Annotated in this window: 56 protein-coding genes (2 of these 56 running past the window's edge); 33 read left to right on the forward strand and 23 right to left on the reverse strand. The window is 60.5% G+C overall.

From position 1 onward, the window contains the following. The 3 genes from V8J63_RS12990 to V8J63_RS13000 form a co-directional block, all read right to left on the reverse strand. Positions 1–589, reverse strand: the start of a protein-coding gene (locus V8J63_RS12990; protein WP_016771718.1) for an OprD family porin. 833 nt of this gene lie to the left of the window's left edge; 589 of the gene's 1422 nt are visible here — the first part of the coding sequence; the start codon lies at positions 587–589; its stop codon lies beyond the left edge, outside the window. A 176-nt stretch (positions 590–765) separates the two neighbouring features. Next, the gene (locus V8J63_RS12995; protein ID WP_024011591.1) at positions 766–2364 is read right to left on the reverse strand and encodes an ABC transporter substrate-binding protein; all 1599 of its coding nucleotides are present in this window, start codon (positions 2362–2364) and stop codon (positions 766–768) included. Between the two features lie 300 nt (positions 2365–2664). After that, positions 2665–4290 (reverse strand): ABC transporter substrate-binding protein, encoded by a 1626-nt coding sequence (locus V8J63_RS13000; RefSeq protein WP_016771716.1) that lies wholly within the window; start codon positions 4288–4290, stop codon positions 2665–2667. 1266 nt (positions 4291–5556) lie between these two features. Between V8J63_RS13000 and V8J63_RS13005 the strand changes: the two genes are divergently transcribed. Further along, a complete protein-coding gene (locus tag V8J63_RS13005) occupies positions 5557–5919 on the forward strand; it encodes a DUF6124 family protein (RefSeq protein WP_130886930.1) in 363 nt (120 codons plus the stop codon). Positions 5920–6088: 169 nt separating this feature from the next. On the opposite strand, the gene V8J63_RS13010 is transcribed toward V8J63_RS13005, so the two are convergent. After that, the gene (locus V8J63_RS13010) at positions 6089–6805 is read right to left on the reverse strand and encodes an SIMPL domain-containing protein (protein ID WP_016771714.1); all 717 of its coding nucleotides are present in this window, start codon (positions 6803–6805) and stop codon (positions 6089–6091) included. A gap of 411 nt (positions 6806–7216) precedes the next feature. On the opposite strand from V8J63_RS13010, the gene V8J63_RS13015 reads away from it, so the two are divergent. From V8J63_RS13015 to V8J63_RS13030, 4 genes are all read left to right on the forward strand, one after another. Next, positions 7217–8479 (forward strand): ATP-binding protein, encoded by a 1263-nt coding sequence (locus tag V8J63_RS13015; RefSeq protein ID WP_016771713.1) that lies wholly within the window; start codon positions 7217–7219, stop codon positions 8477–8479. Next, the gene (locus V8J63_RS13020) at positions 8472–9032 is read left to right on the forward strand and encodes a response regulator transcription factor (protein ID WP_003221630.1); all 561 of its coding nucleotides are present in this window, start codon (positions 8472–8474) and stop codon (positions 9030–9032) included. Before V8J63_RS13015 ends, V8J63_RS13020 begins: the two co-directional genes overlap by 8 nt. A gap of 96 nt (positions 9033–9128) precedes the next feature. Next, a complete protein-coding gene (locus tag V8J63_RS13025; protein WP_130927233.1) occupies positions 9129–10856 on the forward strand; it encodes an ABC transporter ATP-binding protein/permease in 1728 nt (575 codons plus the stop codon). Positions 10857–11042: 186 nt separating this feature from the next. After that, entirely contained in the window at positions 11043–11789 is a 747-nt protein-coding gene (locus V8J63_RS13030; protein ID WP_024011597.1) for a FadR/GntR family transcriptional regulator, read from the forward strand. A gap of 5 nt (positions 11790–11794) precedes the next feature. Here the strand turns inward: V8J63_RS13030 and V8J63_RS13035 are convergent, their stop codons facing one another. Both V8J63_RS13035 and V8J63_RS13040 read right to left on the reverse strand, forming a co-directional pair. Then, positions 11795–12157: a hypothetical protein gene (locus V8J63_RS13035; protein ID WP_336464171.1), complete on the reverse strand. Its 363-nt coding sequence runs from the start codon at positions 12155–12157 to the stop codon at positions 11795–11797. Positions 12158–12363: 206 nt separating this feature from the next. Beyond that, on the reverse strand, positions 12364–12744 hold the full coding sequence (locus V8J63_RS13040) for a hypothetical protein (protein ID WP_336464172.1): 381 nt from the start codon (positions 12742–12744) through the stop codon (positions 12364–12366). Between the two features lie 298 nt (positions 12745–13042). Here V8J63_RS13040 and kdgD point away from each other — a divergent pair, with 298 nt between their 5' ends. From kdgD to V8J63_RS13065, 5 genes are all read left to right on the forward strand, one after another. Continuing rightward, the gene (gene kdgD, locus V8J63_RS13045; RefSeq protein ID WP_016771708.1) at positions 13043–13954 is read left to right on the forward strand and encodes a 5-dehydro-4-deoxyglucarate dehydratase; all 912 of its coding nucleotides are present in this window, start codon (positions 13043–13045) and stop codon (positions 13952–13954) included. A gap of 71 nt (positions 13955–14025) precedes the next feature. Next, entirely contained in the window at positions 14026–15471 is a 1446-nt protein-coding gene (locus V8J63_RS13050; RefSeq protein ID WP_073473811.1) for an aldehyde dehydrogenase family protein, read from the forward strand. A gap of 153 nt (positions 15472–15624) precedes the next feature. Continuing rightward, on the forward strand, positions 15625–16986 hold the full coding sequence (locus V8J63_RS13055) for an MFS transporter (RefSeq protein ID WP_125917920.1): 1362 nt from the start codon (positions 15625–15627) through the stop codon (positions 16984–16986). Between the two features lie 11 nt (positions 16987–16997). Next, positions 16998–18551: a galactarate dehydratase gene (gene garD / locus V8J63_RS13060; RefSeq protein WP_016771706.1), complete on the forward strand. Its 1554-nt coding sequence runs from the start codon at positions 16998–17000 to the stop codon at positions 18549–18551. A 284-nt stretch (positions 18552–18835) separates the two neighbouring features. Next, entirely contained in the window at positions 18836–19777 is a 942-nt protein-coding gene (locus V8J63_RS13065; RefSeq protein WP_123443388.1) for an AEC family transporter, read from the forward strand. 100 nt (positions 19778–19877) lie between these two features. On the opposite strand, the gene V8J63_RS13070 is transcribed toward V8J63_RS13065, so the two are convergent. The 6 genes from V8J63_RS13070 to gatC all read right to left on the reverse strand — a co-directional run bounded on the left by V8J63_RS13070 (position 19878) and on the right by gatC (position 25164). Next, positions 19878–20258, reverse strand: coding sequence for a carboxymuconolactone decarboxylase family protein (locus V8J63_RS13070; RefSeq protein ID WP_024011602.1), 381 nt, complete (start codon positions 20256–20258; stop codon positions 19878–19880). Next, on the reverse strand, positions 20255–21331 hold the full coding sequence (locus V8J63_RS13075; RefSeq protein ID WP_122610868.1) for a calcium/sodium antiporter: 1077 nt from the start codon (positions 21329–21331) through the stop codon (positions 20255–20257). The genes V8J63_RS13070 and V8J63_RS13075 overlap by 4 nt, the downstream gene beginning before the upstream one ends. A 31-nt stretch (positions 21332–21362) precedes the next feature. Continuing rightward, the gene (locus tag V8J63_RS13080; RefSeq protein ID WP_016771703.1) at positions 21363–21734 is read right to left on the reverse strand and encodes a septal ring lytic transglycosylase RlpA family protein; all 372 of its coding nucleotides are present in this window, start codon (positions 21732–21734) and stop codon (positions 21363–21365) included. Positions 21735–21952: 218 nt separating this feature from the next. Then, a complete protein-coding gene (gene gatB / locus V8J63_RS13085) occupies positions 21953–23398 on the reverse strand; it encodes an Asp-tRNA(Asn)/Glu-tRNA(Gln) amidotransferase subunit GatB (RefSeq protein ID WP_016771702.1) in 1446 nt (481 codons plus the stop codon). A 10-nt stretch (positions 23399–23408) separates the two neighbouring features. Further along, positions 23409–24860, reverse strand: coding sequence for an Asp-tRNA(Asn)/Glu-tRNA(Gln) amidotransferase subunit GatA (gene gatA / locus V8J63_RS13090; RefSeq protein WP_130928875.1), 1452 nt, complete (start codon positions 24858–24860; stop codon positions 23409–23411). 16 nt (positions 24861–24876) lie between these two features. Further along, positions 24877–25164: an Asp-tRNA(Asn)/Glu-tRNA(Gln) amidotransferase subunit GatC gene (gatC, locus tag V8J63_RS13095; protein ID WP_024011606.1), complete on the reverse strand. Its 288-nt coding sequence runs from the start codon at positions 25162–25164 to the stop codon at positions 24877–24879. Between the two features lie 211 nt (positions 25165–25375). Here gatC and mreB point away from each other — a divergent pair, with 211 nt between their 5' ends. The 8 genes from mreB to tldD all read left to right on the forward strand — a co-directional run bounded on the left by mreB (position 25376) and on the right by tldD (position 36543). Then, the gene (gene mreB / locus V8J63_RS13100) at positions 25376–26413 is read left to right on the forward strand and encodes a rod shape-determining protein MreB (protein WP_002555108.1); all 1038 of its coding nucleotides are present in this window, start codon (positions 25376–25378) and stop codon (positions 26411–26413) included. Between the two features lie 140 nt (positions 26414–26553). Continuing rightward, on the forward strand, positions 26554–27657 hold the full coding sequence (gene mreC / locus V8J63_RS13105) for a rod shape-determining protein MreC (RefSeq protein WP_130927094.1): 1104 nt from the start codon (positions 26554–26556) through the stop codon (positions 27655–27657). Continuing rightward, entirely contained in the window at positions 27657–28148 is a 492-nt protein-coding gene (gene mreD, locus V8J63_RS13110) for a rod shape-determining protein MreD (protein WP_024011608.1), read from the forward strand. Before mreC ends, mreD begins: the two co-directional genes overlap by 1 nt. A gap of 37 nt (positions 28149–28185) precedes the next feature. After that, the gene (locus V8J63_RS13115; RefSeq protein ID WP_336464173.1) at positions 28186–28782 is read left to right on the forward strand and encodes a Maf family protein; all 597 of its coding nucleotides are present in this window, start codon (positions 28186–28188) and stop codon (positions 28780–28782) included. Between the two features lie 58 nt (positions 28783–28840). Continuing rightward, positions 28841–30298, forward strand: a complete 1458-nt coding sequence (rng, locus tag V8J63_RS13120) for a ribonuclease G (RefSeq protein ID WP_016771696.1) — start codon at positions 28841–28843, stop codon at positions 30296–30298. A 75-nt stretch (positions 30299–30373) separates the two neighbouring features. Beyond that, the gene (locus V8J63_RS13125; protein ID WP_336464174.1) at positions 30374–34177 is read left to right on the forward strand and encodes a YhdP family protein; all 3804 of its coding nucleotides are present in this window, start codon (positions 30374–30376) and stop codon (positions 34175–34177) included. Between the two features lie 58 nt (positions 34178–34235). Then, entirely contained in the window at positions 34236–35096 is an 861-nt protein-coding gene (locus V8J63_RS13130) for a carbon-nitrogen hydrolase family protein (protein ID WP_197890278.1), read from the forward strand. 4 nt (positions 35097–35100) lie between these two features. Further along, positions 35101–36543: a metalloprotease TldD gene (tldD, locus tag V8J63_RS13135; RefSeq protein WP_016771693.1), complete on the forward strand. Its 1443-nt coding sequence runs from the start codon at positions 35101–35103 to the stop codon at positions 36541–36543. Between the two features lie 51 nt (positions 36544–36594). Here tldD and yjgA read toward each other — a convergent pair whose 3' ends face one another. Then, positions 36595–37119, reverse strand: coding sequence for a ribosome biogenesis factor YjgA (gene yjgA, locus V8J63_RS13140; RefSeq protein WP_016771692.1), 525 nt, complete (start codon positions 37117–37119; stop codon positions 36595–36597). A gap of 108 nt (positions 37120–37227) precedes the next feature. On the opposite strand from yjgA, the gene pmbA reads away from it, so the two are divergent. The 6 genes from pmbA to V8J63_RS13170 all read left to right on the forward strand — a co-directional run bounded on the left by pmbA (position 37228) and on the right by V8J63_RS13170 (position 42594). Continuing rightward, the gene (gene pmbA / locus V8J63_RS13145) at positions 37228–38574 is read left to right on the forward strand and encodes a metalloprotease PmbA (protein ID WP_024011613.1); all 1347 of its coding nucleotides are present in this window, start codon (positions 37228–37230) and stop codon (positions 38572–38574) included. A 251-nt stretch (positions 38575–38825) separates the two neighbouring features. Further along, positions 38826–39233, forward strand: a complete 408-nt coding sequence (locus V8J63_RS13150; RefSeq protein WP_016771690.1) for a hypothetical protein — start codon at positions 38826–38828, stop codon at positions 39231–39233. Next, a complete protein-coding gene (locus tag V8J63_RS13155; protein ID WP_130888601.1) occupies positions 39214–40590 on the forward strand; it encodes a class II fumarate hydratase in 1377 nt (458 codons plus the stop codon). The genes V8J63_RS13150 and V8J63_RS13155 overlap by 20 nt, the downstream gene beginning before the upstream one ends. Before the next feature lie 27 nt (positions 40591–40617). Continuing rightward, positions 40618–41058, forward strand: coding sequence for a hypothetical protein (locus tag V8J63_RS13160; protein WP_016771688.1), 441 nt, complete (start codon positions 40618–40620; stop codon positions 41056–41058). Between the two features lies 1 nt (position 41059). After that, entirely contained in the window at positions 41060–41671 is a 612-nt protein-coding gene (locus tag V8J63_RS13165) for a superoxide dismutase (RefSeq protein ID WP_130888600.1), read from the forward strand. Positions 41672–41700: 29 nt separating this feature from the next. Further along, entirely contained in the window at positions 41701–42594 is an 894-nt protein-coding gene (locus V8J63_RS13170) for a ZIP family metal transporter (RefSeq protein ID WP_130888599.1), read from the forward strand. Between the two features lie 34 nt (positions 42595–42628). Here the strand turns inward: V8J63_RS13170 and V8J63_RS13175 are convergent, their stop codons facing one another. The 10 genes from V8J63_RS13175 to V8J63_RS13220 all read right to left on the reverse strand — a co-directional run bounded on the left by V8J63_RS13175 (position 42629) and on the right by V8J63_RS13220 (position 49632). Further along, positions 42629–42904 (reverse strand): HPr family phosphocarrier protein, encoded by a 276-nt coding sequence (locus V8J63_RS13175; RefSeq protein WP_016771685.1) that lies wholly within the window; start codon positions 42902–42904, stop codon positions 42629–42631. A 15-nt stretch (positions 42905–42919) separates the two neighbouring features. Then, positions 42920–43777: an RNase adapter RapZ gene (gene rapZ / locus V8J63_RS13180; RefSeq protein ID WP_076565860.1), complete on the reverse strand. Its 858-nt coding sequence runs from the start codon at positions 43775–43777 to the stop codon at positions 42920–42922. 2 nt (positions 43778–43779) lie between these two features. Beyond that, a complete protein-coding gene (gene ptsN, locus V8J63_RS13185) occupies positions 43780–44244 on the reverse strand; it encodes a PTS IIA-like nitrogen regulatory protein PtsN (protein ID WP_016771683.1) in 465 nt (154 codons plus the stop codon). 12 nt (positions 44245–44256) lie between these two features. Next, positions 44257–44565 carry a ribosome hibernation-promoting factor, HPF/YfiA family gene (hpf, locus tag V8J63_RS13190; RefSeq protein ID WP_007912419.1) on the reverse strand — a complete coding sequence of 103 codons (309 nt, stop codon included), beginning with the start codon at positions 44563–44565 and terminating at the stop codon, positions 44257–44259. A 73-nt stretch (positions 44566–44638) separates the two neighbouring features. Further along, positions 44639–46129, reverse strand: coding sequence for an RNA polymerase factor sigma-54 (locus tag V8J63_RS13195; RefSeq protein ID WP_130888597.1), 1491 nt, complete (start codon positions 46127–46129; stop codon positions 44639–44641). 166 nt (positions 46130–46295) lie between these two features. Then, positions 46296–47021, reverse strand: a complete 726-nt coding sequence (gene lptB, locus V8J63_RS13200) for an LPS export ABC transporter ATP-binding protein (RefSeq protein ID WP_024011621.1) — start codon at positions 47019–47021, stop codon at positions 46296–46298. Further along, complete coding sequence (lptA, locus tag V8J63_RS13205) at positions 47021–47566, reverse strand: lipopolysaccharide transport periplasmic protein LptA (RefSeq protein ID WP_130888596.1); 546 nt, start codon at positions 47564–47566, stop codon at positions 47021–47023. Before lptA ends, lptB begins: the two co-directional genes overlap by 1 nt. Beyond that, complete coding sequence (lptC, locus tag V8J63_RS13210; protein WP_041477980.1) at positions 47553–48125, reverse strand: LPS export ABC transporter periplasmic protein LptC; 573 nt, start codon at positions 48123–48125, stop codon at positions 47553–47555. Before lptC ends, lptA begins: the two co-directional genes overlap by 14 nt. A gap of 8 nt (positions 48126–48133) precedes the next feature. Continuing rightward, positions 48134–48658 (reverse strand): KdsC family phosphatase, encoded by a 525-nt coding sequence (locus V8J63_RS13215; RefSeq protein ID WP_016771677.1) that lies wholly within the window; start codon positions 48656–48658, stop codon positions 48134–48136. Beyond that, the gene (locus tag V8J63_RS13220; RefSeq protein ID WP_024011623.1) at positions 48658–49632 is read right to left on the reverse strand and encodes a KpsF/GutQ family sugar-phosphate isomerase; all 975 of its coding nucleotides are present in this window, start codon (positions 49630–49632) and stop codon (positions 48658–48660) included. The genes V8J63_RS13215 and V8J63_RS13220 overlap by 1 nt, the downstream gene beginning before the upstream one ends. A 272-nt stretch (positions 49633–49904) precedes the next feature. Between V8J63_RS13220 and V8J63_RS13225 the strand changes: the two genes are divergently transcribed. The 9 genes from V8J63_RS13225 to hisD form a co-directional block, all read left to right on the forward strand. Further along, on the forward strand, positions 49905–50714 hold the full coding sequence (locus V8J63_RS13225) for an ATP-binding cassette domain-containing protein (protein ID WP_056782943.1): 810 nt from the start codon (positions 49905–49907) through the stop codon (positions 50712–50714). After that, positions 50714–51511, forward strand: a complete 798-nt coding sequence (gene mlaE / locus V8J63_RS13230) for a lipid asymmetry maintenance ABC transporter permease subunit MlaE (protein WP_016771674.1) — start codon at positions 50714–50716, stop codon at positions 51509–51511. The genes V8J63_RS13225 and mlaE overlap by 1 nt, the downstream gene beginning before the upstream one ends. Further along, a complete protein-coding gene (gene mlaD / locus V8J63_RS13235) occupies positions 51511–51978 on the forward strand; it encodes an outer membrane lipid asymmetry maintenance protein MlaD (RefSeq protein WP_016771673.1) in 468 nt (155 codons plus the stop codon). Before mlaE ends, mlaD begins: the two co-directional genes overlap by 1 nt. Positions 51979–51989: 11 nt before the next feature. Further along, positions 51990–52643 (forward strand): MlaC/ttg2D family ABC transporter substrate-binding protein, encoded by a 654-nt coding sequence (locus V8J63_RS13240; protein ID WP_110603726.1) that lies wholly within the window; start codon positions 51990–51992, stop codon positions 52641–52643. Then, positions 52640–52945 (forward strand): STAS domain-containing protein, encoded by a 306-nt coding sequence (locus V8J63_RS13245; protein WP_336464175.1) that lies wholly within the window; start codon positions 52640–52642, stop codon positions 52943–52945. The genes V8J63_RS13240 and V8J63_RS13245 overlap by 4 nt, the downstream gene beginning before the upstream one ends. A 115-nt stretch (positions 52946–53060) precedes the next feature. After that, the gene (locus tag V8J63_RS13250; protein ID WP_016771670.1) at positions 53061–53300 is read left to right on the forward strand and encodes a BolA family protein; all 240 of its coding nucleotides are present in this window, start codon (positions 53061–53063) and stop codon (positions 53298–53300) included. 22 nt (positions 53301–53322) lie between these two features. Continuing rightward, positions 53323–54588: a UDP-N-acetylglucosamine 1-carboxyvinyltransferase gene (gene murA / locus V8J63_RS13255; protein ID WP_016771669.1), complete on the forward strand. Its 1266-nt coding sequence runs from the start codon at positions 53323–53325 to the stop codon at positions 54586–54588. Positions 54589–54716: 128 nt separating this feature from the next. Next, a complete protein-coding gene (hisG, locus tag V8J63_RS13260; RefSeq protein WP_016771668.1) occupies positions 54717–55352 on the forward strand; it encodes an ATP phosphoribosyltransferase in 636 nt (211 codons plus the stop codon). A 125-nt stretch (positions 55353–55477) separates the two neighbouring features. Further along, positions 55478–56270 carry the 5' portion of a histidinol dehydrogenase gene (gene hisD / locus V8J63_RS13265; RefSeq protein ID WP_016771667.1) on the forward strand. It continues 545 nt past the right edge of the window, so only the first 793 of its 1338 coding nucleotides appear in the window; it begins with the start codon at positions 55478–55480; its stop codon lies off the right edge, out of view.

Consider the following 56270-nt stretch of genomic DNA (forward strand, 5'->3'; position numbering starts at 1 on the left):
TAATACCTTCAAAGCTCGAAGGCAGCGGACGGTTACCGATGACATCGACAATCGGCGTGCTGAAGTTCTGGCGACCTGCGGTCAATGTGGTGTTGGATACACGAAGCTTGACATTGGCCAGACCCAGCTTGCTCCATTGGTCGACAGCGTCGCCGTCGGAATCCGCCAGGGTCCGGTTGGAGCCGCCAGCAATGTCCTTGCGATCACGATCCAGCACAATGGCGTTATAAGCGGCGACTTCGGTGCTCACGCCCACGGTGCCTTGGGTGAAGCCCGAGGTGTAGTTGACGATGGTGCCTTGCACCCAGTTGATCCGGCGTGGCGTCGGAGTGCGAACGGTAGGCGTGGTGTTCTTGTCGCTGTTTTTCACGTAGCTGAAACGGTCGTCGCGACGACGCAATTCGTTGGCATACCAGTTACGGGTTGTACCGCCCAGGCTTTGTCCATCTATAAAGCCTTTGGCCTCGCTTTGGGCGCTGCTGCCGGCCAATGTGGTAGGGACGAACTCCTGACTTGCAGGTTCGGCGTACGCGGTAGCAGTGATGCTGCTGATGGCCAGGGCCAGTATCGCGGTGCTGCTCAGTTTCATGGGTGAAGCTCCTTTACTTTCTTTTTATCCCGGCTTTTTTTGGTATGCCGGTTATTGGTTTAGAACTCGTTCACACATCGCAAACGTTTGCAAAAAGCCGGATGGGCGAATTTCGGCAAAGCGCTTGCGTGAGGGGAGTAGACGGCTCCCCTCAGCATTGCGGCTAATCGGTTGGTTTAATCGATACTGACACCCGAGAACACGTTGCGGCCGAACGGGCTGACTTTGAACCCTTCGACCCGGGTGCTTAACGGCTGGTTGACCGTCGAGTGGGCGACAGGCGTGATCGGCACTTGCTGTTTAAGCAATTGCTGGGCCTGTTTATAAAGCACGGTGCGCTGGTCGCGGTCGGTGACGACCTTGGCCTGTTTGATCAGCTTGTCGTAAGCCGGGTCGCACCACATGGAGTAGTTGTTGCCGCCGATGGCATCGCAGCTGTACAGCGTGCCCAGCCAGTTGTCCGGGTCCCCGTTGTCACCGGTCCAGCCGATCAGGCTGACGTCGTGCTCGCCGTTTTTGGTGCGCTTGATGTACTCGCCCCATTCGTAGCTGACGATCTTCACTTTCAGACCGATTTTCGCCCAGTCGGACTGGAGCATTTCGGCCATCAGCTTGGCGTTCGGGTTGTAGGGGCGCTGCACTGGCATCGCCCACAGGGTGATCTCGGTGCCTTCTTTCACGCCGGCGGCCTTGAGCAGTTCCTTGGCTTTTTCCGGGTTGTAGGCGGCGTCCTTGATGGTGTCGTCGTAGGACCACTGGGTCGGTGGCATGGCGTTGACGGCCAGTTGGCCGGCGCCTTGATAAACAGCGTTGAGAATTCCCTGTTTATTCACCGCCATGTCCAGCGCCTGACGCACTTCCAGTTGATCGAATGGCTTGTGGCGCACGTTGTAGGCGATGTAGCCGAGGTTGAAGCCCGGCTTGGAAATCAGTTGCAGTTTCGGGTCGGCCTTCAGCGCTTCAACATCGGCAGGGCGCGGGTGCAGGGTGATCTGGCACTCGTTGGCCTTGAGCTTCTGCACACGTACCGACGCGTCGGTGTTGATCGCAAAAATCAGGTTCTTCAGCTTGACCCGGCTCGGATCCCAGTACTGCGGGTTACCGGTGTAACGGATGTTCGAGTCTTTCTGGTAGCTCTTGAACACGAACGGCCCGGTGCCGATCGGCTTCTGGTTGATGTCGCTCGGCTTGCCGTCGGCCAGCAGCTTGTCGGCGTATTCGGCAGACAGAATCGAAGCGAAGCTCATGGCGATGTTCTGGATGAACGCGGCGTCGACGCTGTTGAGCGTGAACTCCACGGTCAGCGGCCCGGTCTTCTCGACCTTGGCGATGTTCTTGTTCAGGCTCATCCCGTTGAAGTACGGAAACTCGGTGGGATAAGCCTTGCGGAACGGCTGTTGCGCATCGAGCATGCGAGTGAACGTGAACACGACATCGTCAGCGTTGAAATCGCGGCTCGGCTTGAAGTAAGGGGTTGTATGAAATTTCACGCCTTCACGCAGGTGAAAGGTGTATTTCAGGCCATCTTCGGAAATGTCCCACTTGGTCGCCAGGCCCGGTACGACATTGGTCGCGCCTTTTTCAAACTCGACGAGGCGGTTGTACAGCGGCTCGGCGGCGTCGTTGTCGGTGGCCGTCGTGTACTGCGCGGTATCGAAACCCGCCGGGCTGCCTTCCGAGCAAAACACCAGGCTGTCGCTGGCGGCGTAGCTTGCAGACGTGGCGGCCAACAGGCCGGCGCCCAACAGTGCGGAAAAAATCAAGGTATGGCGCATGACGCTCCCTCTTTTTAGTGTTGTGCAATGCGTCAGGGTCCCTGTCCCGGGACTTTCTGGTCGCATTGAGCTCAATCCAATACGTATGGCAAAACCGGTGGCCCACGCAGACACTGGTCAGTACGCGACGGTAGGCACCGTGCCTCTGGCAGTAAATACGTAATTGCCTTAATGCTCGTAGGAAAAGTCGACGCGCCTATACCGAAGCAATCATCTGCGGCGGATTTGGGTGTAGGCCTTTTCCTTTTTTCCCGGTAGATAAAGCAACGGCGACGTCAGAAACGCCGCCGTTGCAATGTCTTACTTGCTGACGCTGACGCCGTAGAAGGAATTCAGGCCAAATGGGCTGATCTTGAAATCCTGCACGTTGGCGCGCATGGGTTGATACACCGTCGAGTGAGCGATAGGTGTCATTGGAACTGCATCTTTGAGGACGTGTTGCGCCTGTTTGTACAGCTCGGTGCGCTTGCCCTGGTCGGTAGTGCGTTTGGCTTCTTTCACCAGGCCGTCGAACTTCTTGTCGCACCACTTGGAGAAGTTGTTGCCGCTCAGCGAGTCGCAGCCGAACAGAACGTTGAGCCAGTTGTCCGGATCACCATTGTCACCGCTCCAGCCAATGATCATGGCCTGGTTCTCGCCACCTTTGGAACGCTTGATGTACTCGCCCCACTCGTAGCTGGTGATCTTCACTTTCAAGCCGATCTTGGCCCAGTCGGACTGGAGCATTTCAGCCATCAGTTTGGCGTTCGGGTTGTACGGACGCTGCACCGGCATCGCCCACAGGACGATCTCGGTACCTTCCTTGACGCCGGCTTCCTTGAGCAGCTGTTTGGCTTTCTCAGGATCGTACTTGGCATCCTTGATGGTGGTGTCGTAGGACCACTGGGTAGGCGGCATGGCGTTGACGGCCAGTTGGCCGGCGCCTTGGTAAACCGAATCGATGATCTGCGGCTTGTTCACGGCCATGTCCAGCGCCTGGCGCACGCGCAGGTCAGCCAGTGGGTTGGCCTCGTTGCTGCCCTTGACTTTATCCATCACGTTGTAAGCGATGTAGCCCAGGTTGAAGCCGGCCTGATCCGGCATCTTCAGCGACTTGTCTTCTTTCAGCGCTTTCAGATCGGCCGGACGCGGGAACAGGGTGACCTGGCACTCGTTCTTTTTCAGCTTCTGGATACGCACCGATGGGTCGGTAGTGATGGCGAAGATCAGGTTGTCGATCTTCACGTCTTCAGGTTTCCAGTAGTCCTTGTTGCCGGTGTAACGGATGTTCGAGTCTTTCTGGTAGCTCTTGAACACGAACGGGCCGGTGCCGATCGGCTTCTGGTTGATGTCGGCGGCTTTGCCATCCTTGAGCAGTTGGGCCGCGTATTCGGCGGACTGCACGGACGCGAAGCTCATGGCCATGTTCTGGATGAACGCGGCGTCGACTTCTTTCAGGGTGAACTTGACGGTGTGGTCGTCGACTTTATCGATCTTGGTGATGTTGGTGTCCATCCCCATGTCGGTGAAGTACGGGAATTCGGTCGGGTACGCCTTACGGAACGGGTCGTCCTTGTTGATCATGCGGTTGAACGTAAACAGCACGTCGTCGGCGTTGAATTCACGAGTCGGCTTGAAATACGGGGTGGTGTGGAACTTGACGCCTTCACGCAGGTGGAAGGTGTAAGTCAGGCCATCATCGGAAATGTCCCACTTGGTCGCCAGACCAGGAATCACGGCGGTGCCGCCGCGCTCGAACTGGGTCAGGCGGTTGAACATGGTTTCGGCTGAGGCGTCGAAGTCGGTTCCGGTGGTGTACTGGCCTGGATCAAAACCGGCCGGGCTCCCTTCGGAGCAGAACACCAGGTTAGTCGCAGCGGTGGCGAAAGGTGCGGAGGCTAACAAGCCTGCGCCGACTAGAAACGGAATGACCGCGTGTTTAAGCATGTTGGCCTCATGATTTGTTGTCATTTTTTAGTTGTGAGGTACGACCTCGTGAGTCGTGCCTGCGGATACTTATGCAGGCCCCATACCCAATGCAAGATCCAGAGCGGTCGGCGGCGTTAAACGGTGGCACGAACGTACCTTAATGTCGCATCCGTATAACTTTTGACGCATTTGACCGTTTGCGGGTGGTTTTTGCGGTGCATTCGCGGCACTGAAATGGTGCGCCGGTCTTGTTCTGTGCGCTTGGGTGGGGCTTGGTGTTACTTATTTATACCCTTGGGGATGGGCGGGGTTGAGGGGTTGTTGGGGTGGCTCAGGGTGGGGTGGATTGGGGCAGGGATTGGGGAGTTTTACTTGGTGCAACTGGGTGTTTCGATTGGTGGCACCTTGGCGGCCTTTGGGCCGACCAGGCTCGTGGTGTTTTGGGTGTATATCCGTTTCTGCGAGTGTTGCGGATTGCGGTTCCGCCCTTACGGCGGGTCACCTTTTTCAAACGCCAAAAAGGTAACCGAAAAGGCTTGCTCCTACGTTCGGCCCTCGCAGGCTCGGGTTCCTTCGCTCCGGGACTGATCCGGGCGCAGCGGCTACGGTTTGCTTCGCTGCACCTCCTTCCGCTGTGTTCGACTTCGTCGAACGGTCGCTGCGCTCCCACGCCCGGATCAATCCCTCCACTCAGCCTTCCGACGTCGCCGGTGGAACAAGATCAACAGCAGGCGAGCTGACACTCGGCCTATTGAGTGGTGAAGAGCGGGTGTTCGGCGTTATTTTTGTTGTGGATTTGCCCCTCACCCCAGCCCTCTCCCCGAGGAGAGGGGGCTGATTTGTGTGCTTTTCAAATCCTGAGTTCGACTCGGAGTTTCACGTTGGCGTATCTCCCCCAAACACCTCGGTCAGTCCCCTCTCCCTCTGGGAGAGGGTTAGGGTGAGGGTTTGCTTTTTGGCTGTTTAAATCCGCTGCGGAACAGCCAGAACCTTCCCACAAGGTTTTCAGGTTGTCCGTCGGACGTGCGCTCTCTAGGCTTGGGTCGTCGCTGGTTGTTCAGCGATCGGGTGTGAGAACCCGACATTCATAGTCATTCAGTGCCCAGATCCGCATAATTGCCGCCAGCAAGTTTGCTGCCTGCAAGTGCGTTATGGCGGCTCTGTGCGGGCGGGCTTATGTCCGGCCGGGTGCCTATGACCGGTTTTCTCACCCCGCACAAAGCTGCCACCTCTTCGCCGTGTGAGAAACGGCATCGAGATGGCTCAACCTCATAGGTGAAGCGCATGAGCAAACCAGTCCCCGACCCACCCGAAGAAACCTCAACCCCCCTCGAAGCCGCGCTGCGCGCCGACGATCTCGCGAAGAACCGCGAAGCCATCAAGCGTGCCCTCGATTTCTATCTCTGCCCGCCACCCGGCAAACCCCATCCGCCCGGCACGATGTTTCTGGTCCAGCCCGACATCGACACCGAAAGCCTGCTGGCTCACGCCTGTGAGTCCCTTGCTTCAGCCAATACGCTGGCCAGCGATTTCGCCGATCAGCTCGGTCGTCCGCAGCGCAATACGGCGCTGGCGATTCAGCAGATCATCATGCTGGCGGAGCTGGCGGTGAATCGGGCGCTGGATCGGGTTGATCCGCAGGCTTGAGTCCGCGTCATCGTTCTTCGCGAGCAGGCTCGCTCCCACATTCAAATGCGTTCAACCTGTGGGAGCGAGCCTGCTCGCGAAAGCGGTGGATCATTCACTACAAAACCCAGGCACAAAAAAACCGGCAACCATTTACTGATTGCCGGTCCTTCATTCAGCCAAGCTTAAATCACTGCATCAACACTTCAATCGAGCCATCGGCGGTCATGCTGACCTGGCTGGTGCCGGCTTCGACCTCAGGCGTCACCGGCGCGGAATCCATGGCTGCGGCTTTCATCATCATCGGCGCGCGCAGGTACGGTTGTGGGTAACCGTTGCTGTTGAGGTTCAGGTTGACGATTTTATAACCCTTGCCGCCCAGGGCGTCGGTGGCCAGTTGGGCGCGGGTCTTGAAGGCAGTGACGGCTTCTTTGAGCAACTGGTCTTCGCTGGCCTTGCGGGTCGGGTCGGCGATGGCGAAGTCCATGCCGCCCATTTTCAGGTCGGTCAGCAGCTCGCCGGTGAGTTTGGACAGGGCGGCGAAGTCGGTGCTTTCCAGGCGCAGTTCGGCGCGTTCGCGCCAGCCGGTGATTTTCTGGCCTTTGGTGTCGTAGATCGGATAGCTGTTGCGGCTGCCCGTGCGCAAGGTGATGTCTTTGACTTGTTTGGCCTGGGCGGTGGCCTTGTTCATGGTGGTGCTGATGGCGGCGGCGAGTTTGGCCGGGTCGGTGTTCTGCTCTTCGGTATAGAGCGTCACGATCATCTGGTCGCGGGCCACTTCCTGGCTGACTTCGGCGCGCAGGGAAATCTGGTTGTAGTGCAGCTCATCGGCGGCCAGCGCCGGGAGGCTGGCGACGCTGCCGACGGTCAGGGCGAGGAGGGCGGCGCTGCGGCGAAATGTGTGCATGAAGGCTCCTTGAATGAGGCGCAGGTGATGGGTCGCGGCCTGCGTGAACCATCAGACTCTAACTTCTATGATCCGGTTCGCCCAGTTACAACTTCTATACAGATACCTGCGCGCAGTGGGGAGTGCTTCTGTGGCGAGGGGATTTATCCCCGTTCGGCTGCGCAGCAGTCGCAAATCCGGCTGATGCGGTATGTCTGGTTAAATGAGGTCGCATGATTTGGGGGCGGCTCCGCCACCCAGCGGGGATAAATCCCCTCGCCACAATTGATGTCCAATAGCCCTCGGAATCTTCTTCAACTCAGATGAATTCTCCATCGTCGCCATGTGGTCGTTTGCCGCACTTTCGCCTCTGAACCCCGCGCGTTGGTTATACTCCGTGCGATCCGCCTGGAGCGCTCATCAGGAGAGCTCATGCTCGCCCCCGTACAACTGACTTCCGCCACTCGCCAGAACCTCTGGCGGCTGACTTTCATCCGCACCCTGGTGCTCGCCGCGCAGGCCGGGTCCGTGGGCCTGGCCTACTGGCTGCAATTGTTGCCTTTGCCGTGGGTGCAATTGGCGATGACCCTGGGCTGTTCGATTCTGCTCTGCGTATTCACTGCCGTGCGCCTGCGCACATCGTGGCCGGTGACCGAGCTTGAGTACGCGCTGCAACTGGCCTGCGATCTGGTGATTCACAGTGCGCTGCTGTATTTCTCCGGCGGTTCGACCAACCCGTTCGTTTCCTATTATCTGGTGCCGCTGACGATCGCGGCGGTGACGTTGCCGTGGCGTTATTCGGTGATTCTGTCCGGTATCGCGCTGGCGCTGTACACGCTGATGCTGACGCGTTTCTATCCGCTGGAAACCCTGCCGGTCGCCCGTGAGAATCTGCAGATCTACGGCATGTGGCTGAGCTTTGCCCTGGCTGCTGCGGTCATCACGTTCTTCGCCGCGCGTATGGCTGAAGAGCTGCGCCGGCAGGAAGAATTGCGCGCGATTCGCCGCGAAGAAGGCCTGCGCGATCAGCAGCTGCTCGCCGTTGCGACCCAGGCCGCCGGTGCGGCGCATGAGTTGGGTACGCCGCTGGCGACCATGAGCGTGTTGCTCAAGGAAATGCAGCAGGATCACCCCGATGCGTTGCTGCAGGATGATCTGAAAGTGCTGCAGGATCAGGTCAAGCTGTGCAAGGAAACCTTGCAGCAACTGGTCCGCGCCGCTGAGGCCAATCGGCGTCTGGCGGTGGAGATGCAGGACGTTACCGACTGGCTCGACGAGGCGTTGAACCGCTGGCACCTGATGCGCCCGGAAGCCAGTTACCGCTTCCAGCGTCTCGGCCAGGGGGCGGTGCCGCGCATGGCGCCGCCGCCGGATCTGACCCAGGCTTTGCTGAATCTGCTCAATAACGCCGCCGACGCCTGCCCGGAAAACCTCCAGGTGACGCTGGACTGGGACGCAGAGACTTTGACCATCAGCATTCGCGACCACGGCGCCGGTGTGCCGCTGGCCATCGCCGAGCAGATCGGCAAGCCGTTTTTTACCACCAAGGGCAAAGGTTTCGGCCTGGGCCTGTTTTTGAGCAAGGCCAGCGTGACACGCGCCGGCGGCTCAGTGAAACTCTATAGTCATGAGGAAGGCGGCACGCTCACCGAGCTGCGCCTGCCCCACGGCGCCCGAGGAGACCAACATGAGTGACGAAATCCAAGTCGAAGGCGAAGAACTGCCGCATCTGCTGCTGGTCGACGACGACGCGACCTTCACCCGCGTCATGGCCCGCGCCATGGCCCGCCGCGGCTTTCGCGTCAGCACTGCCGGTTCTGCGGAAGAAGGCCTGACCATCGCCCAGGCCGATCTGCCAGATTACGCCGCGCTGGACCTGAAAATGGACGGCGACTCCGGTCTGGTCCTGCTGCCCAAGCTGCTGGAGCTCGATCCGGAAATGCGCGTGGTGATCCTCACCGGTTATTCGAGCATTGCCACAGCGGTGGAGGCGATCAAGCGTGGCGCCTGCAACTACCTGTGCAAACCCGCTGATGCCGACGACGTGCTGGCCGCGCTGCTGTCCGAGCATGCCGACCTCGACAGTCTGGTGCCGGAAAACCCGATGTCGGTCGATCGTCTGCAATGGGAGCACATCCAGCGCGTGCTCACCGAGCACGAAGGCAACATTTCCGCCACGGCCCGCGCGCTGGGCATGCACCGCCGCACCTTGCAGCGCAAATTGCAGAAGCGTCCGGTTCGTCGCTGAACCTGCGCTGAACGACTATCGCCAGCCCTCGCGATAAAACGCGCCGATCATCTATGATCGGCGCGTGTCCGTTCTTTTTACTATCGAGCCTTATCCATGAATCAGAACGCTGAATATTCCGCGGTCAACGATGCTGTGCGCGGGCAGTTTTTTCGCAAAGTCTGGGCGATGACCACGCCTTACTGGCGCAGCGAAGAGAAGGGCAAGGCCTGGACGTTGCTGATTGCCGTAATTGCGCTGACGCTGTTCAGCGTAGCGATCTCGGTGTGGATCAACAGTTGGTACAAGGATTTCTACAACGCTTTGCAGAGAAAGGATGAAGCCGCGTTCTGGCAGTTGATCCTGTATTTCTGCGGCATCGCGACGGTGGCGATTCTCGGCGCGGTGTATCGCTTGTATCTGACGCAGATGCTGACGATCCGCTGGCGGGCTTGGCTGACCGAAAAGCACTTCAAGCGTTGGCTAGACCACAAGAATTACTATCAGCTGGAGCAGGGCGGTTATACCGATAACCCCGACCAGCGGATTTCCGAAGACCTCAACACTTACACCGCCAACACCCTGAGCCTGGGCCTCGGGCTGCTGCGCACGATTGTCAGTCTGGTGTCGTTCTCGATCATTTTGTGGGGCGTGTCGGGCAGTATCGAAGTGTTCGGCATCGAAATTCCCGGCTACATGTTCTGGTGTGCGCTGTTGTATGCGGCGGTGGGCAGTTGGCTGACGCATTTGATCGGTCGCCGTCTGATCGGTCTGAACAACAAGCAACAACGCTTCGAAGCAGACCTGCGTTTTTCCATGGTGCGCGTGCGTGAGAACGCGGAAAGCATCGCCTTGTACAACGGCGAACCGAATGAGAACCGCCGCCTGAGCAACCGCTTCGGGCTGGTCTGGCACAATTTCTGGGACATCATGCGCGTGTCCAAGCGCCTGACGTTCTTCACCTCCGGTTACGGTCAGATCGCAATCATTTTCCCGTTTGTCGTCGCCGCACCGCGCTATCTGTCCGGCAAGATCGAACTGGGCGAGCTGATGCAAATCAACTCGGCGTTCGGCAACGTGCAGGAGAGTTTCAGCTGGTTCATCACCGCCTACTCGGATCTCGCCGCGTGGCGCGCCACCTGTGATCGTTTGCTGAGTTTCCGTCAGGCCATGAGCGACAACGAACAACGCACCCCGGCCATCGACGTGCAGAATCAGGGCAGTGAGTTGCAGGTGCACAACCTCGGCCTGGATCTGGCCGATGGTCGTCACCTGCTGACCGACGCTGACATGACCGTTGAGCCGGGTGAGCGCGTGATGCTCAGCGGCCGTTCCGGCAGCGGCAAGTCGACATTGCTGCGGGCGATGGGGCATTTGTGGCCGGCGGGGCACGGCAATATTCGTTTACCGGCGGCGCGTTATCTGTTCCTGCCGCAGAAGCCTTATCTGCCGATCGGCACATTGCGTGAAGCGTTGAGTTATCCACAGCCGGGCGATACCTACGCGCTGGAGCGTTATGCACAGGTGCTGGAAACCTGTCGTCTGCCGCACTTGGTTGGGCGGCTGGATGAAGCCAATCACTGGCAGCGCATGCTCTCGCCGGGCGAGCAACAACGCCTGGCCTTCGCCCGCGCGCTCCTTTATGCACCGCAATGGCTGTACATGGACGAGGCTACATCGGCGATGGATGAAGAGGATGAGGCGACCTTGTATCAAGCGTTGATTGACGAGATTCCGGGTCTGAGCATCGTCAGCGTCGGTCACCGAAGCAGTTTGAAACGATTCCATCCACGGCATGTGCGGATCGACAGCGGTCGTCTGGTCGAACAGGCCATAACTGTCTGAACACTCACCTGTGGGAGCGAGCCTGCTCGCGAAGGGGCCGTCTTGGTCGACGAATCTGTCGTCTGAACCACCGCTTTCGCGAGCAGGCTCGCTCCCACAGTGGGGTAATGTAATCTGCCCAGTGATCGTACAACTCGCTTGAGCTATGATGGCGCCAAGCCGAACTTTCGAGACAAGATGCAGACCATGGAAAAGCTGATCGACACCCCGCGCCTCCCCCGCAAGCGCCGCAGCCTCGCCCAGGAATTGGTGACGGTGTTGAGCGAGCAGATCCGTGATGGCCTGCTCAAGCGTGGCGACAAATTGCCCACCGAGTCGGCAATCATGGAAGCCCATGGCGTCAGCCGCACCGTGGTCCGCGAGGCGATTTCCCGTCTGCAGGCCGCCGGTCAGGTGGAAACCCGCCACGGCATCGGCACCTTTGTTCTCGATACGCCGAGCCCGAGCGGTTTCCGTATCGATCCGGCCACCGTGGTCACCCTGCGTGACGTGCTGGCGATCCTCGAATTGCGCATCAGCCTCGAAGTCGAATCCGCCGGCCTTGCCGCGCAACGCCGCAGCCCCGAGCAACTGGCAACCATGCGCGCCGCCCTCGACGCCTTGAACGAAAGCGCCTCCCATGCCAGCGATGCGGTGTCGTCGGACTTCGCTTTCCACCTGGAAATCGCCCTGTCCACCGGCAACCGCTACTTCACCGACATCATGACCCACCTTGGCACCAGCATCATTCCACGTACGCGGCTGAACTCGGCGCGTTTGGCTCATGATGACCAGCAGCACTACATGGGCCGCCTGAGCCGCGAGCACGAGGAAATCTACGACGCGATTGCCCGTCAGGACTCCGATGCCGCGCGTGCGGCGATGCGTCTGCACCTGACCAACAGCCGCGAAAGACTGCGCCAGGCCCATGAAGAGGCGCAGGCGCAGGGGTGATGTTGTCAGAGTTCGAGATAAACCTTCTGCTTTTCAGACGGTGCAGTATTACCAGATGATCTCTGCACGCTATAGCTCAATGTAGCGATGGCACCCGGCTCAAATTTTTCTGCAAAGATTTTTTTCGCAATATTGAATACAAATGAGGCATCGGTGGGTGATTTTACTTCGAGCTCCTGCTTATCTTGGTTCCCTGTGGAAGTGCTCACCTCGAAGATGACCTTGTCTCCCTCCATAACATCTGGGTACAACTCGACGATGCCGTGAGCAGGGTCAACCAAATTATGGATGTAAAGCTTGAGTTTCCCGTCATGCACGGTGGCTTCGAGAAGTTGAGGCGGGGCGAGGTTTGTTGCTTTTGGAGTCATGATTGAAATTCCTTTTATACCTAATCAAACCTTTTAATTCCGTAGTAATGACGCGCTACGATAGGGGCCGGTTCGCTATCCCCTGCGGTCATTAGCTCAGTTACGCCCCTTCTTGCGCACCTGTTAGAAATACCAGTCCTGACCAACGGTCGTCACGCAAAGCGGCTACGTCTGGAAACGTGAAATGGTGATGAGAAACATCGTGTTCACGCCTCGATCCGCAACCTCAACGCCTGCGAATACGGCTCCATACTCGACTCATCGCGGAACTTGTAACGCAGCTCCACCTCGCGGTTCAGATACGGTTGCAGCGCCTCTTTCGGCAGTTGCACCTCGATGTCGAACAGCTTCTCCATTTCATCCTCGGCGTCGTCCCAGGCGCCAGTGTCCACCTCATCACCTTCCCATTCGGGTTCTTCTCCATCGCTGCCGAGGATCGCGTAGACGCTCCAGTTCGCCTCGAAATCGCTGGAATCCGGCACCTGCACGGTGAGGATGTCCGGCAGTTGCGAGAGCTGAAGTGTCACGCAGTCGTCTTGCGCAGGGGCGACGTGGGTGAGGGTGGGGGCGGCAAAATGCATCGACATAGCGGCTTCCTTTGAGTGGTCCGCCACGATCCTTCGTGGCAGTCGACGTACTTTACGAGCCGCTGGTCCTCTCAGAATTAAACGAATCCAGACCAGATATTTCCGCGAGAAAATGCTTCAAGGACGGGCCTTTCAGCGATTTCCAGAAGCATAGACAGCGATTTTGTCGGACAAAAAAGCCCTGCCAACGATGAAATGCAGTTGACGGTTATTTTTTAAGTTGTACGATGACCTACAACTTCGGCGAAGGCTGAACGGTCCACTCACAATAAAACGTTGCTACCAGGGTGTTCGAATAATGAATCCACAAGAACTGAAGTCCATCCTCTCTGCCGGCCTGCTGTCTTTCCCGGTGACCGATTTCAACGCGCAGGGCGATTTCAACCGCGCGGGCTACATCAAACGCCTGGAATGGCTGGCTCCGTATGGCGCTTCGGCTCTGTTCGCCGCCGGCGGCACCGGTGAGTTCTTCTCCCTGGCCGCCAGCGAATACTCGGAAATCATCAAGACTGCCGTCGACACCTGCGCAACCAGCGTGCCGATCCTCGCCGGCGTCGGTGGTTCGACCCGCCAGGCCATCGAATACGCTCAGGAAGCCGAGCGTCTGGGCGCCAAAGGCCTGCTGCTGCTGCCGCACTACCTGACCGAAGCGAGCCAGGACGGTGTTGCTGCCCACGTTGAAGCCGTGTGCAAATCGGTGAAGATCGGTGTGGTCGTCTACAACCGCAACGTTTGCCGCCTCAACGCGCCGCTGCTGGAACGTCTGGCCGAGCGCTGCCCGAACCTGATCGGCTACAAGGATGGCCTGGGCGATATCGAGTTGATGGTGTCGATCCGTCGCCGCCTCGGTGATCGCTTCAGCTACCTGGGTGGTTTGCCGACCGCCGAAGTCTACGCCGCTGCCTACAAGGCGTTGGGCGTGCCGGTCTACTCCTCGGCGGTGTTCAACTTCATCCCGAAAACCGCGATGGACTTCTACCACGCGATCGCTCGCGAAGATCACGCCACCGTCGGCAAGATCATCGACGACTTCTTCCTGCCGTACCTGGACATCCGCAACCGCAAGGCCGGTTATGCCGTGAGCATCGTCAAGGCAGGTGCAAAAATCGCCGGCTATGACGCAGGTCCGGTGCGTGCGCCGCTGACCGACCTGACCGGCGAAGAGTACGAAATGCTCGCCGCGCTGATCGACAAGCAAGGCGCGCAATAAACGAGAAAAGCGAGGCCGCTGAGCAATCAGCGGCTTTTTGCGTGAAGGCTTTTAGAGTTGAGGGCTGCCCTGTGACAACTGCAAAGCGCTACGACAACTACATCAATGGCGAATGGGTCGCCGGTGCCGATTACTCGGCCAACATCAACCCGTCCGAACTCAGCGACACCATCGGCGACTACGCCAAGGCTGACCTGACCCAGGTCAACGCCGCCATCGACGCTGCTCGCGCTGCGTTCCCGGCGTACTCGACTTCGGGCATCCAGGCCCGCCACGATTCGCTGGATAAAGTCGGCAGCGAGATCCTCGCCCGTCGCGAAGAGCTCGGCACGCTGTTGGCCCGTGAAGAGGGCAAGACCCTGCCCGAAGCGATCGGTGAAGTGACCCGCGCCGGCAATATTTTCAAGTTCTTCGCCGGTGAATGCCTGCGTCTGTCCGGTGACTACGTGCCGTCGGTACGCCCGGGCGTCAACGTAGAAGTTACTCGCGAAGCGCTGGGCGTGGTCGGTCTGATCACCCCGTGGAACTTCCCGATTGCGATCCCGGCGTGGAAAATTGCTCCGGCCCTGGCCTACGGCAACTGCGTCGTACTCAAGCCTGCCGATCTGGTGCCGGGCTGCGCCTGGGCGCTGGCGGAAATCATTTCCCGCGCGGGCTTCCCGGCCGGTGTGTTCAACCTGGTGATGGGCAGCGGTCGCGTGGTTGGCGAGGCGTTGGTCAACAGCCCGAAAGTCGACGGCATCAGCTTCACCGGTTCGGTGGGCGTGGGTCGTCAGATCGCGGTCAACTGCGTTTCGCGCCAGGCCAAGGTGCAGCTGGAAATGGGCGGCAAGAACCCGCAGATCATTCTCGACGACGCCGACCTCAAGCAAGCGGTCGAGCTGTCGGTGCAGAGCGCGTTCTACTCCACCGGCCAGCGCTGCACTGCGTCGAGCCGTCTGATCGTCACCGCCGGCATTCACGACAAGTTCGTTGAAGCGATGGCCGAGCGCATGAAGTCGATCAAGGTCGGCCACGCGCTGAAGGCCGGCACCGACATCGGTCCGGTGGTCTCCCAGGCGCAGCTGGAACAGGACATGAAGTACATCGACATCGGCCAGTCCGAAGGTGCACGTCTGGTCAGCGGCGGCGGTGTGGTGACTTGCGACACCGAGGGCTACTTCCTCGCGCCAACCCTGTTCGCCGACAGCGAAGCGTCGATGCGCATCAGCCGCGAAGAGATCTTCGGCCCGGTGGCCAACATTGTTCGTGTGGCTGATTACGAAGCTGCGCTGGCAATGGCCAACGACACCGAATTCGGCTTGTCGGCCGGCATCGCCACCACCTCGCTGAAGTACGCCAACCACTTCAAGCGCCACTCCCAGGCCGGGATGGTGATGGTCAATCTGCCGACCGCCGGTGTGGATTACCACGTACCGTTCGGCGGGCGTAAAGGCTCGTCCTACGGCTCCCGTGAGCAGGGCCGCTATGCACAAGAGTTCTACACGGTCGTGAAGACTGCCTACATCGGTTCCTGATACATGCAATACCTGTGGGAGCTGGCTTGCCAGCGATTCAGGCAACGCGGTGCTGCAGGCACGCCGCGCTGATGCCATCGCTGGCAAGCCAGCTCCCACAAAGACCAAAGAATGTTTTACCCGCATAAAAATAATCAGTGGGAGTACATCTGCATGCAATCCTCCAAGCCGACTCACGTCCGCTATTTGATCCTGCTCATGCTGTTTCTGGTGACCACGATCAACTACGCCGACCGTGCCACGATCGCCATTGCCGGCTCCAGCCTGCAAAAAGACCTTGGCATTGACGCCGTCACCCTCGGCTACATCTTCTCCGCATTCGGTTGGGCCTACGTCGCCGGGCAAATTCCCGGTGGCTGGCTGCTCGATCGCTTCGGCTCGAAAAAAGTCTATGCCCTGAGCATTTTCACCTGGTCGCTGTTCACCGTGCTGCAAGGCTTCGTCGGTGAATTCGGCATGTCCACGGCAGTGGTTGCGCTGTTCATGTTGCGCTTTCTGGTGGGCCTGGCCGAAGCGCCATCGTTCCCCGGCAACGCGCGCATCGTGGCGGCGTGGTTCCCGACCGCTGAACGCGGCACCGCTTCGGCGATCTTCAACTCGGCGCAATACTTTGCCACCGTGCTGTTCGCGCCGTTGATGGGCTGGATCGTCTACAGCTTCGGCTGGGAGCACGTGTTCATCGTCATGGGTATCCTCGGTATCGTGTTCTCGCTGGTGTGGCTGAAAGTCATCTACAGCCCGCGCGAACACCCACGGGTCAACGAGGCCGAGTTCAAGCACATCGCTGACAACGGCGGCATGGTCGACATGGATCAGAAGGGCAAGAAGTCCGACGGTCCGAAGTGGGATTACATCCGTCAGCTGCTGACCAATCGCATGATGCTTGGCGTGTATCTGGGCCAGTACTGCATCAACGGCATCACCTATTTCTTCCTGACCTGGTTCCCGGTGTATCTGGTGCAAGAGCGAGGCATGACCATTCTCAAGGCCGGTTTCATCGCTTCGTTGCCGGCGATCTGCGGCTTTATCGGCGGCGTGCTCGGCGGGGTGATTTCCGATTACCTGCTGCGCAAGGGCCATTCGCTGACCTTCGCCCGCAAGGCGCCGATCATCGCCGGCCTGCTGGTGTCGAGCAGCATCGTCGCGTGCAACTATGTTGAAGTGGAATGGATGGTCGTGGGCTTCATGGCTCTGGCATTCTTCGGCAAAGGCGTTGGCGCACTGGGCTGGGCGGTGGTTTCCGACACTTCGCCGAAACAGATCGCCGGTCTGAGCGGTGGCCTGTTCAACACCTTCGGCAACATCGCTTCGATCACCACGCCGATCGTGATCGGCTACATCATCAGCTCCACCGGCTCGTTCAAGTGGGCGCTGGTGTTTGTCGGCGCCAACGCACTGGTCGCGGTGTTCAGCTATCTGGTGATCGTCGGCCCGATCAAGCGTGTGGTCCTGAAAGAGCCGCCAGCCAAGGGCGGCAATGAAGTCACCGCTAACTTGTCTCAAGCGCATTCCTGAGGAGCGGCGTCATGCAGTTGATTGAACATTCCGACTCGCCGCGCTACATCCGCCTGCACGAGCGGGACAACGTTGTAGTGGTGGTCAACGATCAGGGCGTACCGGCCGGTACCGAGTTCGCCGACGGCCTGGTCACCCTGGATTTCGTACCGCAGAGCCACAAGGTCACCCTGGAGGATATTCCCGAAGGCGGCCCGGTGATTCGTTACGGGCAGATCATCGGCTATGCCTTGCAGCCGATCCGTCGCGGCAGTTGGGTCAAGGAAGATCAACTGCGCATGCCGACCGCGCCGCCGCTGGACAGCTTGCCGCTGTCCACCGATGTGCCTGATGCGCAGGCACCGCTGGAAGGCTTCACGTTCGAGGGTTATCGCAACGCCGACGGCACCGTCGGCACGCGCAACATTCTCGGCATCACCACCACCGTGCAGTGCGTCACCGGCGTGCTTGATCATGCGGTCAAGCGCATCAAGGAAGAGCTGCTGCCGAAGTACCCGCACGTCGATGACGTGGTGGCACTGACCCACAGTTATGGCTGCGGTGTGGCGATTACCGCCACCGACGCCTACATCCCGATTCGTACCGTGCGCAATCTGGCACGCAACCCGAACCTGGGCGGCGAGGCGCTGGTGATCGGTCTGGGCTGCGAGAAATTGCAGGCCGGGCAGGTGATGCATGAGGACGATGCCTCGGTGGATCTCAGCGATCCGTGGCTGTACCGCTTGCAGGATTCCAGTCACGGTTTCACCGAAATGATCGAGCAGATCATGGAACTGGCTGAAGTCCGTTTGAAGAAACTCGACCAGCGCCGCCGCGAAACCGTGCCGGCCTCCGAGCTGATTCTCGGTATGCAGTGCGGCGGCAGCGATGCGTTTTCCGGTATCACCGCCAACCCGGCACTGGGTTATGCCTCGGACTTGCTGTTGCGTGCGGGGGCGACGGTGATGTTTTCCGAAGTCACCGAAGTGCGCGATGCGATCTACCTGCTGACCTCACGGGCGCAAACGCAAACCGTCGCCGAAGAGCTGGTACGCGAGATGGACTGGTACGACCGTTACCTGGCCAAGGGCGAAGCCGATCGCAGCGCCAACACCACGCCGGGCAACAAGAAGGGCGGGTTGTCGAACATTGTCGAGAAGTCCCTGGGCTCGATCGTCAAGTCCGGCAGCAGCGCGATCAATGGCGTGCTCGGCCCGGGCGAGCGCTTCAAGCACAAGGGCCTGATTTTCTGCGCGACGCCGGCCAGTGATTTTGTCTGCGGTACGCTGCAACTGGCGGCGGGCATGAACCTGCACGTATTCACCACCGGTCGCGGCACGCCTTATGGGCTGGCCATGGCGCCGGTGGTCAAGGTGTCGACGCGGACCGAACTGGCGCAGCGCTGGCCGGATCTGATCGACATCGATGCCGGCCGCATTGCCACCGGGCGCGCGACCATCGAAGAACTCGGCTGGGAGTTGTTTCACTATTACCTGGATGTTGCCAGTGGCAAGCAACAGACTTGGGCGGAGAAGCACAAGCTGCATAACGACATCACCTTGTTCAACCCGGCGCCGATTACCTGAGACCGCGTCATCGTTCTTCGCGAGCAGGCTCGCTCCCACAGGGATATGCATTGCAAATGTGGGAGCGAGCCTGCTCGCGAAAGCGATCTGCCAGACGCCGAAAAACTTGCGGTGCCTGTGATCGTTCCCACGCTCTGCGTGGGAATGCCTCATGTGACGCTCCGCGTCACGCTTTGGGGCGCAGAGCGCCCTGGGGCTGCATTCCCACGCAGAGCGTGGGAACGATCAGGGTGAAAGTGGCTTATCATTAGCCCCCTATCGACGCTCACCCAAGGCTCTCCGGCATGCTGGCAATCTTTCTTGAAACCCTGAACATCACCGCGCCGGTGTTTGCCATGCTGTTTCTCGGTGTGCTGCTCAAGCGCATCGACTGGATCAACGACAACTTCATCCACACCGCCTCGTCGCTGGTGTTCAACGTGACCATGCCGGCGCTGCTGTTCCTCGGCATCCTCCACGCCGACCTGCACGCCGCACTGCAACCCTCGCTACTCATCTACTTTTCCCTCGCGACCCTGGTGAGTTTCGCCGTGGCCTGGGGCTGGGCGATTTTCAAGTGTCCGCGTGAGGATCGCGGCATCTACACCCAAGGCGCGTTTCGCGGCAACAACGGCGTGATAGGTCTGGCGCTGGCGGCGAGCATGTACGGCGATTACGGTATTTCCCTCGGGGCGATTCTCGCGGCGCTGGTGATCCTGTTCTACAACACGCTGTCGACCATCGTGCTGGCGGTGTACAGCCCGGTGATCAAGTCCGATCCGTGGAGCATCTGCAAAAGCGTGTTCAGCAACCCGCTGATCATCAGCGTGATTTCGGCAGCGCCTTTTGCTTACTTCAAGATCGGACTGCCGGGCTGGCTGGAAACTTCCGGCCAGTATCTGGCGCAGACCACGTTGCCGCTGGCGCTGATTTGTATCGGCGGCACGCTGTCACTGGCGGCGTTGCGCAAGAGCGGCAAGATGGCGCTCAGCTCCAGCCTGGTGAAGATGGTCGGTCTGCCGTTACTGGCGACACTGGGGGCATGGCTTTGGGGCTTTCGCGGGGCGGAACTGGGGATTCTGTTTCTCTACTTTGGCAGCCCGACGGCGGCGGCAAGTTTCGTCATGGCCCGGGCGGCGCAGGGCAATCACGAGCTGGCAGCGGCGATCATCGTGATGACCACGTTGATGGCGGCGATTACCACCAATGTCGGGATCTTTGTGTTGCAGTGGGGTGGGTGGATCTGACCAAGGATTTGCGGTGTCTGCCAGGGCCTCTTCGCGAGCAGGCTCGCTCCCACAGGGAAGCGCATTGCAAATGTGGGAGCGAGCCTGCTCGCGAAGGCGGTCACTGCGGTTTCTGATAACTGTCGATCACTTCCTGCGCCGCGCGAAACGCATCGATCGCCGCCGGCACGCCGGCATACACCGCGCAATGCAGCAGCGCTTCGCGGATCTCTTCCACCGTGCAGCCGTTGTTCAGCGCACCGCGCACATGGCCTTTCAACTCCTGCGGACACTTCAGCGCGGTCAGTGCGGCGAGGGTAATCAGGCTGCGGGTTTTCAGCGGCAGCCCCTCACGATTCCACACCCCGCCCCAAGCGTGTTCATTGACGAAATCCTGCAACGGCTGGGTGAACTCGGTGGCGTTGCCCAGGGCGCGATCAACGAACGCATCGCCCATGACCTGACGACGGATTTCAACCCCGGACTGCTTCGACTCGCTCATGGCACATCTCTCTTGTGGTGTTGGCGACGCCAGGCGCGGATCGACGTGAACAGCAGAAACGTCAGCAGCGCCGGCAGGACATAAAACAGCATCAAGCGCTCGAGTTTGCCGGCCAGCGGCATGCCGGTGGTGAACGACACCACATGCAGCCCGTAGACCAGATACAAACCGAGCAGCAGCAAGCCTTCGGCCCGGGTCACGCGGTAGCCGGAATAGAACACCGGCAAGCACAGCGCCGCGACGCCTAGCATCACCGGCAAGTCGAAATCCAGCGCATTCGGGGAAACGGAAAGCGGCGTCGGTGCGAGTAGGGCGGTCAGCCCCAGCACCCCGAGCAGGTTGAACAGGTTGGCGCCGATCACGTTGCCCACGGCAATGTCGCGCTGCCCGCGCAACGCCGCGATCAGCGAAGTCGCCAGTTCCGGCAGCGAAGTGCCGACCGCGACCACGGTCAGGCCGATGACCCGTTCGGACAGGCCCAGGTCGGTGGCCACGACCACGGCGGCGCCAAGCAGCAGACGGCCGGCGAACACCAGCATGGCCAGGCCAGCGAGAATCATCAGCACACTGATCAGCCAGGATTGCTGCGTATCCTTCGGGCGTTCGGTATGGGGGCGGGTCGAGTGTCGCGACTGGCGGAACAACAAGCCAAGGTACAGCGCCAAGGCCCCGAGCAGCAGGACACCGTCGAAACGTCCGAGGTCTTTATTCCAGGCGAGGATGAATACCAGCAGGCTGGCGCCGATCATCAGCGGGATATCGAGGCGCACCAATTGCCGCGACACGCGCAGCGGGATGATCAACGCCGACAGGCCAAGGGTTACGAGGATGTTGAAGATGCCGCTGCCGACCACGCTGCCGACGGCGATGTCCGGGTTGTCGGTCAGCGCCGCTTGCAGGCTCACGGTCATCTGCGGCGCGCTGCTGCCGAGGGCGACGATGGTCAGGCCGATGATCAGCGGACGCACGTGCAGTCGCTCGGCCAGGCGCACGGCGGCGCGCACCATCAGCTCGGCGCCGATGAGCAAAAGAACCAGGCCGCTGAGCAATTCGATGACGTTGATCAGCGGCAGATCGGCTAGTCCGAAAATGGTCAGCGCTCCATCAGTCGAGGGCCTGCACGCGAACCCGTGCGGTGCCGCTGCGCAGCATGCCGATTTCATCGGCGGCCTCGCGCGACAGATCGATCAGCCGGCCACGGGTGTGCGGGCCACGGTCATTGATGCGGACCACGACTGATTCATCGTTTTTCAGGTTGGTGACCTTCACCCGCGTGCCGAACGGCAACTGGCGGTGGGCGGCGGTCAGGGAATGCTGGTTGAACGCTTCGCCGCTGGCGGTGCGTTTACCGTGATGTTTGGCTCCGTAATAGGAGGCGACGCCGGTCTGGTCATAACCGTGCGGGTCGATGGTGTCGGTACTGGCGCAACCGGCCAGCAGAGAGAGCAGGGCGCTGCTCAAAAACAGGCGCTTCATTCAAAGGTATCCCGGATCAAATGTAGGAGTGACCTGTGGCGAGGGGATTTATCCCCGTTGGACTGCGCAGCAGTCCCAAAACTGAGAACTCGGTTTATCTGGTGCAAATCAAGCTCAGCAATTGGGGCCGCTTCGCGGCCCAACGGGGATAAATCCCCTAGCCTCAGGTCCCTTCCACAGGGGATGGAGCCAGGCTTTGGATCTGGCTCCATTGGTGGTCAGCCTTCGAGCTTGCTTTTCAGCAGTTCGTTCACCTGCTGCGGGTTGGCCTTGCCTTTCGAGGCTTTCATGGCCTGGCCGACGAAGAAGCCGAACATCTTGCCGCGTTTGGCTTCGTCTGCCGCGCGGTACTGTTCGACCTGTTCGGCGTTGGCCGCGAGCATTTCGTCGAGCACGGCGGAGATCGCGCCGGTGTCGGTGACTTGCTTGAGCCCGCGCTTCTCGATGATCTCGTCAGCACTGCCTTCACCATTGGCCATCGCTTCGAACACAACCTTGGCGATCTTGCCGGAGATGGTGTTGTCCTTGATGCGCTGCAGCATGCCGCCCAGTTGCTCGGCGGAAACCGGCGAATCCTCGATGTCCAGGCCTTGCTTGTTGAGCAGGCTGCCCAACTCGACCATCACCCAGTTCGCCGCCAGTTTCGCGTCGCCACCGATGGCCGCGACTTTCTCGAAGTAGTCCGCCTGCTCGCGGCTGGTGGCCAGCACGTTGGCGTCGTAGGCCGACAGACCGAACTGGCTCTGGAAGCGCTCGCGCTTTTGCGGTGGCAGTTCCGGCAGGGTGGCACGCACTTCACCGAGGAACGACTCTTCGATGACCACCGGCAGCAGGTCCGGATCGGGGAAGTAACGGTAGTCGTTGGCTTCCTCTTTCGAACGCATCGGACGGGTCTCGTCCTTGTTCGGATCGTACAGGCGGGTCTGCTGGATCACTTTGCCGCCGTCTTCGATCAGCTCGATCTGGCGCTGGATTTCCGAGTTGATCGCCTTCTCGATGAAGCGGAACGAGTTGACGTTCTTGATCTCGCAGCGAGTGCCGAACTCGACCTGGCCTTTCGGCCGTACCGAGACGTTGCAGTCGCAACGCAGCGAGCCTTCGGCCATGTTGCCGTCGCAGATGCCCAGGTAGCGCACCAGCGCGTGGATCGCTTTGACGTAAGCCACGGCTTCCTTGGCGCTGCGCATGTCCGGCTCGGAAACGATTTCCAGCAGCGGCGTGCCGGCACGGTTCAGGTCGATGCCGGTGGCACCGTTGAATTCTTCGTGCAGGCTCTTGCCGGCATCTTCTTCCAGGTGCGCACGGGTGATGCCGACGCGTTTGACCGTGCCATCCTCGAGGGCGATGTCCAGGTGGCCCTTGCCAACGATCGGCAATTCCATCTGGCTGATCTGGTAGCCCTTCGGCAGATCCGGGTAGAAGTAGTTCTTGCGGGCGAACACGTTGTGCTGGCCGATCTCGGCGTCAATCGCCAGACCGAACATCACCGCCATGCGCACCGCTTCCTGGTTGAGCACCGGCAGCACGCCGGGCATGCCCAGATCGATCAGGCTGGCCTGGGTGTTCGGTTCGGAACCGAACGTGGTGGAACTACCGGAAAAAATTTTCGACCGGGTGGTGAGCTGAGTGTGAATCTCCAGCCCGATCACGACTTCCCATTGCATGTGTGTCTCCTCAGAAGCCGGTTGGGGTGCGGGTGTGCCAGTCAGTGTTGAGCTGATACTGGTGGGCAACGTTCAACAGGCGGCCTTCCTGGAAATACGGCGCGAGCAACTGCACGCCCACCGGCAGACCGTCGACAAAACCGGCCGGCATCGACAGGCCCGGCAGGCCGGCGAGGTTGGCGGTGATGGTGTAGACGTCTTCCAGATAGGCTGCGACCGGGTCGCTGTTCTTCGCGCCAAGCTTCCAGGCCGGGTTCGGCGTGGTCGGGCCGAGGATGATGTCGACTTCATTGAACGCAGCCATGAAATCGTTTTTCACCAGACGACGGATCTTCTGCGCTTTCAGGTAGTAGGCGTCGTAGTAACCGGCGGACAGCGCGTAGGCACCGACCATGATCCGGCGCTGTACTTCCGCGCCGAAGCCTTCGCCACGGGAGCGCTTGTACAGGTCGATGAGGTTTTCCGGGTTCTCGCAGCGATGGCCGAAACGCACGCCGTCGAAACGCGACAGGTTGGAAGACGCTTCTGCCGGGGCGATCACGTAGTAGGCCGGAATGGCGTGCTGCATGTTCGGCAGGCTGATTTCCTTGATCACCGCACCGAGCTTCTGCAACTGCTGGATGCTGTTCTGGATCAGCTCGGCAATGCGCGGGTCGAGACCGGCGCTGAAGTATTCCTTCGGCACGCCGATGCGCAGGCCTTGCAGCGACTCGCCGAGGCTGGCGGAGTAATCCGGAACCGGCTCATCGATGCTGGTGGAGTCGTTCGGGTCGAAGCCGGCCATGCCTTGCAGCAGAATCGCGCAGTCTTCGGCCGTGCGCGCCAACGGGCCGCCCTGATCGAGGCTGGAGGCGTAAGCGATCATGCCCCAGCGCGAAACGCGACCGTAGGTCGGCTTCAGGCCGGTGAGGTTGGTGAACGCCGCCGGCTGGCGGATCGAACCGCCGGTGTCGGTGGCCGTGGCCGCTGGCAACAAACGAGCAGCAACCGCCGCCGCCGAACCACCGGACGAACCACCCGGTACGTGTTCCAGATTCCACGGGTTTTTCACTGCGCCGTACCAGCTCGACTCGTTGGCCGAACCCATGGCGAATTCGTCCATGTTGGTCTTGCCCAGGGTCACGGCGCCGGCAGCGGCCAGTTTCGCAACGACAGTGGCGTCATACGGGGCTTTGAAGTTGTCGAGCATCTTCGAGCCGCAGCTGGTGCGGATGCCCTGGGTGCAGAACAGATCCTTGTGGGCGATCGGCGCGCCGAGCAGGGCGCCGCTCTCACCGCTGGCCCGGCGTGCATCGGCTGCTTTCGCCTGCTCGATGGCCAGATCCTCGGTGAGGCTGATGAAACTGTTGAGCTGCGGGTCGAGCTGGGTAATACGCGCCAGCAGGACTTTGGTCAGCTCTTCGGAGGAAAACTTTTTATCGGCGAGACCGCGGGCGATCTCGGCCAGAGTCATTTGATGCATTGCAGGCTCTTTCCCTTTAGTCGATGACTTTCGGAACCAGATACAGGCCGTTTTCGACCGCTGGTGCGATGGACTGGTAGGCCTCGCGATTATTCGTCTCGGTCACCACGTCGGCGCGCAGGCGCTGACTGGCTTCCAGGGGGTGGGCCAGCGGCTCGATACCGTCGGTATCAACGGCCTGCATTTCGTCGACCAGCCCGAGAATGCTGTTGAGGGCGGAAGTAATGTGCGGAAGATCGGCATCGTTGAGGCCAAGGCAGGCCAGATGCGCGATTTTTTCCACGTCGGAGCGTTCTAGCGCCATCGGGATTCTCCAGTGGAAAACAGAACGGACGGCGTCCGTGTGTTAGATTGTCGGAACACTACCGCACTTCTACGGTCATAAGGCCGCGATTGTGGGGCTTGGTGCACAGAAAAGCGGCCAATTTAACATATTGGCGCCTTGCCCAAAATCCCTGTCGTTGTTAGAGTTTGCCGCACTTTTTTACCCACGCGTTGCCTAGGGTCCCTTTCCCATGTTCAAGAAACTGCGTGGCATGTTTTCCAGCGATCTTTCCATTGACCTGGGCACTGCCAACACCCTTATTTACGTGCGCGAGCGCGGTATCGTCCTGAATGAGCCATCGGTTGTGGCCATTCGGACACACGGTAACCAGAAAAGTGTCGTCGCTGTCGGCACCGAGGCCAAGCGCATGCTCGGCCGTACGCCGGGCAACATTGCTGCCATTCGTCCGATGAAGGATGGCGTGATCGCCGACTTCAGCGTCTGCGAAAAGATGCTGCAGTACTTTATCAACAAGGTTCACGAAAACAGTTTCCTGCAGCCCAGCCCTCGTGTGCTGATCTGCGTTCCATGCAAGTCCACCCAGGTTGAGCGTCGCGCCATCCGTGAATCGGCCCTTGGCGCCGGTGCCCGTGAAGTGTTCCTGATCGAAGAGCCGATGGCTGCTGCGATCGGTGCCGGCCTGCCGGTTGAAGAAGCGCGCGGTTCGATGGTCGTGGACATCGGTGGTGGTACCACTGAGATCGCCCTGATCTCCCTGAACGGTGTGGTCTACGCCGAATCCGTACGTGTCGGCGGCGACCGTTTCGACGAAGCGATCATCACCTACGTGCGCCGCAACTACGGCAGCCTGATCGGTGAATCCACCGCTGAACGCATCAAGCAGGAAATCGGTACGGCCTACCCGGGCGGCGAAGTGCGCGAAGTCGATGTTCGCGGTCGCAACCTGGCCGAAGGCGTTCCACGCGCATTCACCCTGAACTCCAACGAAGTGCTCGAGGCTCTGCAAGAGTCGCTGGCCACCATCGTTCAGGCGGTGAAAAGCGCGCTGGAGCAATCGCCGCCGGAACTGGCTTCCGACATCGCCGAGCGTGGCCTGGTGCTGACCGGTGGTGGCGCGCTGCTGCGTGACCTCGACAAGTTGCTGGCTCAGGAAACCGGTCTGCCGGTGATCGTTGCCGAAGATCCGCTGACTTGCGTTGCTCGCGGCGGTGGCCGTGCGCTGGAAATGATGGATAAGCACACCATGGATCTGCTTTCGAGCGAATAAGCTTCGAATGCAATACGTGGGTGAACGCACAGGCAGCACTTTGCAGTGCTGCCTGTTGGCGTTTATCTTCTGTCAGTCTTCATCCAGGCCGGTTTGATGCCGTATGAATAAACAGAACATTTGCCTGGGAGGAGCGGCTTATTAAACCGCTTTTCACCAAAGGCCCTTCGTTGGGCGTGCGCCTGTTGGTGCTGGCCGTGCTCGCGGTCGCGCTGATGGTGGTCGATGCACGTTTCGACCTGCTCAAGCCCGCGCGCAAGCAAGCGTCGCTGGTGCTCATGGATGCCTACTGGATCACTGACCTGCCCGGCCGCTTGTGGGAAGGGGTCGCCAGTCAGTTCGGCAGCCGCACCGAGCTCGTCGCCGAAAACGAAAAACTCAAGACCGAAAACCTGCTGTTGCAGGGGCGCATGCAAAAGCTCGCGGCCCTGACCGAGCAGAACGTTCGGCTGCGCGAGTTGCTCAATTCCTCTGCATTGGTCAATGAAAAGGTCGAAGTGGCCGAGCTGATCGGCATGGACCCCAACCCCTTCACCCATCGCATCATCATCAACAAAGGTGAGCGCGACGGCGTGGTGCTCGGTCAACCGGTGCTCGATGCACGCGGGCTGATGGGCCAAGTGGTTGAATTGATGCCGTACACCTCGCGTGTCCTGCTGCTGACCGACACCACTCACAGCATTCCGGTGCAGGTGAATCGTAACGGTCTGCGCGCGATTGCCAGCGGCACCGGCAACCCGGAGCGCCTGGAATTGCGTCATGTCGCCGACACGGCGGACATCAAGGAAGGCGATCTGCTGGTCAGCTCCGGCCTCGGCCAGCGATTCCCGGCCGGTTATCCGGTGGCCACGGTAAAAGAGGTCATCCACGACTCCGGCCAACCGTTCGCCATTGTCCGTGCGGTACCGACCGCCGCCCTGAACCGCAGCCGCTATCTGCTGCTGGTGTTCAGCGACAGCCGCACCGCCGAGGAACGCGCCAATGACGCCGCCCAGGCCCAGGAACAGCTTGATGCCCACGGCGGCGGCCCGATGTTGCCGGCCAGCGTGCCGAAACCGTTGATCATGCCTGCCACGCCGCCGACCGCTACCGCAGCGCCGGCCACTGAAGCCGCAGCGCCTGCCGCCACGCCGGCCAAGCCCGCCGCGAGCAAACCGCCCGCTGCCGCTCCGGCCGCTGCCAAACCGCCTGCCGCGAGCAAACCACCGGCGAAACCGCCAGCGACTACCGGGGGACGAGAATAATGGTCGGCGCGAAAAAATCCGGAAACGGCTGGATGATCTGGCTGACATTCTTCGTTGGCATCCTGCTCAGCGTTTCACCGTTGCCTATCTTCATGGAAATCCTTCGCCCGCTGTGGCTGGCCTTGCTCGTGACCTTCTGGGCGCTGTACATGCCGCACACGGTCGGCATGGTCACGGCGTTCTGTCTGGGGCTGGCCGAAGATGTCCTGCAGGGCGACTTGCTCGGACAGAACGCGCTGATCCTGACCCTGATTACTTTCCTCGTGTTGTCATTGCAGCAGCGCCTGCGCATGTTCCCGATGTGGCAGCAGTGTCTGGTGATCCTGGTGATCTTCGGCCTCGCACAATTGGCGCAACTGTGGCTCAGCGCTCTGACCGGCAACCGTCAGCCAACCCTGGCGCTGGTCTTGCCGGCGCTGGTCAGTGCCTTGCTCTGGCCGTGGGTCAGCTTCGCCCTTCGCGGGATGTGCCGACGCTACAGAATCTATTGAGCCGGTGAAGCAGGGCACTGAACAGGGAGATGTTTTGATGAAACTGCTTTACCTCGCCTCCGGCTCACCGCGCCGCCGTGAATTGCTCACGCAGATCGGCGTGCAGTTCTCCGCCATCAGCGCGGACATCGACGAAACCCCGCTTCCTGAAGAATCCCCATCGGCCTATGTCGAGCGCCTCGCGCGTGGCAAGGCTGAGGCCGGGCGCCGCTCGGTCGTCTCTGACCAGCCGTTCTGCGTGCTTGGCGCCGACACCGCTGTGGTACTCGACGGCAAAATACTTGGCAAACCGGTGGACGAAGCCGACGCATGCGCCATGCTGATGATGTTGTCCGGCAGCGAACACGAAGTGCTGACCGCCATCGCCGTGCTTGAAGGTGAGCGCTGCGAGTCGCGGGTGGTGCGCAGTCGCGTGCGTTTTCGCAGCATCAGCCGCGAAGAGGCCGGCGCCTACTGGGCCAGTGGCGAACCGCGCGACAAGGCCGGCGGCTATGGCATTCAGGGCCTGGGTGCGGTGTTTGTCGCCGGGCTCGAGGGTAGCTATTTGGCGGTGGTCGGCCTGCCGCTGTGCGAAACCTGCGAGGTGTTGGGCCATTTCGGCATACCCTGTTGGCAAAACCTGAACACGCCCTGAGCGTCGTACGAATCCAGATGCGGCCACTATCGTGAACATGCCTGAACGAGATCCTGCCATGAGTGAAGAGATTCTGATCAACATCACGCCGATGGAATCGCGCGTGGCGGTGGTCGAAAACGGTGTGCTGCAAGAAGTCCACGTCGAGCGCACGCAGAAACGCGGGATCGTCGGCAACATCTATAAAGGCAAGATCGTTCGCGTACTGCCGGGCATGCAGGCGGCATTTGTCGACATCGGCCTCGATCGTGCAGCTTTCATTCACGCCGCCGAAATCTCCCTGCGCGAAGGCCCGGCGGTGGAAAGCATCAGTTCGCTGGTGCACGAAGGTCAGAGCCTGGTGGTGCAAGTCACCAAGGACCCGATCGGCTCCAAAGGCGCACGCCTGACCACGCAACTGTCGATCCCTTCGCGTTATCTGGTGTACATGCCGCGCACTGCCCACGTTGGCATTTCCCTGAAGATCGAAGACGAAGCCGAGCGCGAGCGTCTCAAGCAGGTGGTCAGTGATTGCGTGGCCAAAGAAGGCATCAAGGAGGCCGGCGGCTTCATTCTGCGCACAGCCGCTGAAGGCGCGGGCGCTGATGAAATCCTCATGGACATCCGTTACCTGCGGCGCCTCTGGGACCAGATCAACGAGCAGATCAAGACCATCGCCGCGCCCAGCGTCATCTACGAAGACCTCGGCCTGGCCCTGCGCACCCTGCGTGATCTGGTCAATCCGAAGATCGAGAAGATCCGCATCGACTCGCGGGAAACCTTCCAGAAAACCACGCAATTCGTCGCCGAACTGATGCCGGAAATCGCCGATCGTCTGGAACACTATCCGGGCGAGCGGCCGATCTTCGATCTGTACGGAGTCGAAGACGAAATCCAACGCGCGCTGGAGCGCAAGGTACCGCTGAAATCCGGCGGCTATCTGGTGATCGATCCGGCGGAAGCCATGACCACCATCGACGTCAACACCGGGGCGTTCGTCGGTCATCGCAATCTCGAAGAAACCATTTTCAAGACCAATCTCGAAGCGGCCACGGCGATTGCCCGGCAGATGCGCCTGCGCAACCTCGGCGGGATCATCATCATCGACTTCATCGACATGGAAGATGAAGAGCACCAGCGTCAGGTCCTGCGCACTTTGGAGAAACAGCTGGAGCGCGATCACGCCAAGACCAACATCATCGGCATCACCGAGCTGGGCCTGGTGCAGATGACCCGCAAGCGCACCCGCGAAAGCCTTGAGCAGGTGTTGTGCGAACCGTGCAGCAGTTGTCAGGGACGCGGCAAACTGAAGACCGCCGAAACCATCTGTTACGAGATCTTCCGTGAGATTCTGCGCGAGGCCCGGGCCTATCAGGCCGAGGGTTATCGGGTGCTGGCCAACCAGAAAGTAGTCGATCGTCTGCTCGATGAAGAGTCCGGTAACGTCGCCGAGCTTGAAGGCTTTATCGGCCGCACCATACGCTTCCAGGTGGAAACCATGTATTCCCAGGAACAATATGACGTGGTGCTGCTCTGAAGCCCTGCATCACCACTCATTCAACGCGGCTGGCCTCAGCTTTTCGCAGTATTTTTGCCATGGGAGCCAACTGACATGGAGCGTCTGACACGCATTCTGGCCGCACTCACCCGCTGGGGGCTGGGCCTGTGCGCGTTGGTTCTGGTGTTGATGGCGTTGTACGTCAGCCTCGGCCGCGAGCTGACGCCACTGGTGGCCGAATATCGCGCCGACATCGAAGACAAGGCCAGTGCCGCCCTCGGCATGCCTTTGCAAATCGGTGAGCTGGAAGGCAACTGGAGCGGTTTCGCACCGATCCTGCTGGCCCACGACGTGATGGTCGGCGACGGTGCCAACGCTCTGCGCCTCGACCGCGTGCGGGTGGTGCCGGATATGTGGGGCAGCGTGCTCGCCCGCGAAGTGCGCCTCGCGCATATCGAACTCAACGGTTTGAAGATCAGCCTCAAGGAAGCCGAAGACGGTACCTGGGCGCTGGAAGGTCTGCCGGTGCAGAAGGATCAGCCGTTCGATGCAGCGCAACTGTTCCAGCGCTCGCAGATGATCAAGCAACTGTCGGTGCTCGACAGCCAGGTGACCCTGCAACCGCTCGACCACGCGCCCATGACGCTCACCTATGTCGGTCTGAATCTGCGCACCGGCGCCAGCCGCCAGCGTCTCGACGCGCGTCTGACCTTGCCCGACGGCCAACCTGTCGCGCTGAGCCTGCGCAGCCAGTTGCGTCCTGATCAGTGGCAGAACAGCGTCATCGAGGGTTATGCCAGCCTGCCGCAAAGCGACTGGTCGAAATGGCTGCCCGAGCGCCTGACCCAGCAATGGAATTTTTCCGAGATCAAGGCCGGCGGTGAACTCTGGGTCGATTGGGCCGAAGGCGCGTTGCAAAGCGCCGCGTTGCGCCTGAATGCGCCGCAAGTGACCGGTGCCTACGCCGAGCGCAAGCCGATCCAGATCAACAATCTGGCGCTCAACGCCTATTACCGCAACACCGCCGAGGGCGCGAAGGTCACTCTTGATTCACTGGCGATGAGCTTCGGCGACACCCGCTGGGAATCCCGTGTGCAGGTGCAGCAGACTCGCGCCAGCGCCAAGGCTGAAGAGCTCTGGCATCTGCAGGCCGATCGCCTCGATCTGACCCCGATCACGCCGCTGCTCAATGCGCTGGGGCCGTTGCCGCAAAGCTTCGCCACAGTGGTCGAGCGTTTGAAGGTAACCGGCGGCCTGCGCAACGTCCTGTTGGATTTCCGTCCGGCCGCCACCGACGGCAACAAATTCGGCTTTGCCGCCAACCTCGATAATGTCGGTTTCGATGCCTACCACGGCGCTCCGGCGGCGCGAAATGTCAGCGGCAGCCTCAGCGGCAATCTGGACGGCGGTGAGTTGCGCCTCGACAGCAAGGACTTCGTCCTGCACCTCGATCCGATTTTCGCCAAGCCATGGCAATACCGGCAGGCCAATGCGCGGCTGACCTGGAAGCTCGACAAGGACGGCTTCACCCTGATTGCGCCGTACCTGAAGGTGCTGGGCGAGGAGGGCAAGATTGCCGGCGACTTCCTTATCCGCCTGCACTTCGACCATAGCCAGGAAGACTACATGGACCTGCGCGTCGGCCTGGTCGATGGCGACGGTCGCTATACCGCGAAATACCTGCCGGCGGTGTTGAGCCCGGCGCTTGATGAGTGGCTGCGCACGGCGATCCTCAAAGGCGCGGTGGATCAGGGTTTCTTCCAGTATCAGGGCTCGCTGAGCAAGAATGCCGGCGAGGCTGATCGCAGCATCAGCCTGTTCTTCAAAGTGCATGACGCCGAACTGGCCTTTCAGCCGGGCTGGCCGCACGTGAGCAAGGTCAGCGGTGACGTGTTCATCGAGGACAGCGGCGTGCGCATCTGGGCTAGCAAGGGCCAGTTGCTCGATACCCAAGTCAGCGATGTCTTCGTCAATATTCCTCACGTACCGGCCGGGCAGAACTCGCATTTGTTTCTTGATGGCGCATTTGCCGGTGGCCTGGGCGATGGCTTGAAGATTCTCCAGGACGCGCCGATTGGCACTGGCGAGACCTTTGCCGGTTGGGAGGGCGCTGGTGATCTGAATGGCAAGCTCAAACTGGACATTCCGCTGGCCAAGGGCGAGCAACCGAAAATCCTCGTCGATTTCAAAACCGCCAACGCGCGGCTGAAACTGGCCGAACCGAAACTGGAACTGAGCCAGCTCAAGGGCGATTTCCGCTTCGACAGCAATAAAGGCCTCAGCGGCCAGAACATCTCTGCACGGGCCTTCGACAAACCGGTCACTGCGCAGATCTTCGCGGATGGCAGCCCCAACCAGATCAAGACCCGGGTTGCGGCGTCGGGGCAGGTCGAAGTGAAAAAGCTCACCGACTGGCTGGGCGTGAACCAGCCGCTGCCGGTGTCCGGGACGATTCCTTATCAGTTGCAGCTGAATCTTTCCGGGGCCGACAGCCAGTTGCTGGTCAGCTCCAGCCTCAAAGGCGTGGCGGTGGATCTGCCGGCGCCGTTCGGCATGACCGCCGATGTCGGGCGCGACACGGTATTCCGCATGACCTTGCAAGGCCAGGAGCGGCGGTACTGGGTCAATTACGATCAACTGGCCAATTTCACCTTTGCCGCGCCGCCGAGCAATTTCGCCGATGGCCGTGGCGAACTGTTTCTCGGCGCTGGCGAAGCGGTGTTGCCGGGCGCCAAGGGTCTGCGCATTCGTGGGGTGCTGTCAGAGCTGGACGTTGCGCCGTGGCAGGATCTGGCCAACAAATACGCCGGCGGGGATCCGGGCGGCAGCGCCAAGCAACTGCTCAGCAGCGCTGACATCAAAGTCGGCAAATTGACCGCGCTCGGCACCACGCTGGATCAGGCCTCGGTGCAGATCAATCGCAAGCCCGGCGCATGGAATCTCGCTCTCGATAGTCAGCAGGCCAAGGGCACGGCCAGCCTGCCGGACGCCAACGGCGTGCCGATTGCGGTGAATCTGCAATACGTGAAACTTCCGGCGCCGGACCCGGCGGTGCAGGCTGACGAGAACGCGCCGGATCCACTGGCGTCGGTCGATCCGACGAAAATTCCGGCGCTGGATATCACCCTCAATCAATTGTTCCTCGGCCCCGATCTGGTCGGTGGCTGGTCGCTGAAAGTGCGGCCGACCGCCAAGGGCATCGCCCTGAACAACCTCGACATGGGCCTCAAGGGCATCCTGCTGCAAGGCAACGGCGGCTGGGAAGGCGCGCCGGGGGCGACCAGCAGTTGGTACAAGGGCCGCATTGGCGGCAAGAATCTGGCCGACGTGCTCAAAGGCTGGGGCTTCGCGCCTAGCGTGACCAGCGAAGAATTCCACATGGACGTCGATGGCCGTTGGCCGGGCTCGCCGGCGTGGCTGGCGACCAAGCGCTTCTCCGGCACCCTCGACGCCTCGCTGAACAAAGGTCAGTTCGTCGAAGTGGAGGGCGGCGCGCAGGCGCTGCGGGTGTTCGGCCTGCTCAACTTCAACTCGATCGGCCGGCGTCTGCGTCTGGACTTCTCCGACCTGTTCGGCAAAGGCTTGAGCTACGACCGGGTCAAAGGTTTGCTGGTGGCGACCAACGGTGTCTACGTGACACGTGAGCCGATTCGCCTGACCGGGCCTTCGAGCAATCTTGAGCTGGACGGCACGCTGGATCTGGTCGGTGACAAGGTCGATGCGAAATTGCTGGTGACCTTGCCGGTGACCAACAACCTGCCGATCGCCGCGCTGCTCGTCGGCGCACCGGCGGTCGGCGGCGCGCTGTTCCTCATCGACAAGCTGATCGGCGACCGCGTCGCGCGCTTCGCCAGCGTCAAGTACACCGTCAAAGGCCCATGGAAAGAGCCGAAAATCACCTTCGACAAGCCTTTTTGAGCGGCCCGGCCTTGAAGCGATGGAGTAGCATGGCCAAATACCTCTTTGGGAGTTCGCCATGTCTTTAGCGGTGATTCAAATGGTCAGCCAGAGTGACGTGCTGGCCAATCTGGCCCAAGCCCGACGCCTGCTTGAACAGGCCGCCGCCAGCGGGGCGAAACTTGCGGTGCTGCCGGAAAACTTCGCCGCCATGGGCCGTCGTGACGTCGCTGATATCGGCCGCGCCGAGGCCTTGGGCCAAGGGCCGATCCTGCCCTGGTTGAAACAGACCGCCCGCGACCTCACCTTATGGATAGTCGCCGGCACATTGCCGTTGCCACCGTTGGGTCAACCCACGGCCAAAGCCAATGCCTGCTCGTTGTTGATCAATGAATACGGCGAGATCGTCGCGCGCTATGACAAGCTGCATCTGTTCGATGTCGATGTCGCCGACAATCGCGGCCAATACCGTGAATCCGATGACTATGCTTATGGCGGTAATGTAGTGGTGGCGGATACGCCGGTGGGGCGCGTCGGTCTGAGCGTGTGTTACGACTTGCGTTTCCCGGAGCTGTACAGTGAATTGCGTGCCGCCGGTGCCGAGTTGATTACCGCACCGTCGGCCTTTACGGCCGTAACCGGCGCTGCGCATTGGGATGTACTGATCCGCGCGCGGGCCATCGAAACACAGTGTTATATCCTCGCGGCCGCACAGGGCGGCAGTCATCCGGGGCCACGCGAGACCTTCGGGCATGCGGCGATTGTCGATCCGTGGGGGCGTGTGCTGGCCCAGCAGGATCAAGGCGAGGCGGTGTTACTGGCCGCCCGCGACAGCGATGAACAAGCGTCCATCCGGGCGCGCATGCCGGTGACGCGTCATCGGCGGTTTTTCTCGCAGGGCGCCCAGCGGCCTGCTTCAGAACACGAATTTAAGGCGTAAACCTATGAGCGAGTTGTTGTCCTCAGTCAGTGATCACCTGTTGGCACCCGGCGGTGTCACGATCGAGAGCCTGCAAGGCGTGCTCGGCGATCTGGCCGGGCCGGGCATCGATGCCGCCGACCTGTATTTCCAGGGCCAGATTTCCGAGTCGTGGGCGCTGGAAGACGGCATCGTCAAGGAAGGCAGCTTCAATCTCGATCAGGGTGTCGGCGTGCGCGCGCAGTCCGGTGAGAAAACCGGTTTTGCCTACAGCAACGCGATCACCCTCGAGGCCCTCGGTGCAGCGGCGCGTGCGGCGCGTTCGATCTCCCGCGCCGGGCAGAACGGCACCGTGCAGGCGTTCACCAGCCAGGACGTCGCGCAACTGTACGCGCCCGATAACCCGCTGGAAGTGCTCAGCCGCGCGGAAAAAGTCGAGTTGCTCAAACGCATCGACGTCGCCACCCGCGCACTCGACCCACGGATTCAGCAAGTCAGCGTGAGCATGGCCGGGGTCTGGGAGCGGATTCTGGTGGCCTCCACCGACGGTGGCCTGGCCGCCGACGTGCGTCCACTGGTGCGTTTCAACGTAAGCGTCATCGTCGAACAGAATGGCCGTCGCGAACGCGGCGGGCACGGCGGCGGCGGGCGTACCGATTACCGCTATTTCCTCGCCGAAGACCGCGCCATGGGTTATGCCCGTGAAGCGTTGCGTCAGGCGCTGGTCAACCTCGAAGCGATTCCGGCGCCGGCCGGTACCTTGCCGGTTGTGCTCGGTTCCGGCTGGTCCGGCGTGCTGCTGCACGAAGCGGTCGGTCACGGTCTGGAAGGCGACTTCAACCGCAAGGGCAGCTCGGCCTACAGCGGGCGCATGGGTGAAATGGTTGCCTCCAAGTTATGCACCATCGTCGATGACGGCACCTTGAGCGGCCGTCGCGGTTCGCTCAGCGTCGATGACGAAGGCACTCCGACCGAGTGCACTACGCTGATCGAAAACGGCGTACTCAAGGGCTACATGCAAGACAAGCTCAACGCGCGGCTGATGGGCGTGGCGCGCACCGGTAACGGTCGTCGCGAATCCTACGCGCACCTGCCGATGCCACGGATGACCAACACCTACATGCTCGGTGGCGAAAGTGATCCGGCGGAAATCATCGCTTCGGTGAAGAAGGGCATCTACTGCGCCAACCTCGGCGGCGGTCAGGTCGATATCACCAGCGGCAAGTTCGTATTCTCCACCAGCGAGGCTTATCTGATCGAGGACGGCAAGATCACCGCACCGGTCAAAGGCGCGACATTGATCGGCAACGGTCCCGAGGCGATGAGCCGGGTGTCGATGGTCGGTAACGATCTGGCGCTGGACAGCGGTGTGGGTACGTGCGGCAAGGATGGGCAGTCGGTGCCGGTGGGTGTCGGCCAGCCAACGCTGAAAATCGATGCGATTACCGTGGGTGGCACGGGCGCATAAGAGAGGCGGGGCTTTCGGGTGGCGCGCAGGACGGCCACCCGGTGGCGATTATCAACGCAGGCCGCGTTGAGTCTCGTCCAGCTCCCGAATGTATTTGAAGATCTTGCGGCTCGAAGCAGGTGGTTTGTTTTGCGCAACCTCATGCTGGGCCTGACGGATCAGGGAACGCAATTGCTGGCGATCGGCGTCCGGGTATTCGATGACGAATTTCTCCAGCACGGCGTCATCGCCCGCGATAAGGCGGTCACGCCAGCGTTCCAGATTATGGAAACGCTCGTTGTACTGGCGAGTGGAGGCATCGAGTTGATCGAGCAGAGTCAGAATCGCGTCAGTGTCCTGGTCGCGCATCAGTTTGCCGATGAACTGCAAATGCCGTTTACGCGCGATGTTCGCGGTGTGCTTGGGCGCATCGGCCAATGCCCGGCGCAAAGCGTCGGTCAACGGCAGTTTGGCGACCAGATCAGGCTTGAGTGTGGTCAGGCGCTCGCCGAGGTCAACCAGCGCATGCAACTCGCGTTTGACCTGAGATTTGCTTTTTTCTCCCGTATCGAGGGAGTCGTCGTAAGAATCAACCATGGTGGCAGTCCGCAAAGAAACGCCGCCATGATAACCAGTCGGGGGCCGCTTGTCCGGCCCGGTCGCTCGATGACCCCAGCCGAAAGCAGAATTTGAGTGGAGATGAGCATGAGTGCAGTTCAAAGCGTCGGCCCGCAGGCATTGCCGGCACTGCAAGAACAGGTCGAGCAGATCATCGCCGAAGCCAAGCGCCAGGGCGCCAGCGCCTGTGAAGTCGCGGTGTCGCTGGAGCAAGGCCTGTCGACTTCGGTGCGTCAGCGCGAGGTCGAAACCGTTGAATTCAATCGTGATCAGGGATTTGGCATTACCTTGTACGTCGGCCAGCGCAAAGGCTCGGCCAGCACCTCGGCCACCGGGCCGGAGGCGATTCGTGAAACCGTCGCTGCAGCACTCGCGATCGCCAAACACACCTCCGAGGACGAAGCCTCGGGTCTGGCCGATGCGGCGCTGATGGCCAGGGATGTGCAGGATTTCGACCTGTTCCACGAATGGGACATCACCCCGGAGCAGGCCATCGAGAAGGCTTTGCTCTGCGAGGCCGCGGCGTTCGATGCCGATGCGCGGATCAAGAACGCCGACGGCACCACCCTCAGCACCCATCAGGGCTGCCGGGTTTACGGCAACAGCCACGGTTTCATCGGCGGCTACGCGTCGACCCGGCACAGCCTGAGTTGCGTGATGATTGCTGAAGCCGACGGCCAGATGCAGCGCGATTACTGGTATGACGTCAATCGCCAGGGCAGTCTGCTCGCCGATCCGGTGAGCATCGGCCAGCGTGCCGCGCAACGGGCGGCGAGCCGTCTGGGCGCGCGGCCGGTGCCGACATGCGAGGTGCCGGTGCTGTTTTCCGCCGAACTGGCGGGTGGTCTGTTCGGCAGTTTCCTCTCGGCCGTGTCGGGCGGCAGCCTGTATCGCAAATCGTCGTTTCTCGAAGGCACCCTCGGGCAGAAGCTGTTCCCGGAATGGCTGACCATCGATGAGCGTCCGCATCTGATGCGTGCCATGGGCAGTGCTTCCTACGACGGTGATGGCCTGGCCACTTACGCGAAACCATTCGTCGAAAAGGGCGAGTTGGTCTCGTACATTCTCGGTACCTACTCCGGGCGCAAACTGGGCATGCCGAGCACCGCCAACGCGGGCGGCGTGCACAACCTGTTCGTCACCCATGGCGATGAAGATCAGGCAGCGCTGTTGAAGCGCATGGGCCGGGGATTGCTGGTCACCGAGTTGATGGGCCATGGCCTGAACATGGTCACCGGCGACTATTCGCGCGGTGCGGCAGGCTTCTGGGTGGAAAACGGCGAGATCCAGTTCGCCGTACAGGAAGTGACCATCGCCGGCAACATGCGCGACATGTTCAAGCAGATTGTCGCAGTGGGTAATGATCTGGAGCTGCGCAGCAACATCCGCACCGGCTCGGTGTTGATCGAGCGGATGACTGTCGCCGGCAGCTAAGCCGCGAATCCGCCAACAAAAAAAGGCGCGCCATCCGTTCTGGATGGCGCGCCTTTTTATTCGCTTCGCACAAATCCCCTGTGGGAGCGAGCCTGCTCGCGAAAACGATGGATCAGTTGTAAATGTGCTGACTGACACAGCGCATTCGCGAGCAGGCTAACTCCCACAAGTGAGCAGCGCAAACTCGAGTGCTTGTGTTGGTTATCATTATCATCTAATAATAAATCTCATCTCCGAACGAGTCCCGGATCATGAGTTCTGCCTTGCACGAGCAGCCCTACCTCGAAAGCTGGCGCTGGATGAGCCGCCAGATCCGTTGCGCGCTGGATCCTGACGAACCGCGCCTGATCGAACACTACCTCGCCGAAGGGCGCTATCTGTCCTGTTGCACAGCCACTTCGCCCTGGACTGTCGCCGAAACGTCTTTCCGTCTGCTGCTCGATACCGCCACCGACATCGCGTTGCCGTGGCACTGGCGCAGCGTCTGTCTCGATCAAGCCTGGCGTCCCTTGCGTGAAATGGAGCGCCTGTCGCTATGCCAATGCCGCTTGCGGCGCTGGCAACGCTACACCTGGCAGCTCGCCACTTGCGAGTTGCAACCGTCGATTCCTCTCATTGATTTGCTGCAAGGACATTCGCATGACCAAGACACGTATTGAGCGCGACAGCATGGGCGAACTGCAGGTGCCGGTCGATGCGCTCTATGGCGCGCAGACCCAGCGCGCCGTGGACAACTTCCCGATCAGCGGCAAGCCGATGCCGACGCAGTTCATCCGCGCGCTGATCCTCGCCAAAGCCGCCGCTGCCCGGGCCAACGTTGAGCTGAACCAGATCAGCGCGGCCCAGGGCAAAGCCATCAGTGATGCCGCGCAAGGTCTGCTCGAAGGCAATTTCATGCAGCATTTCCCGGTGGATATCTTCCAGACCGGGTCCGGCACCAGCTCGAACATGAACGCCAACGAAGTGATCGCGACGCTGGCCAGTCGCATGCTCGGCGAGCCGGTCAACGCCAACGATCATGTCAACTGCGGGCAAAGCAGCAACGACATCATCCCGACCACCATCCACGTCAGCGCCGCGCTGGCGCTGCATGAACAATTGCTGCCGGCGCTGTTGCATCTGGTCCAGGTGATCGAGCGCAAGGCCGAGCAAGTGCATCACCATGTGAAGACCGGGCGCACCCACCTGATGGACGCGATGCCGGTGCGCATGAGCCAGGTGCTCAACGGTTGGGCGCAGCAGCTCAAGGCCAATATCGGCCATCTGCAGGATTTGCTGCCAAGCCTGCAAGCGCTGGCGCAGGGCGGCACTGCGGTCGGTACCGGGATCAATGCGCATCCGGAGTTCGCCGCGCGATTCAGTCGGCATCTGAGCCAACTGACCGACGTGCAGTTCACCCCGGGCAAGGATCTGTTCGCGCTGATTGGCTCGCAGGACACGGCAGTCTCTGTCTCCGGCCAGCTCAAAGCTACTGCGGTGTCGCTGATGAAAATCGCCAACGACCTGCGCTGGATGAACTCAGGTCCCCTGGCCGGCCTCGGCGAAATTGAACTGCAAGCGCTGCAACCGGGTTCATCGATCATGCCCGGCAAGGTCAACCCGGTGATCCCGGAAGCCACTGCGATGGTCGCTGCGCAAGTGATCGGCAACGACTCGGTGATCACCGTGGCCGGCCAATCCGGCAATTTCGAACTGAACGTGATGTTGCCGATCATCGCGCACAACCTGCTGAGCAGCATCGAACTGCTGGCCAATTCCAGTCGCCTGCTCGGTGACAAGGCAATCGCTACTTTCAAGGTCAACGAATCGCGCTTGCAAGAAGCGTTGTCGCGCAATCCGATTCTGGTCACCGCACTCAACCCCATCATCGGTTACCAGAAAGCCGCCGAAATCGCCAAGCAGGCCTACAAGGAAGGCCGCGCGGTGATCGACGTCGCTCTGGAACACACCGACCTGTCGCGCAGCCAGCTGGAAGAGTTGCTCAACCCCGAGAAGCTCACCGCCGGCGGCGTGTAAACCCCGCAACCGCTTTGGAGGCTCACCATGGAGCACTGGAAACGCACGATCGAACGGGCCAATCGCTGCTTCATGCTGGGCGAACTGATCGACGCCCGTGAGGCTTATCTGCAAGCCCTGGCCCTGGCGCAAGTGTTGTTCGAACGCTGGGCGGATGCCGACGAAGCGGTGGCGGCCTGCGTCGTCTCTCATCACAACCTCGCCGACCTGCATTTGCGCCTGAATCAACCGGAGGAGAGCGCCGAATACCTGTGCGCTATCCATCAGCGCTTGTTGCAGACCATGCAGGACGAACGCCTGCGCCCGGCCCTGCGTGAGGCGGCGTTGCGCCAGAGCAGCAAGACCTACGTCGAACTGTTGAATTTCATCAGCGAGCACGGCGAGTACCCGCGCACCCAGCGCCTGCTGCATCCGGACACCGGCAATGCCCGCCGCGCCTCAAATCCCCATCAGTATGGAGTCCACTGAAATGGCTTTTACCTTGCCTGCCTTGCCTTATGCCTACGATGCCCTTGAGCCGCACATCGATGCGCAGACCATGGAAATCCATTACACCAAGCATCACCAGACCTACATCAACAACCTCAACGCCGCCGTGGAAGGCACCGAATTCGCCGATTGGCCGGTGGAAAAACTCGTCGCCAGCGTCCAGCAACTGCCGGAAAAGCTTCGCGCAGCGGTGATCAATCAGGGCGGCGGTCACGCCAATCACTCGCTGTTCTGGGAAGTGATGGTGCCCAACGGCGGCGGCAAGCCCGACGGCGCGCTGGCCACGGCTATTGATGAGCAACTGGGCGGACTCGACAGCTTCAAGGAAGCCTTCACCAAAGCCGCACTGACCCGTTTTGGCAGCGGCTGGGCGTGGCTGAGCGTCACCCCGGAGAAAAAACTGATCGTAGAAAGCAGCGGCAATCAGGACAGCCCGTTGATGAACGGCAATACCCCAATCCTCGGTCTCGACGTCTGGGAGCACGCCTACTACCTGCGCTACCAGAACCGTCGCCCGGAATACATCAACGCGTTCTACAACGTGATCAACTGGCCGGAAGTTGCTGCGCGCTATCAGGCCGCACTGGTCTGAGCCTTCCATAAAAACAATCAGGGCTGACTATGGGCACGGAAACACTGGCGATTGGCAGCGGGCGCATGTTTCGTTACGCGGTGGGCTCGCTGTTGCTGCTGGCGGGGATGACTTTGCTGGTCGCCCACGGTTTGCAGTGGCTGAATCTGGAACCGCGGCTGTTGCGCGCCTTGCAGGGCGGTGCCATCTGCGCCTTGGGCACGGCGCTTGGCGCGGTGCCGGTGCTGGTGATCCGGCGCATGCCGCAGGCACTCAGCGACACCTTGCTGGGATTTGGTGCCGGGGTGATGCTGGCGGCGACGGCGTTTTCGCTGATCGTGCCGGGCATTGCTGCGGCGGAGAGTCTTGGTCTTACGCCGTGGGCCGCCAGTGGCCTGATCTGCTTCGGCATCCTGCTCGGCGCGTTCGGTCTGTATCTGGTGGATCGGCGCGTTTCCGGTGCCTCGCCGCAGATGCTCGTCGGCACGCTGGAGCATCCGGTGATTCCACCACGAATCTGGCTGTTCGTGTTCGCCATCATCGCGCACAACATTCCAGAAGGCATGGCGGTCGGCGTGTCTGCCGGCGGCGGGATGGCGGACGCCGACAGTCTGGCGATGGGCATTGCGTTGCAGGATGTGCCGGAAGGGCTGGTGATTGCGTTGGTGCTGGCCGGGGCGGGGATGTCACGGTTCAGGGCGTTTCTCATCGGCGCGGCGTCTGGGCTGGTCGAACCGGTATTTGCACTCTTATGCGCGTGGCTGGTGAGTCTGGCTCAAGTGCTGTTGCCGCTGGGACTGGCGTTGGCGGCCGGGGCGATGTTGCTGGTGGTGACCCACGAAGTGATCCCGGAATCGCGCCGTCATGGGCATGACAAGCTGGCCAGTCTGGGCCTGTTGGTCGGGTTTTGTTTGATGATGGTGATGGATACGGCGTTGGGGTGAATGGAGGCGAGGAACAGTGTCCCCGCCTCGCGGATTATTCACCTTCGTCGAAATACCTTTCGATCAGATCGACCAATGCGTCCATGGCTTCCTGAGCCTGTTCGCCTTCGGTGCTCAAATGGATTTTGGTGCCTTTACCCGCCGCGAGCATCATCATTGCCATGATGCTCTTGCCGTCGACAGTCGTTTCAGGGGTGCGTCCCACCCGAATCGTGCAGTCTGGATACTGACCGGCCACGCCGACGAATTTGGCCGATGCCCGGGCATGCAGACCCAGTTTATTGATGATTTCGATTTCACGAGCAGGCATCGCGGTGTGGATCCTTTAGGTGAGGTCGCGGTGGCGAACCTGGACGTTCTTCAGGGTTTTCTGCAGGGCCTGACCCAGACGTTCGGTCAGGTAGACGGAGCGGTGGTGCCCGCCGGTGCAGCCAATGGCAATGGTCACGTAGGCGCGGTTGCTGGCGGCGAAGCGTGGTAGCCACTTGTTCAGGTAGGCGTAGATGTCCTGATACATTTCTTCGACATCCGGCTGCTGCGCCAGATATTCGGCCACAGGGGCATCGAGGCCGGACTGAGCGCGCAGCTCCGGTTTCCAGTACGGATTGGGCAGGCAGCGCACATCGAACACGAGGTCGGCGTCGACCGGCATGCCGCGCTTGAAGCCAAATGATTCAACCAGAAACGCCGTGCCGGGCTCAGGCTGATTCAACAGGCGCAACTTCAGGGTATCGCGCAGTTGATACAGATTGAGGTTGGTGGTGTTGATTTTCAGGTCAGCCAGATCGGCGATCGGGCCGAGCAGGGCGGTTTCATCGTGAATCGCCTCGGCCAGTGAGCGATTGGCATTGCTCAGCGGGTGACGTCGCCGGGTTTCGGAAAAACGCTTGAGCAGGGTTTCTTCGTCGGCGTCCAGGTACAGCACATCGCACTTGATGTGTTTGGCACGCACGTCTTCGAGCAACTCGGGAAAGCGTGACAGATGGCTGGGCAGGTTGCGTGCATCGATCGACACGGCGACCAGCGGCTGCGCCAGCTCCGTGTGAATCAGCGCACGCTCGGCCAGTTCTGGCAGCAAACCGGCCGGCAGATTGTCGATGCAGTAGTAGCCGTTGTCCTCAAGGACATTCAGGGCGGTACTTTTACCCGAGCCCGAACGGCCACTGACAATGATCAAACGCATGATTAGTGCCCGTTCTGCTCGTCCAGTACAACCTGGTACAAGGCTTCATTGCTCGGAGCGCTGCGTAGCTTGTCACGCACTTCCTTGCGGTCGAGCATGCTGGCGATCTGGCGCAACAACTCCAGATGCGCGTCGGTTGCGGCTTCCGGGACCAGCAGCACGAACAACAAGTCCACCGGGGCGCCGTCGATGGCATCGAAATCAATCGGAGCTTCGAGGTGCAGCAGGGCGCTGACCGGTGCCGTGCAGCTCTTGAGGCGGCAGTGGGGAATGGCGATGCCGTTGCCAAAACCGGTGGAGCCGAGTTTTTCACGGGCGATCAGCGCCTCGAAGACGTCCTGCATCGCCAGATCCGGCACTTCGCGGTGGATCAGGTTGGCAATCTGTTCGAGGGCTTTTTTCTTGCTGCCGCCCGGCGCGTTCACTTGGGAACGGCCGGGGGTCAGGATGGTTTCAAGTCGGATCATGGGATAGGGGTGTTAACGACCGGTCGCGCCCTGGAGGAGGCTCTGGGTCTTTTCCTTATGCTTTTTGAGTTGGCGATCCAGCTTGTCGGTGAGTGAGTCGATCGCAGCGTACATGTCGGTGTCTTCTGCGTTGGCGACCACTTCGCTGCCGGGGATATGCAAGGTGGCTTCTATCTTCTGCTTCAGCTTTTCGACGCACATCGTGACCTGCACGTTGGTGATCTTGTCGAAATGTCGCTCCAGTCGCTGGAGTTTTTCCTCGATGTAGGAACGCAGAGGTTGGGTCACTTCCAGTTGGTGTCCACTGATGTTGACTTGCATACAGCTTCTCCTTCGTTGCCAGTGCATAAAGCGGCAGGCCGAAAAGCCTGCCACTGGAACGCTGTAACGTGGCTTACATCAACCGCTTGCGTTCGCTCGAAGGCGCGATTCCGAGGGATTCGCGGTACTTGGCGACGGTGCGGCGAGCCACCTGAATGCCTTGTGCCTCCAGTAAACCAGCGATCTTGCTGTCACTCAACGGCTTTTTCTGATTTTCCGCTGCGACCAGTTTCTTGATGATCGCGCGGATCGCCGTGGACGAGCATTCGCCGCCTTCGGAGGTGCTGACGTGGCTGGAGAAAAAGTATTTCAGCTCATAAATACCGCGCGGGGTATGCATGAATTTCTGTGTGGTCACCCGGGAAATCGTCGATTCGTGCATGCCGACCGCTTCGGCGATGTCATGCAATACCAACGGCTTCATCGCTTCGTCGCCGTATTCGAGGAAGCCGCGCTGATGTTCGACGATCTGCGTGGCCACTTTCATCAGGGTTTCGTTGCGGCTCTGCAGGCTCTTGATGAACCAGCGGGCTTCCTGCAACTGGTTACGCATGAAGGTGTTGTCGGCGCTGGTGTCGGCACGCTTAACAAACCCGGCGTACTGGGCATTGACGCGCAGGCGTGGCACCGATTCCTGGTTCAGCTCGACCAGCCAGCGCTCGTTGTCCTTGCGCACGATCACATCGGGAATGACGTATTCGGCTTCGGTTGATTCGATCTGCGAGCCCGGACGCGGATTGAGGCTCTGTACCAGCTCGATGACCTGGCGCAGCTCGTCTTCCTTGAGCTTCATCCGGCGCATTAGCTGGCTGTAATCGCGGCTGCCCAGCAGGTCGATGTAATCGGCGACCAGCCGCTTGGCTTCGGCCAGCCAAGGTGTTTTGGCCGGCAACTGGCGCAGTTGCAGGAGCAGGCATTCGCTGAGGTTGCGGGCGCCGATACCGGCGGGCTCGAATTGCTGGATGCGATGCAGGACGGCTTCGATCTCGTCGAGCTCGATGTCCAGTTCAGGATCGAACGCCTCAAGAATTTCTTCGAGTGTTTCGTCCAGATAGCCCTGATTGTTGATGCAGTCGATCAGGGTCACGGCGATCAGGCGATCGGTGTCGGACATCGGCGCCAGGTTCAGTTGCCAGAGCAGATGGCTTTGCAGGCTCTCGCCGGCCGAGGTGCGGGTGGTGAAATCCCACTCGTCGTCATCGCTGCTGGGCAGGCTGCTGGCGCTGGTCTGGTAGACGTCTTCCCAGGCGGTATCCACTGGCAGTTCGTTGGGGATGCGCTCGTTCCATTCGCCATCCTCAAGGTTGTCCACCGTCGGGGCGGTTTCCTGGTAGGAGGGTTCCTGGATTTCGGCGGGCTTCTGTTCGGCGTTGTCGGCCAGAGGATCGGCGTTGTCGAAGTCGTCGCCTTCTTCCTGGCGCTCGAGCATCGGATTGGATTCCAGAGCCTCCTGGATCTCCTGTTGCAGGTCCAGGGTCGACAATTGGAGCAGGCGGATGGCCTGTTGCAGCTGCGGTGTCATCGTCAGCTGCTGGCCCATTCTCAAGACTAGCGATGGTTTCATGGCAGGGGCTTAACACCTTATTCGCCGGCGCTTTGCGCCATCCACTACAGGGCGCCGAAGCGCCAAACTTAAGCAAATTATATGCCTGAAACTGAAGTGTTTGCCTAGAGCGCTGTAACAATTAAAGCGGATAAATGCGCCTTGAATCGATACAGCGCTGTCGCGCTTACAGGCGGAACTCGTGACCCAGATACACTTCCTTGACCAGATCGTTGGCCAGGATGGTTTCGGCATCGCCTTCAGCGATCAGTTGACCGTCGTTGACGATGTAAGCGGTTTCGCAGATGTCCAGCGTCTCACGGACGTTGTGGTCGGTGATCAGCACACCGATGCCCTTGGCCTTGAGGTGATGGATGATCTGCTTGATGTCGCCGACCGAGATCGGGTCGACACCGGCGAACGGTTCGTCGAGCAGGATGAACTTCGGCGCAGTGGCCAACGCGCGAGCAATTTCCACTCGGCGGCGTTCACCACCGGACAGGCTCATGCCGAGGTTGTCGCGGATGTGGCTGATGTGGAATTCCTGCAGCAGGCTTTCCAGCTCCTTGCGACGACCGGCCTTGTCGAGTTCCGGGCGGGTCTCGAGGATCGCCATGATGTTGTCGGCGACCGACAGTTTGCGGAAGATCGACGCTTCTTGCGGCAGATAGCCGATACCGGCCTTGGCGCGGCCGTGCATCGGCTGATGGCTGACGTCCAGATCATCGATCAGCACGCGGCCCTGATCCGCCTGCACCAGGCCGACGATCATGTAGAAACAGGTCGTCTTGCCAGCGCCGTTCGGGCCGAGCAAGCCGACGATCTGCCCGCTGTCGATCGACAGGCTGACGTCACGCACGACCTGGCGGCTTTTATAGGCCTTGGCCAGGTGCTGAGCTTTCAGAGTTGCCATTACTGGGATTTCTCTTCGGTTTTCTTCTTCGGCTGGATCACCATGTCGATGCGCGGACGCGATTCGGTGACCTTGCTGCCCGTGGCGCGACCGGCGCTGGCCAGTTTCTTCACGGTGTCGTAGACGATTTTTTCGCCCTGGGTGACGTTGTTATCCTTGTCGATAACCTTGGCCTTGTCGATCAGCACCACACGGTTCTGTTGGGCGTGGTATTGAATCGTCACGCCGTAGCCCTTGACCGGGTTGGCGTCGCCCTGGGTCTGCAACTGCTCGAAGTAGGCCAGGTTGCCCACCGAGGTCACCACATCGATGTCGCCATTGGGCGCGCGAGTCATGGTCACGGTGTTGCCTTTGACGATCATCGAACCCTGGGTAATGACCACGTCACCTTTATAAGTGGCGATGCCATTCTTGTCGTCCAGTTGGGCGTCGTCGGCCTGAATGCGGATAGGCTGCTCCTGATCGTTCGGCAGGGACCAGGCGCTCGCGCTTCCCAGTGCTGCGCCCAGACTGAGCAAAATAGGGAGGGTTTTAACGAGCCTCATACTGTCCTCTTACGTTCGATTGCAGGTGTATCCTGCTGTCCTTCAAGTACGCTTTCATTCCGACGCCAGTCGATACACCGCCAGCGCCCTCGATTCTAACGGGTTGCGCAGTCTGCGCATATTCCTGCTGCGGGAACACGGTCATGCGGGTGCTGGTGATCAGGGTGCCGCGCTGTTTCTCGTCGGTGCGCTGTACGCGTACCGAGTCGATCAATTCCACTTCGGTACCGCCGGAATTCACCTCGCCGCGCTCACTGGTCACGTGCCACGGGAAGTCGGTGCCGCGGTACATGTTCAAATCAGGCTTGGTCACCAGGGTGATGTCGGTTGCCTTGACGTGCTCGGCCTTGTCGGAAGTCATCTCGTACTGCACCTTGCCGTCGGGCAGGTACTGAATGGTATGCGTGTTGGTCGCGTACCAGTCGATCGGATTCTCGGCAGCCGAAACCGGTGGCTTGTCGAGGAAGCGTTCCGGGCTGATGTTCCAATAGCCGACCGCAGCGAAAATCGCCGCGATGCAGCCGAACAGCAGGAAGTTGCGAAACTTTTTGCTAAACATGGTCAGGCTCACAGGTACGCGGCGTTGGCCGCTTCGAGGCGGCCCTGGGCGCGCAGGATCAATTCGCAGAATTCGCGGGCGGCACCTTCGCCGCCACGGGCGCGGGTAACGCCGTGGGCGTGTTCCCGGACGAAATCGGCAGCGTTGGCCACCGCCATGCCCAGCCCTACACGGCGGATCACCGGCAAGTCTGGCAGATCGTCACCCAGATAAGCGACTTCTTCATAGCTTAGGCCCAGTTGCGCGAGCAGGCCGTCGAGCACCACCAGTTTGTCTTCACGCCCCTGAAACAGGTGCGGGATGCCGAGGTTCTTCGCGCGGCGCTCGACCACCGGGGTCTTGCGACCGCTGATGATCGCGGTTTGTACGCCGGCATTCATCAGCATCTTGATGCCCTGGCCGTCGAGGGTGTTGAAGGTCTTGAACTCGCTGCCGTCTTCGAGGAAGTACAGGCGCCCGTCGGTGAGCACACCGTCGACGTCGAATACTGCCAGTTTGATCGCTTTGCCGCGTTGCAGCAGATCGTTGCTCATTACATGACTCCTGCGCGCAGCAGATCGGAGAGGTTGAAGGCGCCGATCGGGCGATCCTCCTCGTCGACGACTACCAGAGCGTTGATTCGATGGTCTTCCATGATTTTCAGGGCTTCGGCGGCGAGCATGTCGGGCCGGGCGGTCTTGCCGTGTGCGGTCATCACCTGATCGATGGTGGCGCTGCGGATGTCGATGGCGCGATCCAGGGTGCGGCGCAAATCACCGTCAGTGAAGATCCCGGCGAGCTTGCCATCGGCTTCAATAATAGCGGTCATGCCCAGACCCTTGCGCGTCATTTCCATCAGCGCGTCTTTGAGCAGGGTGCCGCGTTGTACTTGCGGCAGCTCCTGCCCGGCGTGCATGACGTTTTCCACTTTCAGCAACAGGCGACGGCCAAGGGCGCCGCCGGGATGCGAGAAGGCAAAATCTTCAGCGGTGAAACCACGCGCTTCCAGCAAGGCCACGGCGAGGGCATCGCCCATGACCAGCGCTGCAGTAGTAGAAGAGGTCGGCGCCAGATTCAACGGACAGGCTTCGTGCTCGACATGCACATTGAGATTGACCTCGGCAGCCTTCGCCAATGGCGACTGCGGATTACCGGTGACGCTGATCAGCTGGATGCCGAGGCGTTTGATCAATGGCAGCAGCGTCACGATTTCGTTGGTCGAGCCGGAGTTCGACAGGGCCAGAATCACATCGTCGCGGGTGATCATGCCCATGTCGCCATGGCTGGCTTCGGCCGGATGCACGAAAAACGCCGGGGTGCCGGTGCTGGCCAGGGTGGCGGCGATCTTGTTGCCGATGTGCCCGGATTTGCCCATGCCGACCACGACCACGCGGCCCTTGCTGGCCAGAATCATCTCGCAAGCGCGTACGAAATCGGCGTCGATATGGGCCATCAAGCCTTGGACGGCTTCCACTTCGAGGCGGATGGTGCGTTGTGCCGATTGAATCAGGTCGCGGGTTTTGCTCATGTCAGAATCGTATGGGCCGATGAAAAGGCGGCGATTATAGCGGTTATGTGGCAAAGCCTCACGCAAGTTCGACGTGCTTTGTCATTACTGGTTACCAAAACCCTCTGAAACTCGCTCGGGCCCTCTTCAGTCGGCGATCTTGGCCGGGTTCTCGCTTGGGCGCTCAGCCTTTGCAGTGATATAGTTCGCCGCCAGTTCGGCCTGCCCGGGATGCAGGTGTTTCCGAGGAAAGTCTGGCATCCCAGTGAGAGGCTGCATCGCAAGGAGTTTAGATGAGTGCCGATAACGCCTACGCGGTCGAGCTGAAGGGAGTCTCCTTCAAGCGCGGTGCGCGGAGCATTTTCAATAACGTCGATATCCGCATCCCGCGCGGCAAGGTCACCGGCATCATGGGGCCTTCCGGCTGCGGCAAGACCACGCTGCTGCGCCTGATGGGCGCGCAGTTGCGGCCGTCCGGCGGCGAAGTCTGGGTCAACGGGCAGAACCTGCCGACGCTGTCGCGCAGCGATCTGTTCGATGCGCGCAAGCACATGGGCGTGCTGTTTCAGAGCGGTGCGCTGTTTACCGATCTCGATGTGTTCGAGAACGTGGCCTTTCCGTTGCGGGTGCACACGCAACTGCCGGAAGACATGATCCGCGACATCGTCCTGCTGAAATTGCAGGCCGTGGGCCTGCGTGGCGCCATCGATCTGATGCCGGACGAACTGTCCGGCGGCATGAAGCGCCGTGTAGCATTGGCCCGGGCGATTGCCCTCGACCCGCAGATTCTCATGTACGACGAGCCCTTCGTGGGCCAGGACCCGATCGCCATGGGCGTGTTAGTGCGCCTGATCCGCCTGCTCAACGATGCTCTGGGAATCACCAGCATCGTGGTTTCGCACGATCTGGCGGAAACCGCGAGCATTGCCGACTACATCTATGTCGTGGGCGATGGTCAGGTGCTGGGCCAAGGCACACCGGATGAGCTGATGAATTCCGATGATCCGCGTATCCGCCAGTTCATGACCGGTGATCCCGATGGCCCGGTGCCGTATCACTTTCCAGCGACGGATTACCGCGCAGATCTTCTGGGGAAGCGTTGATGCGCAGAATTTCATTGATGGAACGCGTGCGTCGGTTCGGCGAATCGGCGATCGACGCGGTCGCGGTGTTTGGTCGGGCGACCCTGTTCCTGTTTCACGCCCTGCTGGGCCGTGGCGGTATCAGCGGTGGTTTCGGCCTGCTGGTCAAGCAGCTGCATTCGGTCGGCGTCATGTCGCTGGTGATCATCGTGGTCTCCGGCATTTTCATCGGCATGGTCCTGGCGTTGCAGGGCTTCAGCATTCTTTCCAGCTATGGTTCAGAGCAGGCGGTGGGGCAGATGGTCGCCCTGACGCTGCTGCGTGAACTGGGGCCGGTGGTCACGGCGTTGCTGTTTGCCGGGCGGGCCGGTTCGGCGTTGACCGCCGAGATCGGCAACATGAAATCCACCGAGCAGTTGTCCAGCCTGGAAATGATCGGTGTCGATCCGCTCAAGTACATCATTGCCCCGCGCCTGTGGGCCGGCTTCATTTCCCTGCCGGTGCTGGCGATGATCTTCAGCGTCGTCGGCATCTGGGGCGGTTCGTGGGTGGCAGTCGACTGGCTGGGCGTTTATGAAGGCTCGTACTGGGCGAACATGCAGAACAGCGTGAACTTCACCAGTGACGTGCTCAATGGCGTGATCAAAAGTGTCGTTTTCGCCTTCGTCGTGACCTGGATCGCCGTATTCCAAGGCTATGACTGTGAACCCACTTCCGAGGGGATCAGTCGTGCCACCACCAAGACCGTGGTGTTTGCCTCGCTGGCAGTGCTCGGTCTGGACTTTATTCTGACCGCTTTGATGTTTGGAGATTTCTGATGCAAAACCGCACCCTGGAAATCGGTGTCGGCCTGTTCCTGCTGGCAGGGATCCTGGCTTTGCTGCTGCTCGCCTTGCGCGTCAGCGGCCTGTCTCCGACTTCGTCCACCGACACTTACAAGTTGTATGCATATTTCGACAATATCGCCGGTCTGACGGTCAGAGCCAAAGTGACCATGGCCGGGGTGACCATCGGCAAGGTCACCGCTATCGATCTGGATCGCGACAGCTTCACTGGTCGGGTCACGCTGCAAGTGGATAAAAAGGTCGACAACCTGCCGGTCGATTCCACAGCGTCTATCCTGACCGCGGGTCTGCTGGGCGAGAAATACATCGGTATCAGCGTCGGCGGTGAAGACACCCAGTTGAAAGACGGTGGAACCATCCACGACACGCAGTCGTCACTGGTACTGGAAGACCTGATCGGTAAATTCCTGCTCAATACCGTTAGCAAAGACGCCAAATGAGGAGCTTTTGAATGATCTCTATCTTGCGACGTGGCCTGTTGGTGTTGCTCGCGGCCCTGCCGTTGATGGCTAATGCTGCACCGGGGCAATCGGCTCATGACCTGATTCAGGACACCACGAACCGGATGCTTGCCGACTTGCAGGCAAACAAAGAGAAGTACAAGCAGGATCCGCAGGATTTCTATGCGGCGCTCAACAACATTGTGGGGCCAGTGGTGGATGCCGAGGGCATCTCCAAAAGCATCATGACCGTGAAGTATTCGCGCAAGGCCACGCCTGAGCAGATGCAGCGCTTTCAGGAAAACTTCAAGCGCGGTCTGTTCCAGTTCTACGGCAACGCTTTGCTGGAATACAACAACCAGGGTATTACCGTTGACCCGGCCAAAGACGAATCGGGCGAGCGCACCAGCGTCAACATGACCGTCAAGGGCAGCAACGGCGCGATCTATCCGGTGCAATACACGCTTGAGAAGATCAGCGGCGAGTGGAAACTGCGCAACGTGATCATCAACGGCATCAATATCGGCAAGCTGTTCCGTGACCAGTTCGCCGACGCCATGCAACGCAATGGCAACGATCTGGACAAGACCATCGATGGCTGGGCCGGTGAAGTGGCCAAGGCCAAGCAGGAAACCGACAAAGCCGCCGCGAAGCCAGCGCAATGAGTGAGGCGGCAGTTCGTATGAGTGATGTCGACGAGCTGGTGCTCAGCGGCGTGCTGGATTACCGCACCGGGTCCGACCTGCGCAAGGAAGGGCAGGCGCTGATCAAGTCGAGCAAGGCATCGGCGCTGGTCATCGATTGTTCGGCGGTGCAGAAGTCCAGCAGCGTCGGCCTGTCGTTGCTACTGTGCTTCATGCGTGATGCGCAGGCGGCCGGCAAGGCCGTCAGCATTCGCGCGATGCCTGACGACATGCTTGAAATCGCTCAGGTCAGTGAATTGACCGAGTTGTTGGCGCAACCCTGAACCATCATCTATAAAGAAGCCCCCCGTCAGAGTCCTGCGTTGCGGGGTTCGCAGGCGCGGGGCTTTTTTGTATGATGTCCGACCCGTGCGCACAGGGCGCCGATTGAGGTTGAGCATGCAGGCCGTAGAAGTGAAGAGCTTCCTTGAAGGAAAGCTGCCAGGAACGCTGGTAGAAGTTGAAGGCGAAGGCTGCAACTTCCAGCTGAACGTGATTAGCGATGAACTGGCGGCGTTGAGCCCGGTGAAGCGTCAGCAGCAGGTCTATGCCCATTTGAACCCATGGATCACCGATGGCAGCATCCATGCGGTCACTATGAAATTTTTCAGCCGCGCGGCCTGGGCCGAGCGCACCTGAGCCCTAGGGCGTCGAGATACTAATGGATAAATTGATTATTACCGGTGGCGCTCGTCTTGATGGCGAGATCCGCATTTCCGGCGCGAAGAACTCCGCCCTGCCGATTCTGGCTGCGACCTTGCTGTGCGATGGCCCGGTCACCGTCGGCAACCTGCCGCACCTGCACGACATCACCACCATGATCGAGCTGTTCGGGCGCATGGGCATCGAGCCGGTGATCGACGAGAAGCTCAGCGTCGAAATCGACCCGCGCACCATCAAGACCCTGATCGCCCCGTACGAACTGGTGAAAACCATGCGTGCGTCGATCCTGGTACTGGGTCCTATGGTCGCGCGTTTCGGTGAAGCCGAAGTCGCACTGCCTGGTGGTTGCGCCATCGGTTCGCGTCCGGTCGACCTGCACATTCGCGGTCTGGAAGCCATGGGCGCGGTCATCGACGTCGAAGGCGGCTACATCAAGGCCAAGGCGCCTGAAGGCGGCCTGCGCGGCGCGCACTTCTTCTTCGACACCGTCAGCGTGACCGGTACCGAAAACATCATGATGGCCGCTGCTCTGGCCAAGGGCCGCAGCGTGTTGCAGAACGCCGCGCGCGAGCCTGAAGTAGTCGACCTGGCGAACTTCCTCAATGCCATGGGCGCCAAGGTTTCCGGAGCCGGCACCGACACCATCACCATCGATGGCGTCGAGCGGCTGGGTTCGGCTTTCTACAAAGTCATGCCTGACCGTATCGAAACCGGCACCTACCTGGTCGCCGCTGCCGTGACCGGTGGTCGCGTCAAGGTCAAGGACACCGATCCGACCATCCTCGAAGCGGTGCTGGAAAAGCTGCGTGAGGCCGGTGCGGAAATCACCTGCGGTGAAGACTGGATCGAGCTGAACATGCACGGCAAGCGCCCGAAAGCGGTCAACGTGCGCACTGCGCCGTACCCGGCGTTCCCGACCGACATGCAGGCGCAGTTCATCTCGCTCAACGCCATTGCCGAAGGTACTGGTGCGGTGATCGAGACGATCTTCGAAAACCGTTTCATGCACGTGTACGAGCTGCACCGCATGGGCGCGCACATCCAGGTTGAAGGCAACACCGCGATCGTCACCGGTATCGAGAAGCTCAAGGGCGCGCCAGTCATGGCTACCGACCTGCGCGCGTCGGCCAGCCTGGTGATCTCGGCGCTGGTTGCCGAAGGCGACACGCTGATCGACCGCATCTACCACATCGACCGTGGTTACGAGTGCATCGAAGAAAAACTGCAAATGCTGGGTGCCAAGATCCGCCGCGTTCCGGGCTGATCGCTGCATCGGGACACAGGGACGTGTCCACTGAATTCGTTTCGAGTCGAGGGTGTACGCACCCTCGATGTATGTCCGGCGCCGATTGCGACCGGGCATGAGTACCTTGATAAGGACTGACGTTTCCCATGTTGACCATCGCACTGTCCAAGGGCCGCATCCTTGACGACACCCTGCCGCTTCTCGCTGAAGCGGGCATCGTGCCGACCGAGAATCCGGACAAGAGCCGCAAGCTGATCATTCCCACGACCCAGGACGACGTGCGTCTGCTGATCGTGCGTGCCACCGACGTGCCGACCTATGTCGAGCATGGCGCGGCCGACCTCGGCGTCGCCGGTAAGGACGTGCTGATGGAATACAGCGGCCAGGGCCTGTACGAGCCGCTGGACCTGCAGATCGCCCAGTGCAAGCTGATGACCGCCGGCAAGATCGGCGCGGCCGAGCCCAAGGGCCGTCTGCGCGTGGCGACCAAGTTCGTCAACGTTGCCAAGCGTTATTATGCCGAGCAGGGCCGTCAGGTCGACATCATCAAGCTGTACGGCTCGATGGAGCTGGCGCCGCTGATCGGGCTGGCCGACAAGATCATCGACGTGGTCGACACCGGTAACACCCTGCGCGCCAACGGCCTGGAACCCCAGGAACTGATCGCCACGATCAGCTCGCGTCTGGTGGTCAACAAGGCTTCAATGAAAATGCAGCACGCCCGAATCCAGGCGTTGATCGACACCCTGCGCAACGCAGTGGAATCGCGACACCGCGGCTGATCTACCTGCGCGGCCCGAGGCCGCGCCGTCTATCCGCCTCATAGCCAGAATTCTCAGGTGCCCAAGCGGATCGAATGCTAGTTTCGGGCGCCTGAGTTATTTGCCATTCCTATGAGGCTCTCGCTATGACCGCAACCACTGCAATTCGCCGACTCAACGCTGCTGACCCGGATTTCGCGCATCATCTGGATCATCTGCTGAGCTGGGAAAGTGTGTCTGACGACTCGGTCAATCAGCGCGTGCTCGACATCATCAAGGCTGTGCGCGAGCGCGGTGACGCGGCGCTGGTCGAATTCACCCAGAAGTTCGACGGTCTTGAAGTCGCCTCGATGGCCGACCTGATCCTGCCGCGCGAGCGCCTTGAACTGGCTTTGACCCGCATCACTGTGCCGCAACGCGAGGCCTTGGAAAAAGCCGCCGCCCGCGTGCGCAGCTATCACGAAAAACAGAAGCAGGATTCCTGGAGCTACACCGAGGCTGACGGCACGGTGCTCGGCCAGAAAGTCACGCCGCTGGATCGTGCCGGCCTGTACGTGCCGGGCGGCAAGGCCTCGTATCCGTCGTCGGTATTGATGAACGCGATTCCGGCCAAGGTGGCCGGCGTGACCGAAGTGGTCATGGTCGTGCCGACCCCGCGCGGTGAAATCAACGAGCTGGTGCTGGCCGCTGCCTGCATCGCCGGTGTCGACCGCGTGTTCACCATCGGCGGCGCGCAAGCGGTTGCCGCACTGGCTTATGGCACCGAAAGCGTGCCGCGTGTCGACAAGGTTGTCGGCCCGGGCAATATCTATGTAGCCACGGCCAAGCGCCATGTGTTCGGCCAGGTCGGCATCGACATGATCGCCGGCCCTTCGGAAATCCTCGTGGTCTGCGACGGCCAGACCGATCCGGACTGGATTGCCATGGACCTGTTCTCTC

The organism is Pseudomonas sp. CCNWLW23 (assembly GCF_037095675.1).
GTDB classification, from domain to species: domain Bacteria; phylum Pseudomonadota; class Gammaproteobacteria; order Pseudomonadales; family Pseudomonadaceae; genus Aquipseudomonas; species Aquipseudomonas atacamensis.

Coding starts and splice junctions, on each gene's coding strand:
- V8J63_RS12995 (WP_024011591.1), bottom strand. CDS start 2,364: ATGCGCCATACCTTGATTTTTTCCGCACTGTTGGGCGCCGGCCTGTTG.
- V8J63_RS13000 (WP_016771716.1), bottom strand. CDS start 4,290: ATGCTTAAACACGCGGTCATTCCGTTTCTAGTCGGCGCAGGCTTGTTA.
- V8J63_RS13005 (WP_130886930.1), top strand. CDS start 5,557: ATGAGCAAACCAGTCCCCGACCCACCCGAAGAAACCTCAACCCCCCTC.
- V8J63_RS13010 (WP_016771714.1), bottom strand. CDS start 6,805: ATGCACACATTTCGCCGCAGCGCCGCCCTCCTCGCCCTGACCGTCGGC.
- V8J63_RS13015 (WP_016771713.1), top strand. CDS start 7,217: ATGCTCGCCCCCGTACAACTGACTTCCGCCACTCGCCAGAACCTCTGG.
- V8J63_RS13020 (WP_003221630.1), top strand. CDS start 8,472: ATGAGTGACGAAATCCAAGTCGAAGGCGAAGAACTGCCGCATCTGCTG.
- V8J63_RS13025 (WP_130927233.1), top strand. CDS start 9,129: ATGAATCAGAACGCTGAATATTCCGCGGTCAACGATGCTGTGCGCGGG.
- V8J63_RS13030 (WP_024011597.1), top strand. CDS start 11,043: ATGGAAAAGCTGATCGACACCCCGCGCCTCCCCCGCAAGCGCCGCAGC.
- V8J63_RS13035 (WP_336464171.1), bottom strand. CDS start 12,157: ATGACTCCAAAAGCAACAAACCTCGCCCCGCCTCAACTTCTCGAAGCC.
- V8J63_RS13040 (WP_336464172.1), bottom strand. CDS start 12,744: ATGTCGATGCATTTTGCCGCCCCCACCCTCACCCACGTCGCCCCTGCG.
- kdgD (WP_016771708.1), top strand. CDS start 13,043: ATGAATCCACAAGAACTGAAGTCCATCCTCTCTGCCGGCCTGCTGTCT.
- V8J63_RS13055 (WP_125917920.1), top strand. CDS start 15,625: ATGCAATCCTCCAAGCCGACTCACGTCCGCTATTTGATCCTGCTCATG.
- garD (WP_016771706.1), top strand. CDS start 16,998: ATGCAGTTGATTGAACATTCCGACTCGCCGCGCTACATCCGCCTGCAC.
- V8J63_RS13065 (WP_123443388.1), top strand. CDS start 18,836: ATGCTGGCAATCTTTCTTGAAACCCTGAACATCACCGCGCCGGTGTTT.
- V8J63_RS13070 (WP_024011602.1), bottom strand. CDS start 20,258: ATGAGCGAGTCGAAGCAGTCCGGGGTTGAAATCCGTCGTCAGGTCATG.
- V8J63_RS13080 (WP_016771703.1), bottom strand. CDS start 21,734: ATGAAGCGCCTGTTTTTGAGCAGCGCCCTGCTCTCTCTGCTGGCCGGT.
- gatB (WP_016771702.1), bottom strand. CDS start 23,398: ATGCAATGGGAAGTCGTGATCGGGCTGGAGATTCACACTCAGCTCACC.
- gatA (WP_130928875.1), bottom strand. CDS start 24,860: ATGCATCAAATGACTCTGGCCGAGATCGCCCGCGGTCTCGCCGATAAA.
- gatC (WP_024011606.1), bottom strand. CDS start 25,164: ATGGCGCTAGAACGCTCCGACGTGGAAAAAATCGCGCATCTGGCCTGC.
- mreB (WP_002555108.1), top strand. CDS start 25,376: ATGTTCAAGAAACTGCGTGGCATGTTTTCCAGCGATCTTTCCATTGAC.
- mreD (WP_024011608.1), top strand. CDS start 27,657: ATGGTCGGCGCGAAAAAATCCGGAAACGGCTGGATGATCTGGCTGACA.
- V8J63_RS13115 (WP_336464173.1), top strand. CDS start 28,186: ATGAAACTGCTTTACCTCGCCTCCGGCTCACCGCGCCGCCGTGAATTG.
- rng (WP_016771696.1), top strand. CDS start 28,841: ATGAGTGAAGAGATTCTGATCAACATCACGCCGATGGAATCGCGCGTG.
- V8J63_RS13125 (WP_336464174.1), top strand. CDS start 30,374: ATGGAGCGTCTGACACGCATTCTGGCCGCACTCACCCGCTGGGGGCTG.
- V8J63_RS13130 (WP_197890278.1), top strand. CDS start 34,236: ATGTCTTTAGCGGTGATTCAAATGGTCAGCCAGAGTGACGTGCTGGCC.
- tldD (WP_016771693.1), top strand. CDS start 35,101: ATGAGCGAGTTGTTGTCCTCAGTCAGTGATCACCTGTTGGCACCCGGC.
- yjgA (WP_016771692.1), bottom strand. CDS start 37,119: ATGGTTGATTCTTACGACGACTCCCTCGATACGGGAGAAAAAAGCAAA.
- pmbA (WP_024011613.1), top strand. CDS start 37,228: ATGAGTGCAGTTCAAAGCGTCGGCCCGCAGGCATTGCCGGCACTGCAA.
- V8J63_RS13150 (WP_016771690.1), top strand. CDS start 38,826: ATGAGTTCTGCCTTGCACGAGCAGCCCTACCTCGAAAGCTGGCGCTGG.
- V8J63_RS13155 (WP_130888601.1), top strand. CDS start 39,214: ATGACCAAGACACGTATTGAGCGCGACAGCATGGGCGAACTGCAGGTG.
- V8J63_RS13160 (WP_016771688.1), top strand. CDS start 40,618: ATGGAGCACTGGAAACGCACGATCGAACGGGCCAATCGCTGCTTCATG.
- V8J63_RS13165 (WP_130888600.1), top strand. CDS start 41,060: ATGGCTTTTACCTTGCCTGCCTTGCCTTATGCCTACGATGCCCTTGAG.
- V8J63_RS13170 (WP_130888599.1), top strand. CDS start 41,701: ATGGGCACGGAAACACTGGCGATTGGCAGCGGGCGCATGTTTCGTTAC.
- V8J63_RS13175 (WP_016771685.1), bottom strand. CDS start 42,904: ATGCCTGCTCGTGAAATCGAAATCATCAATAAACTGGGTCTGCATGCC.
- rapZ (WP_076565860.1), bottom strand. CDS start 43,777: ATGCGTTTGATCATTGTCAGTGGCCGTTCGGGCTCGGGTAAAAGTACC.
- ptsN (WP_016771683.1), bottom strand. CDS start 44,244: ATGATCCGACTTGAAACCATCCTGACCCCCGGCCGTTCCCAAGTGAAC.
- hpf (WP_007912419.1), bottom strand. CDS start 44,565: ATGCAAGTCAACATCAGTGGACACCAACTGGAAGTGACCCAACCTCTG.
- V8J63_RS13195 (WP_130888597.1), bottom strand. CDS start 46,129: ATGAAACCATCGCTAGTCTTGAGAATGGGCCAGCAGCTGACGATGACA.
- lptB (WP_024011621.1), bottom strand. CDS start 47,021: ATGGCAACTCTGAAAGCTCAGCACCTGGCCAAGGCCTATAAAAGCCGC.
- lptA (WP_130888596.1), bottom strand. CDS start 47,566: ATGAGGCTCGTTAAAACCCTCCCTATTTTGCTCAGTCTGGGCGCAGCA.
- lptC (WP_041477980.1), bottom strand. CDS start 48,125: ATGTTTAGCAAAAAGTTTCGCAACTTCCTGCTGTTCGGCTGCATCGCG.
- V8J63_RS13215 (WP_016771677.1), bottom strand. CDS start 48,658: ATGAGCAACGATCTGCTGCAACGCGGCAAAGCGATCAAACTGGCAGTA.
- V8J63_RS13220 (WP_024011623.1), bottom strand. CDS start 49,632: ATGAGCAAAACCCGCGACCTGATTCAATCGGCACAACGCACCATCCGC.
- V8J63_RS13225 (WP_056782943.1), top strand. CDS start 49,905: ATGAGTGCCGATAACGCCTACGCGGTCGAGCTGAAGGGAGTCTCCTTC.
- mlaE (WP_016771674.1), top strand. CDS start 50,714: ATGCGCAGAATTTCATTGATGGAACGCGTGCGTCGGTTCGGCGAATCG.
- mlaD (WP_016771673.1), top strand. CDS start 51,511: ATGCAAAACCGCACCCTGGAAATCGGTGTCGGCCTGTTCCTGCTGGCA.
- V8J63_RS13240 (WP_110603726.1), top strand. CDS start 51,990: ATGATCTCTATCTTGCGACGTGGCCTGTTGGTGTTGCTCGCGGCCCTG.
- V8J63_RS13245 (WP_336464175.1), top strand. CDS start 52,640: ATGAGTGAGGCGGCAGTTCGTATGAGTGATGTCGACGAGCTGGTGCTC.
- V8J63_RS13250 (WP_016771670.1), top strand. CDS start 53,061: ATGCAGGCCGTAGAAGTGAAGAGCTTCCTTGAAGGAAAGCTGCCAGGA.
- murA (WP_016771669.1), top strand. CDS start 53,323: ATGGATAAATTGATTATTACCGGTGGCGCTCGTCTTGATGGCGAGATC.
- hisG (WP_016771668.1), top strand. CDS start 54,717: ATGTTGACCATCGCACTGTCCAAGGGCCGCATCCTTGACGACACCCTG.